At 65.9% G+C, this 57,328-nt stretch carries 50 protein-coding genes (2 of these 50 cut by a window edge); 34 read left to right on the top strand and 16 right to left on the bottom strand.

Going from position 1 to position 57,328, the window contains the following annotated elements:
* Both EOD43_RS04945 and EOD43_RS04940 read left to right on the top strand, forming a co-directional pair.
* Positions 1-339, top strand: partial view of a nuclear transport factor 2 family protein gene (locus EOD43_RS04945; protein ID WP_127741636.1) — the 3' portion only. It extends 63 nt beyond the left edge of the window; 339 of the gene's 402 nt are visible here — the last part of the coding sequence; its start codon lies off the left edge, out of view; its stop codon occupies positions 337-339.
* 66 nt (positions 340-405) lie between these two features.
* Positions 406-1,086, top strand: a complete 681-nt coding sequence (locus EOD43_RS04940) for a hypothetical protein (protein ID WP_127741634.1) — start codon at positions 406-408, stop codon at positions 1,084-1,086.
* A gap of 101 nt (positions 1,087-1,187) precedes the next feature.
* Here the strand turns inward: EOD43_RS04940 and EOD43_RS04935 are convergent, their stop codons facing one another.
* Positions 1,188-2,468 carry a spinster family MFS transporter gene (locus EOD43_RS04935; RefSeq protein WP_127741632.1) on the bottom strand — a complete coding sequence of 427 codons (1,281 nt, stop codon included), beginning with the start codon at positions 2,466-2,468 and terminating at the stop codon, positions 1,188-1,190.
* Between the two features lie 188 nt (positions 2,469-2,656).
* Between EOD43_RS04935 and EOD43_RS04930 the strand changes: the two genes are divergently transcribed.
* The 10 genes from EOD43_RS04930 (at position 2,657) to EOD43_RS04885 (ending at position 13,319) form a co-directional block, all read left to right on the top strand.
* Positions 2,657-4,459: an acyclic terpene utilization AtuA family protein gene (locus tag EOD43_RS04930; protein ID WP_127741630.1), complete on the top strand. Its 1,803-nt coding sequence runs from the start codon at positions 2,657-2,659 to the stop codon at positions 4,457-4,459.
* Between the two features lie 6 nt (positions 4,460-4,465).
* On the top strand, positions 4,466-5,287 hold the full coding sequence (locus EOD43_RS04925) for a Coq4 family protein (RefSeq protein WP_127741628.1): 822 nt from the start codon (positions 4,466-4,468) through the stop codon (positions 5,285-5,287).
* Between the two features lie 70 nt (positions 5,288-5,357).
* Positions 5,358-6,209 (top strand): TauD/TfdA dioxygenase family protein, encoded by an 852-nt coding sequence (locus tag EOD43_RS04920; RefSeq protein WP_164857101.1) that lies wholly within the window; start codon positions 5,358-5,360, stop codon positions 6,207-6,209.
* Between the two features lie 9 nt (positions 6,210-6,218).
* Positions 6,219-7,436 (top strand): amidohydrolase family protein, encoded by a 1,218-nt coding sequence (locus EOD43_RS04915; protein ID WP_127741624.1) that lies wholly within the window; start codon positions 6,219-6,221, stop codon positions 7,434-7,436.
* Between the two features lie 41 nt (positions 7,437-7,477).
* Positions 7,478-8,800 (top strand): spinster family MFS transporter, encoded by a 1,323-nt coding sequence (locus tag EOD43_RS04910; protein ID WP_127741622.1) that lies wholly within the window; start codon positions 7,478-7,480, stop codon positions 8,798-8,800.
* Between the two features lie 12 nt (positions 8,801-8,812).
* Positions 8,813-10,363, top strand: coding sequence for a FadD3 family acyl-CoA ligase (locus EOD43_RS04905; RefSeq protein WP_127741620.1), 1,551 nt, complete (start codon positions 8,813-8,815; stop codon positions 10,361-10,363).
* Positions 10,360-11,136 (top strand): SDR family NAD(P)-dependent oxidoreductase, encoded by a 777-nt coding sequence (locus EOD43_RS04900; protein ID WP_127741618.1) that lies wholly within the window; start codon positions 10,360-10,362, stop codon positions 11,134-11,136. The genes EOD43_RS04905 and EOD43_RS04900 overlap by 4 nt, the downstream gene beginning before the upstream one ends.
* Positions 11,133-12,092: an SDR family NAD(P)-dependent oxidoreductase gene (locus EOD43_RS04895; RefSeq protein ID WP_127741616.1), complete on the top strand. Its 960-nt coding sequence runs from the start codon at positions 11,133-11,135 to the stop codon at positions 12,090-12,092. Before EOD43_RS04900 ends, EOD43_RS04895 begins: the two co-directional genes overlap by 4 nt.
* A 1-nt stretch (position 12,093) precedes the next feature.
* Positions 12,094-12,963 (top strand): amidohydrolase family protein, encoded by an 870-nt coding sequence (locus EOD43_RS04890; protein WP_164857100.1) that lies wholly within the window; start codon positions 12,094-12,096, stop codon positions 12,961-12,963.
* Between the two features lie 104 nt (positions 12,964-13,067).
* Positions 13,068-13,319: a hypothetical protein gene (locus EOD43_RS04885; RefSeq protein WP_127741612.1), complete on the top strand. Its 252-nt coding sequence runs from the start codon at positions 13,068-13,070 to the stop codon at positions 13,317-13,319.
* A 108-nt stretch (positions 13,320-13,427) separates the two neighbouring features.
* On the opposite strand, the gene EOD43_RS04880 is transcribed toward EOD43_RS04885, so the two are convergent.
* The 3 genes from EOD43_RS04880 to EOD43_RS04870 are packed head-to-tail and all read right to left on the bottom strand — an operon-like array spanning position 13,428 to position 16,737.
* Positions 13,428-14,303, bottom strand: coding sequence for a LysR family transcriptional regulator (locus EOD43_RS04880; RefSeq protein WP_276318197.1), 876 nt, complete (start codon positions 14,301-14,303; stop codon positions 13,428-13,430).
* Positions 14,304-14,311: 8 nt separating this feature from the next.
* Positions 14,312-15,082, bottom strand: a complete 771-nt coding sequence (locus EOD43_RS23955; RefSeq protein WP_127741608.1) for an enoyl-CoA hydratase/isomerase family protein — start codon at positions 15,080-15,082, stop codon at positions 14,312-14,314.
* Positions 15,079-16,737 (bottom strand): FAD-binding protein, encoded by a 1,659-nt coding sequence (locus EOD43_RS04870; protein ID WP_127741606.1) that lies wholly within the window; start codon positions 16,735-16,737, stop codon positions 15,079-15,081. The genes EOD43_RS23955 and EOD43_RS04870 overlap by 4 nt, the downstream gene beginning before the upstream one ends.
* Before the next feature lie 227 nt (positions 16,738-16,964).
* On the opposite strand from EOD43_RS04870, the gene EOD43_RS04865 reads away from it, so the two are divergent.
* Both EOD43_RS04865 and EOD43_RS04860 read left to right on the top strand, forming a co-directional pair.
* The gene (locus EOD43_RS04865; RefSeq protein WP_240653223.1) at positions 16,965-17,942 is read left to right on the top strand and encodes an AraC family transcriptional regulator; all 978 of its coding nucleotides are present in this window, start codon (positions 16,965-16,967) and stop codon (positions 17,940-17,942) included.
* Between the two features lie 74 nt (positions 17,943-18,016).
* Complete coding sequence (locus EOD43_RS04860; RefSeq protein WP_127741602.1) at positions 18,017-19,126, top strand: heavy metal-binding domain-containing protein; 1,110 nt, start codon at positions 18,017-18,019, stop codon at positions 19,124-19,126.
* Between the two features lie 61 nt (positions 19,127-19,187).
* Here the strand turns inward: EOD43_RS04860 and EOD43_RS04855 are convergent, their stop codons facing one another.
* On the bottom strand, positions 19,188-20,375 hold the full coding sequence (locus EOD43_RS04855) for an amidohydrolase family protein (protein WP_127741600.1): 1,188 nt from the start codon (positions 20,373-20,375) through the stop codon (positions 19,188-19,190).
* Between the two features lie 184 nt (positions 20,376-20,559).
* Between EOD43_RS04855 and EOD43_RS04850 the strand changes: the two genes are divergently transcribed.
* On the top strand, positions 20,560-22,641 hold the full coding sequence (locus EOD43_RS04850) for an acyl-CoA dehydrogenase family protein (protein ID WP_164857098.1): 2,082 nt from the start codon (positions 20,560-20,562) through the stop codon (positions 22,639-22,641).
* A 123-nt stretch (positions 22,642-22,764) separates the two neighbouring features.
* Here EOD43_RS04850 and EOD43_RS04845 read toward each other — a convergent pair whose 3' ends face one another.
* Positions 22,765-23,577: an IclR family transcriptional regulator gene (locus tag EOD43_RS04845; RefSeq protein WP_127741596.1), complete on the bottom strand. Its 813-nt coding sequence runs from the start codon at positions 23,575-23,577 to the stop codon at positions 22,765-22,767.
* A gap of 270 nt (positions 23,578-23,847) precedes the next feature.
* Here EOD43_RS04845 and EOD43_RS04840 point away from each other — a divergent pair, with 270 nt between their 5' ends.
* The 8 genes from EOD43_RS04840 to EOD43_RS04810 all read left to right on the top strand — a co-directional run bounded on the left by EOD43_RS04840 (position 23,848) and on the right by EOD43_RS04810 (position 31,489).
* The gene (locus EOD43_RS04840) at positions 23,848-24,660 is read left to right on the top strand and encodes an enoyl-CoA hydratase (RefSeq protein WP_127741594.1); all 813 of its coding nucleotides are present in this window, start codon (positions 23,848-23,850) and stop codon (positions 24,658-24,660) included.
* On the top strand, positions 24,657-25,481 hold the full coding sequence (locus EOD43_RS04835) for an enoyl-CoA hydratase-related protein (protein ID WP_127741592.1): 825 nt from the start codon (positions 24,657-24,659) through the stop codon (positions 25,479-25,481). The genes EOD43_RS04840 and EOD43_RS04835 overlap by 4 nt, the downstream gene beginning before the upstream one ends.
* A gap of 261 nt (positions 25,482-25,742) precedes the next feature.
* Positions 25,743-26,546: a hypothetical protein gene (locus tag EOD43_RS23550; RefSeq protein ID WP_164857097.1), complete on the top strand. Its 804-nt coding sequence runs from the start codon at positions 25,743-25,745 to the stop codon at positions 26,544-26,546.
* Positions 26,543-27,331, top strand: a complete 789-nt coding sequence (locus tag EOD43_RS23545; protein ID WP_164857096.1) for an SDR family oxidoreductase — start codon at positions 26,543-26,545, stop codon at positions 27,329-27,331. The genes EOD43_RS23550 and EOD43_RS23545 overlap by 4 nt, the downstream gene beginning before the upstream one ends.
* Positions 27,331-27,759, top strand: a complete 429-nt coding sequence (locus EOD43_RS04825; RefSeq protein ID WP_127741588.1) for a PaaI family thioesterase — start codon at positions 27,331-27,333, stop codon at positions 27,757-27,759. Before EOD43_RS23545 ends, EOD43_RS04825 begins: the two co-directional genes overlap by 1 nt.
* A complete protein-coding gene (locus EOD43_RS04820) occupies positions 27,756-29,066 on the top strand; it encodes a spinster family MFS transporter (protein ID WP_127741586.1) in 1,311 nt (436 codons plus the stop codon). Before EOD43_RS04825 ends, EOD43_RS04820 begins: the two co-directional genes overlap by 4 nt.
* Positions 29,067-29,171: 105 nt before the next feature.
* Positions 29,172-30,656, top strand: a complete 1,485-nt coding sequence (locus EOD43_RS04815; protein WP_127741584.1) for a class I adenylate-forming enzyme family protein — start codon at positions 29,172-29,174, stop codon at positions 30,654-30,656.
* 29 nt (positions 30,657-30,685) lie between these two features.
* Positions 30,686-31,489, top strand: coding sequence for an SDR family NAD(P)-dependent oxidoreductase (locus EOD43_RS04810; protein ID WP_127741582.1), 804 nt, complete (start codon positions 30,686-30,688; stop codon positions 31,487-31,489).
* 83 nt (positions 31,490-31,572) lie between these two features.
* Here EOD43_RS04810 and EOD43_RS04805 read toward each other — a convergent pair whose 3' ends face one another.
* Together EOD43_RS04805 and EOD43_RS04800 are read right to left on the bottom strand one after the other, a co-directional pair.
* On the bottom strand, positions 31,573-32,664 hold the full coding sequence (locus tag EOD43_RS04805; RefSeq protein ID WP_127741580.1) for a Zn-dependent alcohol dehydrogenase: 1,092 nt from the start codon (positions 32,662-32,664) through the stop codon (positions 31,573-31,575).
* Positions 32,665-32,754: 90 nt separating this feature from the next.
* Positions 32,755-33,396 (bottom strand): GntR family transcriptional regulator, encoded by a 642-nt coding sequence (locus tag EOD43_RS04800; RefSeq protein WP_127741578.1) that lies wholly within the window; start codon positions 33,394-33,396, stop codon positions 32,755-32,757.
* A gap of 119 nt (positions 33,397-33,515) precedes the next feature.
* Between EOD43_RS04800 and EOD43_RS04795 the strand changes: the two genes are divergently transcribed.
* Genes EOD43_RS04795 through EOD43_RS04785 form a run of 3 tightly spaced genes read left to right on the top strand, consistent with a single transcriptional unit; the run spans position 33,516 to position 37,328 of the window.
* Complete coding sequence (locus EOD43_RS04795) at positions 33,516-34,796, top strand: cytochrome P450 (protein WP_127741576.1); 1,281 nt, start codon at positions 33,516-33,518, stop codon at positions 34,794-34,796.
* A 22-nt stretch (positions 34,797-34,818) separates the two neighbouring features.
* Entirely contained in the window at positions 34,819-36,435 is a 1,617-nt protein-coding gene (locus EOD43_RS04790; RefSeq protein WP_127741574.1) for a GMC family oxidoreductase, read from the top strand.
* Positions 36,432-37,328, top strand: a complete 897-nt coding sequence (locus EOD43_RS04785) for an SMP-30/gluconolactonase/LRE family protein (RefSeq protein WP_127741572.1) — start codon at positions 36,432-36,434, stop codon at positions 37,326-37,328. The genes EOD43_RS04790 and EOD43_RS04785 overlap by 4 nt, the downstream gene beginning before the upstream one ends.
* Here EOD43_RS04785 and EOD43_RS04780 read toward each other — a convergent pair.
* The 3 genes from EOD43_RS04780 to EOD43_RS04770 all read right to left on the bottom strand — a co-directional run bounded on the left by EOD43_RS04780 (position 37,280) and on the right by EOD43_RS04770 (position 40,517).
* Complete coding sequence (locus EOD43_RS04780; RefSeq protein ID WP_127741570.1) at positions 37,280-37,747, bottom strand: VOC family protein; 468 nt, start codon at positions 37,745-37,747, stop codon at positions 37,280-37,282. The genes EOD43_RS04785 and EOD43_RS04780 overlap by 49 nt on opposite strands.
* 10 nt (positions 37,748-37,757) lie before the next feature.
* Positions 37,758-39,077, bottom strand: coding sequence for an MFS transporter (locus EOD43_RS04775; protein WP_164857095.1), 1,320 nt, complete (start codon positions 39,075-39,077; stop codon positions 37,758-37,760).
* 291 nt (positions 39,078-39,368) lie between these two features.
* The gene (locus EOD43_RS04770) at positions 39,369-40,517 is read right to left on the bottom strand and encodes an amidohydrolase family protein (protein ID WP_240653083.1); all 1,149 of its coding nucleotides are present in this window, start codon (positions 40,515-40,517) and stop codon (positions 39,369-39,371) included.
* A 152-nt stretch (positions 40,518-40,669) separates the two neighbouring features.
* Here EOD43_RS04770 and EOD43_RS04765 point away from each other — a divergent pair, with 152 nt between their 5' ends.
* Entirely contained in the window at positions 40,670-41,521 is an 852-nt protein-coding gene (locus EOD43_RS04765; RefSeq protein WP_127741564.1) for an IclR family transcriptional regulator, read from the top strand.
* 37 nt (positions 41,522-41,558) lie between these two features.
* On the opposite strand, the gene EOD43_RS04760 is transcribed toward EOD43_RS04765, so the two are convergent.
* Positions 41,559-43,334: an acyclic terpene utilization AtuA family protein gene (locus EOD43_RS04760; RefSeq protein WP_240653082.1), complete on the bottom strand. Its 1,776-nt coding sequence runs from the start codon at positions 43,332-43,334 to the stop codon at positions 41,559-41,561.
* A 143-nt stretch (positions 43,335-43,477) separates the two neighbouring features.
* Here EOD43_RS04760 and EOD43_RS04755 point away from each other — a divergent pair, with 143 nt between their 5' ends.
* The 4 genes from EOD43_RS04755 (at position 43,478) to EOD43_RS04740 (ending at position 46,617) form a co-directional block, all read left to right on the top strand.
* Positions 43,478-44,680, top strand: a complete 1,203-nt coding sequence (locus EOD43_RS04755) for a sulfotransferase family protein (RefSeq protein ID WP_127741560.1) — start codon at positions 43,478-43,480, stop codon at positions 44,678-44,680.
* 11 nt (positions 44,681-44,691) lie between these two features.
* The gene (locus tag EOD43_RS04750) at positions 44,692-45,966 is read left to right on the top strand and encodes a DUF1214 domain-containing protein (protein WP_127741558.1); all 1,275 of its coding nucleotides are present in this window, start codon (positions 44,692-44,694) and stop codon (positions 45,964-45,966) included.
* A gap of 122 nt (positions 45,967-46,088) precedes the next feature.
* On the top strand, positions 46,089-46,334 hold the full coding sequence (locus tag EOD43_RS04745) for a type II toxin-antitoxin system ParD family antitoxin (protein WP_127741556.1): 246 nt from the start codon (positions 46,089-46,091) through the stop codon (positions 46,332-46,334).
* Positions 46,327-46,617 carry a type II toxin-antitoxin system RelE/ParE family toxin gene (locus EOD43_RS04740; protein WP_127741554.1) on the top strand — a complete coding sequence of 97 codons (291 nt, stop codon included), beginning with the start codon at positions 46,327-46,329 and terminating at the stop codon, positions 46,615-46,617. The genes EOD43_RS04745 and EOD43_RS04740 overlap by 8 nt, the downstream gene beginning before the upstream one ends.
* 47 nt (positions 46,618-46,664) lie before the next feature.
* On the opposite strand, the gene EOD43_RS04735 is transcribed toward EOD43_RS04740, so the two are convergent.
* Together EOD43_RS04735 and EOD43_RS04730 are read right to left on the bottom strand one after the other, a co-directional pair.
* Positions 46,665-47,852 (bottom strand): alkaline phosphatase, encoded by a 1,188-nt coding sequence (locus EOD43_RS04735; protein ID WP_206363487.1) that lies wholly within the window; start codon positions 47,850-47,852, stop codon positions 46,665-46,667.
* 595 nt (positions 47,853-48,447) lie between these two features.
* On the bottom strand, positions 48,448-49,731 hold the full coding sequence (locus EOD43_RS04730; protein WP_127741552.1) for an MFS transporter: 1,284 nt from the start codon (positions 49,729-49,731) through the stop codon (positions 48,448-48,450).
* 158 nt (positions 49,732-49,889) lie between these two features.
* Here EOD43_RS04730 and EOD43_RS04725 point away from each other — a divergent pair, with 158 nt between their 5' ends.
* Together EOD43_RS04725 and EOD43_RS04720 are read left to right on the top strand one after the other, a co-directional pair.
* A complete protein-coding gene (locus EOD43_RS04725; protein WP_164857094.1) occupies positions 49,890-52,052 on the top strand; it encodes a TonB-dependent siderophore receptor in 2,163 nt (720 codons plus the stop codon).
* A gap of 67 nt (positions 52,053-52,119) precedes the next feature.
* Positions 52,120-52,896: a SirB1 family protein gene (locus tag EOD43_RS04720; protein ID WP_127741548.1), complete on the top strand. Its 777-nt coding sequence runs from the start codon at positions 52,120-52,122 to the stop codon at positions 52,894-52,896.
* 313 nt (positions 52,897-53,209) lie between these two features.
* On the opposite strand, the gene EOD43_RS04715 is transcribed toward EOD43_RS04720, so the two are convergent.
* Positions 53,210-56,401 (bottom strand): autotransporter outer membrane beta-barrel domain-containing protein, encoded by a 3,192-nt coding sequence (locus EOD43_RS04715; protein WP_127741546.1) that lies wholly within the window; start codon positions 56,399-56,401, stop codon positions 53,210-53,212.
* A gap of 444 nt (positions 56,402-56,845) precedes the next feature.
* Between EOD43_RS04715 and EOD43_RS04710 the strand changes: the two genes are divergently transcribed.
* The gene (locus tag EOD43_RS04710; protein WP_127741544.1) at positions 56,846-57,187 is read left to right on the top strand and encodes a hypothetical protein; all 342 of its coding nucleotides are present in this window, start codon (positions 56,846-56,848) and stop codon (positions 57,185-57,187) included.
* Positions 57,188-57,283: 96 nt separating this feature from the next.
* Here EOD43_RS04710 and EOD43_RS04705 read toward each other — a convergent pair whose 3' ends face one another.
* A protein-coding gene (locus tag EOD43_RS04705) for a DUF2147 domain-containing protein (RefSeq protein ID WP_127741542.1) crosses the window boundary here: on the bottom strand, positions 57,284-57,328 show its end. The gene runs 330 nt beyond the window's last position; the window shows 45 of its 375 coding nt (coding positions 331-375); its start codon lies off the right edge, out of view; it ends in the stop codon at positions 57,284-57,286.

Genomic DNA, 57,328 nt, shown 5'->3' with positions numbered 1-57,328 from the left:
AGCGCGCGCAATCCGGACATGGCCATCGCCGCGCCCGATTTCAGCTTCTGGATGCCGACGCGCGGCCTGCTCGACAAGGACACCTTCCTCAAGCTCTCCGCCGGCCTCCAGTCGATGCTGGCCGAACCGATCACGTTCGACATCGCCCACGTCACGGCGGAGGAGGATCGCGTCTCGATCGAGGCGGTCGGCACCGCGACCCTGATCGACGGCGTGCCCTTCCGCAACGATTACCACATCCTGTTCCTGATGCAGGACGGCAAGGTTCTCCAGATGCGCGAATATAACAACTCGATCGTCGGCGCCGAGGCCTTCGGAAAGAAACGCCAACCGGCTTGACATTTTGCCTATTTGGTTATAAATGAGCGTTTGCGTAGTTTAAAGACCTGCTATCGGAACGCTAGTATGGGCAATATATGGCAGCCAATTCAGAAGCCGGTTCTTGCTGCAGTCGGCGCGGTGTTACTGGCCTCTCTGGGGTGGCTTACAAAAACCGCATTGGATGAAGCAAGGGCTGCATACGGATGGGAAGTCCTACCCATAATAGGATCGGCACTCACGTTGTTCCGGATAGCAACACTCGGCATTGCCGGGGCAGCGTGCGCAGTCGCCTTCGGCAGCGTTGTCTGGTGGTATTTTCAGCTGGAAGACGGAGAGATTATCCCCACGGCGACTAACTTCAGTGGCGGCCCTATCGGGCGGCCACCACGAGAAGCCAAGCGGACTTATCTCGCTACCACCGTGCGGCCGCACGATATTTTCGTGAGGATGAACGACCGCACTCCGATGCAAATCACTTCGTTGGTGAAGCCATATATCGGGAAATGGATGCGACTTCGCGGCACTGTAGCGGTCGTGATGGATGTCAAATACGAGATACTCGTGACATTGCAGGCCGGCATCAGCGTCACCCTTAGCTTTCGCGCCAAGGACTGGAGAGATCGCTTCTTTGGCGTCAATGAAGGGGACGAAATAACTTTCTCAGGCCAAATCATGCAGATCGCGTCATCCATGCTCATATTCAGGCACTGCGAGATTATCGACGAAGACAGGGATGACGTCATCCCACTATTGCCGGGAAACTAGTCCAGCTTTTTCACAGGCTTCTGCTTCGAAGGCGACGCAGAGGGAGAATTTGCGGGAAAAACCAAAGGCCACAAAAGCCGCAACCATTGTGGCTTTCACCGTTACACAGTCGCCGCAGCCACCTTCCGCCGGTCGATCGCCGAACCGAAGAAGAAGCACAAAACGCCCGCCAGATAGAACAGGTTGAGCGTCAGCATCGCCCAGCGCAGCGAATGTTCGCCGCCGTAGAGGTCGCTCAGCACGCCGACGACATAGGGCCCGCCGCCATAACCGAGCAGGTTCGCCATCACCATCTCGATCGCGATCACGGTCCCGCGATAGTGTGGCGGGGTCAGGTTCAGGAGGGCGGCATAGCTGATGCCGAGGAAGGCGTAGCAGAACAGGCTGTATCCCATGATCGCCGCGATCGTCATGCCCACCGTCGCGGCCAGCACCGCCCATACCGAGAACAGGCCCGTAATACCGGCGGCAACCGCGCACAGGAACATCATCCGCCCCGGATCGCCCTTCGCCAGCCGATCGGTGATCGTGCCGGTGAAGATCAGGCCGATCCCCCCGCACACGCCCGATCCCAGCGCGATGACAAGGCCCGCCTGCTTGATGTCCAGATCATGCTCGCGCATCAGGAAGGGCGCGAACCAGCCGAGCACCCCGGTATTCGCCGCCGCCAGCAAAGCCGCGCCGACGATGATGCACATCACCCGCCCGTCGCGCCCGATGAAGCCGAAGGCATCGGCCAGCCGCCTTTGCCAGTTGCCCGAAAAATCGAACTTCTTCGCCTCCTGCGCCCCCCGTTCCGGCTCGCGCAGGAAGAAGAGATAGGCGATGGCGAGCGGGATGCCCGGCAGGCCGGCGGCGACGAACGCCATTCGCCAGCCATATTCGGCGACGATCCACGCGCCGACCAGGAAGCAGAGGAACGAGCCCAGCGAAATCCCCGTCTGGAAGATCGCCACCGCGGTCGCGCGCCGTTCGCGCGGGAACATGTCGGTGATCATCGATACTGCGGTCGGCGATGCCCCCGCCTCCGCCGCGCCCACCCCGATCCGCGCGAGCAGCAGGTGCGCATAGCTGTTCGCCAGCCCCGCCAGCGCGGTGAGCGCGCTCCACAGCGCCAGCACGATCGCGAGCAGATTACGCCGGCTCATCCGGTCGGCGAGCAGGCCCAGCGGGATCGCGGTGATCGCATAGACCATCCCGAAGGCAAGGCCGGTCAGCATCCCCAGCTGGCTGTCGGTCAGCCCGAACTCGGCCTTGAGCGGCTCGATCACCAGCGAGGCGACCCGCCGGTCGATCTGGTTGAGCGTCATCATCGCGGTGAGCAAAGCCAGGCCGAACCAGGCGCGGCCGCGCGACATGGATGGGGTGTGATCGGGCGTCATGGCTCTCCGTTCGATACGCTCTGCGGCGGCTCTCTTGGGAACGGAGGCTATGGGGTGCAGGCCCTGCGCACAATTACCGAAAAGACAAGGCGGGCATGCGCAAAATCGAAGCGCCGCTTGCCCAATCGGCAGTGGCACCCCGCCCCGCCCCCGCTTAGGCTTGGCCCCAAGAAAAAGAGAGGATCAGCATGACAGACCGCATCGTGCGGATCGGGGGCGCGAGCGCCGCCGCGAACGACACCGCCTTGGGCGTCACCCAATTCCTCTCGGCCGAACCGCGCATCGATTACATGGTGTTCGATCTGCTCGCGGAGTCCGTGGTCGGCCGCATGGGCCGGATGAAGCTCGCCGATCCCGATGCGGGCTATGTCGCACCTTTCATCGATCGGATGATCGGCCCGCACCTCCGCGCAATCCACGAACGCGGTATCCGCGTCATCGCCAACGCCGGCGGGGTCAATCCGGCGGCATGCGGGGCGGCGCTGCGGAAAGCGATCGCGGCGGCGGGCGTGCCGCTGACGGTCGCGGTGGTCGACGGATCGGACCTCAGCCACGTTCTTCCCCAGTTGCGCGACACGCCGGAGATGTTCACCGGCGCGACCCTGGGCGACGCGCTCGACCGCGCCGATCCGGTCCTCGCCTTCACCGCCTATCTCGGCGCGCTGCCGATCGCGAAGGCGCTGGCCAAGGGCGCCGACATCGTCATCACCGGCCGCATCGTCGACAGCGCGACCGCGCTCGGCGCGCTGATCCACGAATTCGGCTGGGATCTGGACGACTTCGACAAGATGGCGGCGGGCACCCTCGTCGGCCATCTGATCGAGTGCGGGACGCAGGTGACGGGCGGCACATTCACCGATTGGCGCGCGGTGCCCGACTGGGCGAACCTCGGCTATCCGATCGCGGAGTGCCATGCGGACGGCAGCGCGGTCATCACCAAGCCTGCCGGCACCGGCGGCCTCGTCTCGGTGGGCACCGTCGCCGAGCAATTGCTCTACGAGGTCGAGGACGCCTCGGCCTATCTCGTCCCGGACGTCGCCTGCGATTTCAGCGGCGTGACGCTCGAACAGATCGGCCCCGATCGCGTCCGCGTCTCGGGCGCCCGGGGCCGATCGCGCCCGTCGACCTACAAGACATGCCTGACCTACGACTATGGCTGGCGCGCCATCTACGCGATCCCGATCGTCGGGCAGGAGGCAGCGGCTAAGGCGACCTATCTGGGCGAAAGCCTGATCGCCCGCACATCCAAGATGCTGCGCGACCGCAACTGGGGCGAGTGGACCCGCACGTCGATCGAGGCGATGGGCAGCGAGAGCAGCTACGGACCGCACGGAACCGGCGGCGGCATCCGTGAGGTCGTCGCGCGCTTCGCGGTCGAGCATGAGCGGCGCGAGGCGGTCGAGATGTTCATGGCCGAAGCCTCCGCCTCGCAGATGGTCGTCGCGGGCGCTTCGATGCCGCTCACATCCTCGGTCGCGATGGTCCAGCATCTGCAGAGCGTGCTGGTCGACAAGAGCCACGCCACCGTCACCCTCGAATATGACGGCGTCACCGAGGAGGTGCCCGTCCCCACCGACGGCGCCTTCGATCGCGCGAGCATCGTCCGCACCGCCTTCCCCCAGCCGCAGGGCGAAGCGGGCGCGACAGTCCCGCTGTCGAAACTCGCGTGGGTGCGCAGCGGCGACAAGGGCGACCTCTTCAACCTCGCCGTCATCGCGCGCGATCCGCGCTTCGTCCCCTGGCTCGCCGCGTCGATGACCGAGGACAAGGTCGGCGCCTGGTATGCGCATCTGACCGCCAGCGGAGAGGCCGTCCCCGCCGCACGTCACTATGTGCCGGGGCTCCACGCGCTCAACTTCCTGATCCGGGACTCGATGGGGGGCGGGCTCGCCGCCAACATCCGTTTCGACAGCCCCGGCAAGGGCAATGGCCAGATGATCCTCGATTTCCCCGTGGCGGTGCCGCACGCGCTCGCCGCAGAGCTGGGCTGACGCGATATGGACAATCTCGATTACCTCCTGACACGCGTAAAAACGCCCGAGACGAGCAGCAGCGTGCTGATCTCATCCTCGCCTTTCCTCAATCATGCGGGGCTGCGCGATTGGGTTGCGACCCATTATCTGCGCAAGAACGGCCCCGATCGCGGCAATGAAGGCGACACCGCCGACGGCCTGATCCCCGCGCTCAACAGCATGACCGACGTTCCGAAGATCGAGCGGCTGATCGAGGAGGAGCGCGAGAAGAACCCCGCCTTCCGCGACTGGGTCGACGAAGCGTATATCGCCCCGCATTCGGCGGAGTTCTTCAAGGGCTATCCGGAAGGGAGCTTCGGCCACCGATATTGGAGCGTGATCGACGGCGGCTATCAGCCGAACCTCGCGCGCGAGATGATCGTGCCCAAAAGCCGCTACGAGTTCATCCGTTTCCGCTTCGGCCAGATCCACGATTTCGAGCATCTGATCGCGGGCGGCGGGTTCAACACTTTGGGCGAACTGATGCCCTATTTCGTGCGGCTGTCGAACGTCCACCGGCATCTCTCGCCCGAACTGGCGGGGGAATTGACGCGCTTCTACGTGCTGGGCGGCTATCGTTTCCCGGTGCGCGCGGGGCTGCACTATCCGCAGATCTATACGACCGTGCTGGAACTCCAGATGCGCGGGATTCGGATCGGGCTGGAATCCGATCCGATCTTCATGGCGAAGTTCGAGGACGTGCTGCACCTACCCCTGCCCGAGGCCCGCGCGGCTTTGGGCGTCCGCCATGCCGAGGATCTGGATACCGAGGAGGCTTCGCGCATCTTCGACGATCGGGGCGATTGATAACCTGACGTTATCACCACTCGACCAGACGATATTGGATCGCCCCAACGGCAAGGCGCAGGATCATGGCATGAGCAACATCGCCACCCTCGCGGCGCCGCGCGCCAGCACAGTCACCATCGAGCCGACCGGCGAAGCCTTCGGCGCGATCGTCCACGGGATCGAATGGGGCGAACCCGACGAGGCGACGGTGTTCGAAATCACCCGTGCGCTGCGTCGCCACCTGCTGCTGGTGTTCCGCGGGCAGGAATCGCCCAGCCACGATCAGCTCGACACCTTCTTCCGCCGCTTCGGGCGGCTGATGTCCGAAACCTATGACGGCAGCTTCCACTACAGCACCTTCAGCGCGGACGAGCAGGAGCAGATCCACCGCACCGATCACTTCAACTATGTCGTGAACACCGATGAAGGGCAGACCGAACTGGTCTGGCATTGCGACCATTTCCAGCGCCCGCAATATAAAGTGCTGAGCGTGCTGGAGGCGATGGAGTTCGGCCAGGGCGCGGTGCCGACGATGTTCCGCGACATGTACACCGCCTACGAAATGCTCCCGTTCGAAAAGCGCGGGCCGCTCGAGCACAAGCAGACCGTCAACCTCGATCCGCGCAAGCGCGACCTGACCAAATGGCCGCGCCTTGCGGATTCGATGCACCCTGTCTTCGCCAGCCACCCGCACAGCGGCCGGCGCACGCTCTACGTCAACGAGTTCACGCACCGCATCGCCGGCATGCCGATGGAGGAGAGCGACGCCGTGATCGCGGACCTGCTGGCACATGCCGAACGCACCGCGCCCACCTACACCCACAAATGGCAGGTGGGGGACATCTGTATCTGGGATAATGTCGGCCTGCAGCACCGGCGCGACGCGATGGAGTCCGGCGTGCCGAGACGACTGCGCGTCTATGAAGGCGTGGCGGAATAGGAGGGCGACATGGCAGACATCGACACCCTCCCGCATCCCGTTCCCGAGCGTCTGCGCCGCTACATGGGCGCGATCATGGATGCCGACGCGCACGAATATACGCCGGTCAACATGTGGGAGGAGCAGTTCGGATCGGTCGTGCGGCCGTTCGTCGACGCGCATCTCGACAGCAAGATGCCGATCCGCGCGCATGTCGATGCAGACGACGCGCCGATCGACGCCGATCAGGTGTGGAACACCAAGTTCGCCAAGGCCCCCGGCGCGTTCGACTTCGATCGCCGACTGGAGGTTATGGACTATACGGGCGTGCGCCGGCAGCTCATCTTCCCCGGCAGCGTGGGTCTCTACGGCGCGAGCTTCTTCTTCCGCGCCGAAGGCTTCCCCGACATGTATCGCGGGATCACCGGCGACCGGAAAGCCTACGCGCTGCAGATGATCCGCGCGCATAACGACTTCGCACTGCGGGTCGCGCGCGCCAGCGATCGGCTGCGCATGGTCGCCGTCGCGCTCGCCCCCGATGTCGACAGCCTGATCGCCGAAGTGAAGCGGCTGATGGACGGCGGCGTGCGCGCGGTGTGGTTGCCCAGCGCAGCCCTCCCCGGTGGCGTCTCGCCCGCGCATCCCGATCTGCATCCACTCTGGGACATGCTGCAGGCCGCCGACGCGCCGGTCCTCGCGCATGTCGGCGCGGACTTCGAGTTCCTGACCACCGCCAAGTGGCGCGACGCGCCGGCCTTCGTCGGCTGGAAGGCGGGCGAGGAATTCCAGATGGACCCGTGGACGCTCTCGACGCTCCATCTGCCCGTCCAGAACTTCCTCGCGACGATGGTGCTGGGCGGCGTCTTCGAAGCCTTCCCCAACCTGCGCTTCGGCGCGTGCGAGGTGACGGCGCAGTGGGTCGGCCCGCTCGCGCAGAATCTCGATTTCTGGCACGCGAACAGCCGCAAATTCTCGTTGGGCAATATGGAAGGCGCGCTGCCGATCCGGCTCCAGCCGTCCGACTATATCCGCCGCAACACGCGCTTCTCGATCTTCGATATCGAGCCGGTCGATACCTATATCGAGCAGTTCGCCATGCCCGAACTCTATTGCTACGCCAGCGACTATCCGCACCCCGAGGGCGGCCGCGCGCCGATGGCGGACGTGAGCGGCAAACTGGCCAAGTTCGACGAGAGCATCACGCGCAAGGTGTTCGTCGAAAACGGAAGCTGGTTGCTGCCCGACTAATACCACCACCAAGCCCCGACAGAGGGCGTACAGGAGACGATATGAGCGACGGAGAAGGGGCACAAAATCGCGCGGGACCGCGCGCCTGGTGGGCATTGGCGGTCCTCACCCTTCTCTACACCATGTCGCTGATGGACCGGCTGGTCATCGCGTTGATGTTCACGCCGATGAAGGAAGATCTGGGGATCAGCGATTTTCAGCTGGGCCTGATGCACGGCCTCGCCTTCGCCTTGTTCTTCGTCGTCTTCGGGATGATCCTCGGCTGGGCGTCGGATCGCTATTCGCGGCGCTGGCTGATCTTCGTCGGGGTCAGCATCTGGTCGGTCGCGACCGCCTTTTGCGGGCTGGCCGCGACGATCTGGCAACTCGTCCTCGCGCGCTTCGCGGTGGGCGCGGGCGAAGCGGCGCTCAACCCCTCGGCTTATTCGATCCTGAGCGACGAATTCCCACCCGCCAAGCGCGGCCTCGCCTTCTCGGTCTATGGCGCGGGAAGCCATGCGGGCGTCGCATCCTCGCTGCTGCTCGGCGGCCTGCTGTTCGGCCTGCTCCCGCGCCATTTCGACATGCCGTTCGTCGGCGAAGTCGCGAACTGGCAGGGGATTTTCATCTTCCTCGGCCTGCCTGGCATCCTGATCGGCTGCCTGATCTGGACGTTGCGCGATCCGCCGCGCCGCGAATGCCTGGACGAAGCCAAGCCCGACTGGCGCGAGGCTCTGGCCTTCGCGAAAGGGCGCTGGCGCTTCCTGACCGGCCATTTCCTCGGCTTCGCTTTGCTGAGCGCGATGGCGAACGGTTACAGCGCGTGGACGCCGAGCTACCTCGTCCGCAACTTCCACCTGACCTTGGGCGAAGCCGCGACGATGATGGCGAGCATCTCGGTCGCCTTCGGCATCCTCGGCACGATCGTATCGGGCATCGTCGCGGATCGGATGATGGCGAAGGGGCGGCAGGACGCGCACGTCCTCCTCTTCGCGATCATCGCCGCGGTCCAGATCGTGATCCTCACCCTCGCCGCGCTCGCACCATCGATCGTCCTGCTTGCCATCTGTCAGGCGGTGTTCGTGTTCCTGACCGGCTTTACCGGCGTCGCGGTCGCCGCGATCCAGCTGACCACGCCCAACCAGTATCGCGGGCAGATTTCCGCCGCTTATCTCTTCGTGTTCAGCCTGCTGGGCTACGGGGTCGGCCCCACGTTGATCGGCGCGATCGCGACTTACGGATTTGCGGATGATCTCAAACTCGGCTGGGCGATTGCGGTGGAGGGCTGGATATTGCTGCCGATCGCGGTGATCGCGCTGGCCAGTGCAATGCGGCCGATGCGCAGCGCGATGTCCGACGCGCTCGAATGGCGCGCCACGCTCTGACGAAAGGCCCTTATGGACTGCCCCACCATCCCCCATGTCGCGTTGGACAGCGCGAAAACCTATGGGGACAAGATCGCGATATCGACCCCGGGCGGCGAGGCGATCGGCTATGCCGAGCTTGCCCGGCGCATGGAGGCCGCCGCCCGCGCCTTCATCGCGGCGGGCGTCAAGCGCGGCGATCGGGTCGCGATCTGGGCGCCCAATCTTGACCGCTGGATCGTCGCGACGCTCGGTCTGCAGGCGGCGGGCGCGGCGGTGGTGCCGCTCAACACCCGCTATAAGGGGCGCGAGGCCGCCTATATCCTGAAGAAAAGCCGCGCGCGCATCCTGCTGACGGTCGGCAATTTCCTGGGCAACGATTATCCGACGATGATCGCGGGGGAGGACGTGCCCTGCCTCGAACGGATCATCCTGCTCGACGACGATGAAGCTTCGAACGGCTGGGCCGCCTTCCTGAAGGAGGGCGAGGCGGTGAGCCGCGACGCCTATGAAGCGCGCCTCGGCAGCCTCGATGGCGAGGATGTCTGCGACATTCTCTTCACCTCCGGCACCACCGGCAATCCCAAGGGCGTCGTCACCACCCACGGCCAGAATATCCGCTGCTACGACATCTATTCGCGTGGCCTCGGCCTCACGAGCGCGGATCGGCTGCTGTCGATCAACCCCTTCTTCCACAGCTTCGGCTACAAGGCCGGCTGGCTCTGCGCGATCCTGCGCGGGGCGACATTGTTCCCGGTGCTCAGCTTCGATCCGGCCAAGGCGGTCGACATGCTAGAGGAGCATAAGATCAGCTGGCTTCCCGGCCCGCCGACCATCTTCACCTCTTTGCTCGACAGCCCACGCGAAGGGCGCGATCTCGCCTCGCTGCGCCTCGCCGTCACCGGCGCCACGATCGTGCCAACCGTGCTGATCCAGCGCATTCTCGACGATCTCGGCTTCGAGCGGGTCGTGACGGCCTATGGCCTGAGCGAAACCTGCGGCACCGTTTCGATGTGCGAGCCCGACGACGATATCGAGACGATCGCCACCACATCGGGCCGCGCGATCCCCGACATGGAGGTGCGCACCGTCGGCGTCGACGGCCGTGACGTGGCGGCGGGCGAGCCCGGCGAAATCTGGGTGCGCGGGCCGAACGTGATGCGCGGCTATCTCGACGATCCGGTCGCGACGGCGGAGGCGATCGTCGAGGGCGGCTGGCTGCGCACCGGCGACATCGGCGTGATGCGCGCCGACGGCTGCATCAGCATCACCGATCGCGCGAAGGACATGTTCATCTGCGGCGGCTTCAACGTCTATCCGGCCGAGATCGAGCAAATATTGATCCAGCATCCGGAGGTTGCCGAAGTCTCCGTGGTCGGAGCGCCCGACGATCGGCTGGGCGAGGTGGGGCACGCTTATATCGTCTCGCGCCCCGGCGCGGCGAAGGATGCCAAGGCGCTGATCGGCTGGTCGCGCGACAATATGGCCAATTACAAGGTGCCGCGCGCGATCAGCTTCGTCGAAGCCCTGCCGCGCAATGCATCGGGCAAGGTCGAAAAGTTCAAGTTGAGGGATGCAGGATGACCGGACGACGTGATTTCCCCGAAGGTGCGGTTCTGGTGTTCGGGGGCAGCGGCGGGATCGGCAGCGTGATTGCGCGCAGCTTCGGGGAGGCGGGCGCCAACGTCGCCGTCACCTATCGCAGCAACGCCGCCCGCGCCGACGAGGTGGTGAAGGAGATCGAAGGGCTGGGCGTTGAGGCCGCCGCCTTCGCCGCCGACGTCACCGATCGCGCGCAGATCGAAAAGGCGGTGGCCGATACGGTCGCGCGCTTCGGGCGGCTCCACAGCGTCGTCTTCGTCGCGGGCGCGCTGCCGGTGCAGGACTATATCACCCAATATTCGGACGAGGCCTGGCACGAGGCGATCGATATCGAGGTCCACGGCTTCTACAATGTCGTCCGCGCCGCGACCCCGGCGCTCAAAGCGGGCGGCGGCGGTTCGTTCGTCCATCTGGGATCGGCGGGCGATATCGCCTGGGCGAACCGCGACGGCCTCTCGGTCGTCCCCAAGGCCGCGAACGAGGCGCTGGTAAAGGGCGTCGCGAAGGAGGAAGGCCGCTTCAACATCCGCGCCAACTCGGTCCTGATCGGCGTGATCGAGGCGGGCATGTTCCTGAAGTTCAAGGAGCAGGGCGTGTTCGACGACGCCTGGATCAAGGCGACCTATGCGCGACAGGGGCTGAAGCGCCTCGGCAAGCCCGAGGAGGTGGCCGATGCGGTCGTCTTCCTCGCCTCCAATCGCGCCAGCTACGTTACCGGGCAGCAGATCGCGGTCGCGGGCGGATACGGGATTTGAGCGAGCCGTTGCGCTTCGACGGGCGCGTCGTCCTGATCACCGGCGGGGCGCGCGGCATGGGGCGGGCGCATGCCGACCTGCTCGCGTCGCGCGGGGCGAGCGTGCTGATCTCCGACGTCGGGATCGACCTCTACGGCAATGGCGGGGACGACAGCATCGTCGCCGAAGCCGTCGCCGCGATCAAAGCGCAGGGCGGCACCGTCGAAGGCCACAGCGCCGATCTGATGCAGGAGGAAGGCGCACGCGACGCGGTGCGCCGCGCGATCGACCAGTTCGGGCGGATCGACGCGCTGGTCCACAATGCGGGCTTCACGCTCGGTTCGATGCCGTTCGAGGGCGAGAGCCTCGACCGGCTCGACAAGCAACTCGGCGTCAACGTCCGCGCCGGCTATGCGCTGGTGCAGGAGGCGTGGCCGCATTTCCAGAAACAGGGCGGCGGCAGCGTGATCCTGACCGGATCGACCGCGATGTACGGCCTGCCGCGCAGCACGCCTTATTCCGCCGCGAAGGCCGGCTATCTCGGCCTCGCCCGCGCGCTGGCGGGGGAAGGCGCGCCCCAAGCGATCCGCGTCAACGCCATAGCCCCCGCGGGCGCGACCCGCATGTCGGACAATATGCCCGCCTCCGCCTTCCGCGACTGGTTCACCGCGACGATGCGGCCCGAACTCGTCTCGCCTCTGGTGGCGTGGCTGGCGCATCCCGATTGCACGATCAGCGGCGAGACCTTCGTGGTCGGCGGCGGGCGCGTGGCGCGGACTTTGTTTTCGGAGACCGAGGGCTATGTGAACCCCGCGATGACGATCGAAAGCCTGCGCGACAATCAGGACGCGGTGATGAGCGCCGATCGCCAGCGCCCGATCCCGACCTTCCAGAGCTCGATGGATATCGCGATGGAGTTGTTCGGCTTCGATCCGGGCGGCGATGCGATCGGCTTTTCGGGCAAGGCCGGCTCCTAAGGTGTTCGACATCGTCGACACGCAGGTCCACCTCAACCGGCTGGGCGACGACTGGATCGGCGCCGACCCGGACGCGCTGATCGCGCGCGGCATCGCGGCGATGGACGCGGCGGGCGTCACCGTGGCGCTGATCGACGAGCGTGCCGCGCCGCATATCCTGAACGATCCCGATCCCAACGCCACCACCCTGCCCAGCGGCGCGCAGCTTCTCGCGCACCCCTTCGCCGATCGCGCGGTGGCGGCGCATCCCGATCGCTTCGCGATCATCGCCCGCATCGACTGGCGCGATCCCGCGATCGCGGACCGGATCGCCGAGCTTCGTGGCAGCAAAGGCGTCGTCGCCACCCAGATCGCCCCCACCCTGCGCGACGCAGATTGGGCCGCGTTCGAAAGCGGCGGCTTCGATCCCTATTTCGCCGCCGCCGAGCGCGCCGGACTGCCCCTATTCGCCTTCGTCTCGGGCCGGATCGACGCGGTCGTCCCCTATGTGCGCCGCTTTCCGGGCCTGACCTTCATCCTCGACCATTGGGGCTTCCCGATGCCGCACGAGGATGCACCGCGTGGGGAAGCGCACCTCGCCCGCGTTCTGGCGCTCGCCGAACATCCCAACCTCCACATCAAATGGTGCAAGGGCCCGCAATTCGTCGCCCCCGGCCCCTATCCGCACGTCGAAATGCACGAACCGATGCGCCGCATGATCGACGCCTTCGGCCCCGACCGCATCGTCTGGGCCAGCGACATCACCCAGGCGCGCGGCCAGTTCAGCTGGGCCGAAACCATCCACCAGATCCGCGACTGTCCGGTGTTGAGCGATGCGGAGAAGGCGGCGGTTCTGGGCTGCAATGCGCGGCGGCTGTTGGGGTTGAGTTAGACACGCCATCCACCGTCACCCCGGGTCAAGCCCGGCGTGACGATCAAAAGAGAGACGGTGGCGAACGAGTTGCGAACTTCCACGCTGCCCGCCATGATCCAAATATGTTGAGGCGCTATCAGCTAGCAGAATGGTATTGGATCGCCGTTGCGACATGGGGCGTAGTATTCTTTTCGCTGACCGCGATCATAAGCTTTGGCGCGTGGATCAATCCGCTTCCATTATTGTGGCTACTTTTAACGGGATGGCCCGAACATGACTGGTTTGCGGCGGTGCTTCGTCCTCTTCGCGTCATTGCCCCAGCGCCGTTAGTGCTGCTGCCATTCGCGATCAAAGCTCGCTCGATTGATGGCTGACCTACTCTCCTCGTCATTGCGAGCGTAGCGAAGCAATCCATCTCCCGCGCTGGAGATGGATTGCCGCGTCGCCTTCGGCTCCTCGCAATGACGAGGTGGAGGGCGGACCTAAGCCCCCCACTCCTCCAGAAAATCGCGAAACAACCCCAGTGTCCGTGATGGCACCGCCGGCCACGCCAGCCGGAGCGTCGAGCGGATATCAAGGTCAGCGATCGGGCGCAGCACCACGCCCGGCGGCTCGCGGCCGGCATTGGAGGCGCGGACCACTGCGATGCCCAGCCCGGCCGACACCGCGTTGAGCGCGGCCTCCGCGCTCAATATCTCGACCGCGACATGGGGTTCGACGCCCGCCGCGCGCCAGGCGCGGTCGAGGTCGGCGTGGAGCGCGGGGGAGGATTCGCCCGAGGGCCAGATCAGATCCTCGCCCGCCAGATCGGCGATGCGCGGGGCGGCCGTCCCGGTGAGCGCATGCCCCTCCGGCAGCGCGATGACGAAGGGATCGTCCTGCCGGATCTCGCGGCTGTGCGCATAGGCCGGATCATCCTGCGCGATGTAGAGGATCGCGGCGTCGAGTTGCCCACTGCGCAGCGCCGCGAGTTGCGCGGCCGATCCCATCAGACTCATCGTCACGCCGATCTCCGGATGCGCCGCGCGGAACGCGCGCAATGCGCCGGTGAGGCTGGCGGATCGCAACGCCTGTTCGTTCGCGCCGATCGTCAGCAGTTCACGCGCGCCCGTCCGCCGCAGATCGCGCACCGACGCTTCGAACCCGTCGAGCAGGCGCCGCGCCTCGGCCGCAAAGGCGCGCCCCTCGGCTGTCAGCGACACCCGGCCCTTGGCGCGTTCGAACAGCAGCACGCCCAGGTTCGCCTCCAGATCCTGGATGCGTTTGGTGAGCGCGGGCTGGCTGATGTGGAGGCGAGCGGCCGCGCGCTGGAAATTCTCCTCCTCCGCCGCGATCGCGAAGAAGGGGAGATGGCGGATCAGCGCGCTTACCAGCCGGTGCCTCCCATGATCGCCGCCCCTTCCAGCAGCAGGCCGTGCCCCAGATCGTTGAGCATACGCCGTTTGAGATCGAGCGTCAGCGCAACGCGCGAATAACGCAGCATCTGCGTCGGCTTCTTCGCCAACAGCCGCGCCAGTTCCCATGCGCGGGGCAACAGGTCAGCACGCGGCACCACCTCCGCGACGAAATTGAGCCGCTTCGCCTCCGCCGCGTCGATCACCTCGCCGGTCAGCAGAAAGTAGCGCGCCCGGTTCGGCCCGAGCAGCATCGGCCAGATCACATGCACCCCGTCCGCCGGCACCACGCCGCCCGGCGCATGCGCATGATCGGCGAAGGTCGCCCCCTCCGCCGCCACCACGATGTCGGACAGCAGCAGCAGTTCGGCGTGGATATGCGCCGCGCCATTGACTGCACCGATCACCGGCACTTCGATATCGAGCAGGTTGGTGAGGAGATCCTTGCCCTCCTTGTAGATGCGATCGAGGAAGGCCGCGTCCCACGGCTCCGGATTTTCGAAATCGGCCGGATCGAAACTGTCGAGGAAGACGTCGCCCGTCCCCGTCAGGATAACGACGCGGTTCTCGCGATCACGCCCGACCGCGTGGAAGGCGTCGCCCAGTTGCTCGTGGATGCCGCCCTTGCTGAAGCCCCACAAAGCGGTGCCGCCATTGCGGTGGATCGCCATTTCCAGAATCCCGTCCTCGCGGCGGAAGCGGATGTCGGGGAAGCGATCCTGATAGTCGGCCAGCTGGGTCATGCGGCGCCCTCCATATCGTTGGCGCCCGCGGCGTGGAGCGCGGCGCGATAGCCGTAGATCATCGACGCGCCGATGCTCGCCCCCGCGCCCGGATAGCTATGCCCGAACACCGAAGCGGTCGAATTGCCCGTCGCATAGAGACCGGGGATCGCCGAACCATCGGCACGCAGCACGCGGCCATTTTCATCGGTCATCAGCCCGCCCGACGTGCCGACGTCGCCCGGCACGATCCGCACCGCGCGGAACGGTCCCTTCTCGATCCGGCCGACATTGGGATTGGGCTTGAGCTTGTAATCGCCCTGCCAGCGATCATAGGCGCTGCCGCCGCGCCCAAAATCTTCGTCCACCCCGCTGTCGGCAAAGCCGTTGAAGCGATCGACCGTCGCGCGCAGCGCCTTCGGATCCAGCCCGCATTGGGTCGCCAGCGCCTCGATGCTCTCCGCCTCGATCATATAGCCGCTGTCGATCCATTCCTTGGGCGGCTTGCCGTTCACGTTGGACCAGCGCCATTTGTCCATCAACTGCCGATCCATGATCAGCCAGGCGGGAACCGCGGGCACCACCTTGTTGCGTTCGTACATCGCGATGCCGATCGCCATATAGCTGGTCGATTCATTGACGAAGCGCTGCGCGGTCGCATCGACCATGATGCAATGCGGCTTGGTCATGTCGAACGGATGCATGCCCAGCGCCCCACCCGGCATTTCGGACGCGGGCACCCACCAGCTTTCCTCCATCAGCGCCGTCGCCGCGCCCAGCCCGATCGCGGCCTCGATCACCTCGCCGGTATCGCCCGGATTGGCGTGGCTCCACGATCCGTTGTTGGGCTGGCGCTGCTCGGCGCTGCGCAGCTTGGCATTGTGCGAGAAGCCGCCCGCGTTGATGAGGACGCCGCGCGTCGCCTTCACCCGCTTGCGCACGCCCTCTATCGTCACTTCCAGCCCCGTCACGCGGCCATCCTCGACGATCCAGCGGTCGATCACGGTGCCGAGCCAGATCGGCACGCCCTCGCGCAGCCCGATCTCGAGCAGCCGCCCCTGGATCGCGCTCCCCGCCCCCACCAGATCGGCGCCCAGCGCGTTGCGGATCATGCGCGACCCCACGCGCAGCATCATCGCGATGCTCGCCAGCGTGCGCCCGTTCTGCCCGGCATGCCCCGCCTCGTGCATCATCATCGGCGGGAAAACGGTGCGGCGCAGCTTGTTGCGCCACGCGCCCAGCTTGCGCAGGTCGAAGATCGGCGCGACCAGCGAACGGCTGCGCGGATTGCCTTCGGGCTTCTGCCCCTCATGATAGTCCGAATATCCTTCGGCATGGACCCACTCCATGCCCTTGGCGATCAGCTTGTCCATCAGGACCGGGCCGGTGGACAGATAGGCGTCGCGCCGCGCCTCCGACGATGCGGGGCCGACATCGCCGACACAGGCGTCGAAATAAATGCGTGCCGATCGCGGATCGTCGACCACGCCCGCCGCCTTCGCGACCGAACTGTTGGGGATCCACACGACCCCGCCCGACATGGAGGTCGATCCGCCGAAAAACTCGGTCTTTTCGATCACCAGCGGCCTCAGCCCGCGTTCCTTGATCGCAATCGCCGCCGGGATCGCCGCCGCGCCGCTGCCGACGATGACGAAGTCGAACGCCTGTTCCTCCACATCCCTCTCCGCTTTTTCGCTTGTTTCCGGGCAGCGTAGGTCAGGCGATCGGACATGCAAGTGTGCGGGCGCGCATTCCGGATGTGCGTGTAGTCGTCACGCGGGACGAGACACCAAATGCCCCCGCAAGGGCCGTTTGCGGGGCATGTCGTTGCCCTATGGTGCACGGTGGCCGATTTGGCCTATCATCGCCGCATGTTCGAACAGCCGAGGCGGTAAGGGTGGACATGTTGGCCGGATCGGCCCAGCCACCGATCAATCTTTCGCGGATATTGCGCGACGTCATTTCGATCGGTGCGCAATGGGTGCGCGTGCGCGTCGGCCAGACGGGCGGTTTCAGCCTGCCGGCATCGGACGACTTGACCGTCTATTTCGTCATCTGGGGCACGTTGCAGATCAGCGTCGCCAATGGCGAGCCGACCGAGGTCGGCGCCGGCGGCTGCGTGCTGCTGCCGCAGGGGAGCGCGCATGTCGCGCGGATCGGCAGCGGCCCGATCGAGGCGATGCGCTGCTTCGACGAGATCGAGGATAATGATATTCCTCCCGCGATCGACGTCGGCAAGCCCGGCGATCTTCCGGCGGCCGTCATCCTGGTTGGCCGGCTGCGGATCGATTGGCCCGCCAGCATCCCGCCGCTGCGCATGTTGCCGGGGGTGATGCTGGGCACCCGCGCCTATCGCACCGATCCGGCCGCCGCCGCCAATGCCTCACGCGCGCTGCACCACACGTCGCGCGAACAGGGCGCCTCGATCTCGCTGACGCGCTATGCCGAACTGCTGCTGGTGCGCGAACTGCGCAATTTCTTCATCGCGCATCCGGGGCTGCTCAATCCGGGCGACGCCGATGCCGCCTCGGTCGCGCAGGCGATGGAGGCGGTGCGATCCGATCCCGGCCGCCCCTGGTCGGTCGAACGGCTGGCGCGCCATGTCGGCATGTCGCGATCGGGCTTCGCGGCGAAGTTCCGCGCGATCCGGGGCGAAACCCCGATGGATTCGGTCGCGCGGCTGCGGATGGACCTTGCCGCGCGCCTGCTGGGCGAAGGGCGGATGAAGGCGAAGGAAATCGCCGCGCGAGTCGGCTATTCGTCCGACGCCGCCTTCGTGCGCAGCTTCACCCGCCATTTCGGCCTGTCGCCGACCAACTACCGCAAGAAGCTGCGCGCCGACGCGAGCGTTGCTGAGGCCGACTGGGTCGAACCGGGCTGATCTCGCCCAGCACGTTGCATCCGATTTCACGCCCCGCCCCGTAACCCCTCATCAGGCAATGAGGGTGGGTAGGAATGACGATCGAAAGAGACGCCAGCGTTCATGAAGGATGCCGGTGCAGCCGGCGCCGGTTCATCGGGCAATTTGCGGCCGGCATCGTCGGCCTGTCGCTCGCTTCATGCGCGATGGGCGCGCCGGCGGAGGGCAAGGTCTTCGACGCGCCCGGCCATTGCTCGGCCTGCGGCATGACCCTGATCCCGCAACCGGCATCGCCCCCCTTCGAACCCGCGACGATCGGCGAAGGCAAGGGCATGTTCCTCGCCGCGGGCGGCAAGGGGCGCGAGGCGAAGCGGATCGAGGTTCATTATCACCGGCCCGCCCGCTTCGGTCCGGACTCGCCGATCCTGATCGCCATCCCCGGCGCCGGCCGCAACGCCGCCGATTATCGCAACGCCTGGCACGACGTGGCGGAGCGCAAGGGCGTGCTCGTCGCCGCGCTTGGCTATCCGGAGGCCAGCTATGATTTCGCGGCCTATCAGATGGGCGGCGTCATCAGGAATCTGCGCATCGCCAATCTGCGCCCCGGCCCCGATGGCCGCCCGCCCACGGTCGTCTATCTGAAGGATGAGGATATCGGCTTCGATCCCAATCCCGATCCCACCCAGTGGATCTTCCCAGATTTCGACCGGATCTTCGGCCTGCTGCGCACCGCGACCGGATCGCGCCAGACCGGCTACGACCTGTTCGGCCATTCCGCCGGCGGGCAGATCCTGCACCGGCTCGCGCTGTTCCGCCCGCAATCGGCGGCGCGGCGGATCGTGGCGGCCAATGCCGGTCTCTACACGATCCCGGACCTCGCCTTGCCCCAGCCGATCGGGCTGCAGGGAAGCGGCGCGACACCCGATATGCTGAAGGCGGGCCTCGCCGCGCCGCTGACCCTGCTGCTGGGTGAGGCCGACAATGACGGGGAGTCGGGCGGCATCCAGCTCCATACCCCGACGATCGATCGCTACGGCATCGATCGCCTCTCACGCGGCCGCACCTTCTTCGCGGCGGGCGAGAGGCAGGCCAAGGCAATGGGCGTGCGTCTGGGCTGGCAGCTGCGCACCGTGCCCAATGTCGGACACGAATATCGCGGGATGAGCGCCGCGGCCGCACAGTTGCTCTACGGCCAACCCGCCTGACACGAAAAAGGCCGGGACGTGATGGTCACGCCCCGGCCCGTTTCCTTCGATCCGGCGTCGCTTAGTCGCGCTTGCCTTCGAGCAGACCCTTGAGGTTGCTGCTCATGATCTGTTCGACCTGGCCCATGTTCAGCCCCTCGAGTTCGTCAAGGAAGTCGAGCGGGGTGGCCGTGCCTTCAGGGTGCGGCCAGTCGCTGCCGAACAGGATGCGCTTCGTATCGACATGCTTGGCCAGCTCGAGGAAATTGTCCTCGGCGAACGGCGCGATGAAGATATGTTCGTGGAACGCCTCGACCGGGTGGCGCTTGAACTTCTGCGGCATCTTGCTGTGGACGTAGTTGAGCGTCTGCAGCAGCGAAGGCACCCAGGTCGCGCCATTTTCGACGCTGACGACGCGGACGTCCTTGAAGCGATCGAACACGCCGTCGCAGATGATCGCGGCCAGCGTATCCGAAATCGCGCGGTCGATCGTGCGCAGGCATTCGACCAGCGGGCTCGGTTCGAACGGCAGCCATTCGCCACCGCCGGTCCACATCTCGATCAGCTTGTTATAGTCGGTGTCGGCCGCGTGGATCGACACGAAGATCTTCGCCTCGTTGATCCGCGCCCAGAAGGGATCGAACTCCGGCAGGCCCATCGACCGCGAACCGCGATAGCCCGGCACCGGGGACGGGCGGATGCACACGGTGCGCGCGCCCTGCTTCAGGATCCAGTCCAGCTCGGCGGTGGCGCGGTTCATGTCGGCCAGCGAGATGATCGGCACGCCGAACATGCGGTTGTCGCGCGCGAAGCCCCATTCCTCGCTGGTCCACAGGTTCAGCGAGTGGAGCGCGTCGTGCAGCAAATCGTGGTTGTACGACATGCGGTTCTCGATCGCCGAGAACAACGTCGGGAAGAACATCGCCGCGTGCACGCCCTGCTCGTCGAGGACGCTCATGCGATCCTTGCCGTAGCGGAAGCTGTCCGGCGGCGAGATCGGCTTGCCGCCCATTTCGCGGATCGTCTTACCTTCGGGGTTCTTGCCCTTATAGTAATCGAGGTGCGAACCCGGCGCGGCCACGCGCTCGAAGGTCGGGTTGGGCATGTATTGCGAGATCTGCCCGCCGATGGCGAGCTTCTTGCGGCCCTTGATCTCCACGAACTGCAGCTCGCCATGCCACTTGGACGGCAGGTTGCGGAGGATCGCGTCCTCCGGCTCGTAAAAGTGATTGTCCGCGTCATAGACGGGGAAGGGAAGCATACGATTCATCGGTTCTCTCCGTGAGGCCCCTGGGCGCGCAAAAAGCGCAACGTCACCCGTTCGCCCTATTATGCTCGGGCACCCGCCATCCACGTTTCGACGCCCGGTTCCACAAGCACGGAACTGCCCGGCCTGCCGTTTGACAGCGGGCGGCGCGGGCGGGGAAAGCCCGATCGATTTTCCAGGATATAGCATGAATCTCGATCTGACCGAACAGCAGACCATGATGCGCGAAACCGCGCGCCGCTTCTTTGAAGACGAAGCGGGGCCGGCGCATGTCCGCGCGATCGAACCGGCACGGTTTTCCGCCAAATTGTGGCGCGCCGCCGCCGATCTCGGCTTTCTGGGCGTGCGCGTGCCCGAGGCGAAGGGCGGTCTCGACGCCGGCCTGCTCGATGCGGCCCTGCTGTGCGAGGAGGCCGGACGCCAGCTTTCGCCGATTCCGATCGAGGATGGCATCGCCGCCGCCCGCCTGCTCGCGGCCATCGGCGCCGATGCGCTGCTGGAGGGGATGGACAAGGCGCCCGTCCTGCTCGGCGCGCATGAAGCGGGCGGCGACGATGCCGTCCTGCTGCGCCGTGACGGCGATCGCATCGTCGCGGGGGAGACGGTGCTGGCCGAGGGGGCCGAGGCCGTCCGCGCCTTCGAAGCCGCGACGATCGAGCGCGGGCTGCTGCGCGCCAGCTGGCTGATCGGTGCGGGGGTCCGCTCGCTCGAACTCGCGTCGGATTATGCGCGCGAACGATCGCAATTCGGCCGCCCGATCGGATCGTTTCAGGCGATCGCGCATCCGCTCGCCAACTCGGCCACCGATCTGGAGGCCGCACGCCTGCTGCTGTGGCGCGCCATCTGGTCGATCGCCCAGAAGACCGACGATGCCGCCGCCCTGCCCGCAATGCTGACATGGTGGACGGCGACCGCCGCGCGCACCGCCGTCCGCCGCGCGCTGCGCACCTTCGGCGGTTACGGCCTCAGCCTCGAATATGACATCAGCCTCTATTTCGCGGCGATCCAGCATCGCGCGCTGATCGGCGGCGATCCCGAACTGCAACTGGCCGAAGCGGGCGATCGCCTGTGGGCCGGCGTCACCCCCGCCCTCCCCGATGCGGGCGATCCGGGGATCGACTTCGGCTTCGGCGCGAAGGCCGAGGCGCTGGCCGCGCGCGTCCGCGCCTTCTTCGACGCGGAAATGACGCCCGAACTGCGCGCCAAGGCGCATCACGGCACCGACGGCCACGATCCCGATTTCCACAAGAAACTGGGCGCCGCCGGGCTGCTCTTCCCCGACTGGCCGAAGGAGTTCGGCGGCGAGGATGCGGGCGGGCTGGAGATCACCGCACTCGGCCGCGCGTTCGAGGAATATCGCTGGGGCCGCATCCCCGTCGGCATCACCAATATGGGCGCGTACATGACGATGAAGTTCGGTTCGCCCGAACTGAAGGCCGAAGTGCTGCCGCGCCTGCGCAGCGGCGAGGCTTTGTCGTGTCTGGGCTTCACCGAACCGGAATCGGGTTCGGACATGTATGCCGCCCGCACCCGCGCCGATCGCGACGGGGATGACTGGATCATCAACGGGCAGAAGATGTTCACCACCGGCGCGCATCTGGCCGATTATGTCCTGATGCTTGCGCGCACCGATCCGCAGCAGACCAAGCATCGCGGGCTGACGATCTTCCTCGTGCCGATGACGCTGCCCGGCGTCGATATCCAGCCGGTCCACACGATGCAGGACGAACGCACCAACATCACCTTCTACGACAATGTCCGCATCCCCGACCGCTATCGGCTGGGCGAGGTCGACGGCGGGCTGCAGGTGATGGCGGCGGCCATGTCGATCGAACATGGCGGTGAGGGCTATCACGTCTTCCACTACAGCCTGATCGACGCGGCGCTGAACTGGGCGAAGACGCCGGGCGCGGACGGCGCGAAGCCGATCGACGACCGCGTGACCCGCGCCCGCCTCGCCAAGTCCGCGACGCGTCTGGCGCTCGCCGACGTGATGAGCCGCCGCGCGACCTGGGCGGGCGAAAATGGCAAGGCGACCCGCTGGACCGGGCCGATGGCGAAGATGTTCTCGACCGAAATCTTCGTCGAGGACGGCGCCGACCTCGTCGCCCTCACCGCCCCCGCCTCGCTCCTCCACGCCACCCCCGCGCTCGCGGAGATCGAGGAGAAGCAACGCCAGGCGATCGGCCAGACGATCTACGGCGGCACCAGCGAAGTCCACCGCGGGATCATCGCCGAACAGGCGCTGGGATTGCCGCGGGCGAGCTGACACCGCCACAGAACAACGTCACCCCGGGCTTGACCCGGGGTCCCGCTTCTTTTGCCTTCTTCGGCTAAAAGCGGGACCCCGGATCAAGTCCGGGGTGACGAATTAGGTTAGATCAGATCAGGGTCAGGCCCGCCCGCCGATCACCGCCTGCACGGTCGACACCATCTTCGCCTTGTCCCGTTCATTATCGAACAGGTGCTGGCCGAGAATGCCGATCGCGAAGGGCGTCACCGCATTGGGCACGCGCAGCGGGCAGGCGATCGAGTCGACCTGCACTGTGTCGTTGCGCTGGCACAAGGCGAAGCCCCGCGCGCGGATGCGGCTGACGCGGTCGATCAGTTCCTTCATCAGCGACGGCGCACGCGGGCCGATGCCGATCTCGCGTGAACGATCGGCGAGTTCGATGATCTCGCCATTGCTGTGCCACGCGAGCAGAGCGCCCGAAAAGTTGGTCGCCGGGCGCCAGCCGTCGTCGCCGTAGCAGATCAGCTCGCGTTCGAAATCGAGCGGCTGGGTATGCCCCTGCCAGTCGCCGCGCACTTCGGCGACGCTTTCGATCCAGCAATCGTTCTGCGTGGTCAGGCACACCGTGGCGCCCGTCTCGTCGCGCAGCTTGGTCATCAGGCTGCGCAGCCGATCGCCGCCGAAAAAGCCCTGCTCGATCGCATTGGCGGTGCCGACGATCTTGTAGGACGGCGCATAACGCTTGGTCGTGCGGTTGAAGCAGAGATAGCCGCGCTTGGCGAGCGTGCGCAGGATTTCGTCGGCGCTGCTGTTGGGGATCCCCAAAGCCTCGCTGACGTCCACGGTGCGCGCGGGCGCTGTGTTGGCGGAGAAATATTCGATCACATCAAGCGCGCGGAGCGCCGATTTCACGCTGGCACGGTCGCCTGCACCCAACGGGCGCTGGGCGGTGATGGCGGTGCATTCACCCATGTCCCTCTCCCACATCCTAAAGGCGGGCGACTCTTTGGTGCCTCACCTCGCTCCAATATGATCCGCGCCAGATCGGTCGTCAAACCGAGTCGGCGCGAGCCCGGCAACTATATGGCGCGATAATCCGCGCTTTTTCCGCCCCCGTTTGGGGGTAGGATCGACAGCGAAAATAGCGGCCGGGATTCCGAAGGGCCGGAATCGACGGCGCGGGCCGTGCGGGCGTCCGCCGGGCATGGCTATCAGGCGGCCACGGAGTTGGAGGGCAGGATCATGGAAGACGTCATTCTTTACGAAGTCGCAGACAAGGTCGCGACGATCACCCTCAATCGCCCCGAACAGCGCAACGCGCAGGATCAGCCCTTCCTCGAACTGCTCGACTCGCTGTGGACGAAGGCGGCCGAGGACAAGGAGGTGAAGGTCATCGTCCTGCGCGCCAACGGCCCGCATTTCTCCGCTGGGCACGATCTGTCGCAGAGCGAGGCGAACGCCAAGAGCTATGCCGAGATCAGCGGCGATTTCCGCAAGACCGGCCTGCTCAACCTGCACAATTGGGAGGCGAAGCATTATCTGGGCTTCTCGCGCAAATGGCGGGATGTGCCCAAGCCATCGATCGCCGCCGTGCAGGGCGCGTGCATTGCGGGCGGCCTGATGCTCGCCTGGCCGTGCGACCTGATCGTCGCCGCCGATAACGCCAAGTTCAGCGATCCGGTGGTCCGCATGGGGATCGGCGGGGTCGAATATCACGCCCACACCTGGGAACTGGGCGCGCGCAAGGCGAAGGAGATGCTGTTCACCGCAGGCGCGATCGACGCCGCGACCGCCGAGAAGCTGGGCATGGTCAACCGCGTCGTTGCCGCCGATCAGCTGTGGGCCGAAGTCGATAAGCTCGCGCAGCAAATCGCCAAGATGCCGCCCCACGCGCTCGCAATGGCCAAGCGCGCCGTCAACGTCACCACCGACATCATGGGGCAGCAATCGGCGCTCCAGGCGTGCTTCGACATCCACCAGCTCGGCCATGCCAGCGCGCTCGTCCAGAACGACTATATGGTCCTGATGGGCCTTGAGGAGCTGAAGAAGGCATGAGCGAGACGCCGCTTCTCCACACGCTCGACAAGGGCGTGCTGACGCTCACGCTCAACCGGCCCGACCGGCTGAATGCAATGACCAGCCAGATGATCGATGGCCTGCGCGAGCAGCTCGAACGCGCGAACCTCGACGCGGCGATCCGCGCGGTCGTCATCACCGGCGCAGGGCGCGGCTTCTGCGCGGGGCATGATCTCAGCGGCGTCGACGCCGCCGCGTGGGAATTGCGCGCGTCGGACGATGCGCCCGACGCGCCGATCCGGCTCGACATGCTCGCCGCCAAGCTGATCCGCGACGCCGAAATCTTCGCGCTGATCCGCGGCATGGGGAAGCCGGTGATCGCATCGCTGCGCGGCCCGGTCGTCGGCAGCGGGCTGATCCTTGCGGCTGCCTGTGATCTGCGGATCGTGTCGAACACGGTGATGTTCCGGGGCGGCTTCGTCTCGGCCGGGCGCTGCGGCGATCCGGGGGGCAGCTACCTGATCACCAAGATCGTCGGCCCCGCCGCCGCCCGCGCGCTCTATTTGCTCGACGAGAAGATCGACGCCCAGACCGCGCTCACGATGAACCTCGCGACCCGCGTGGTCGACGATGCCGAACTCGACGCCCACGTCGCCGACCTCGCCGCCAAGATGGCCGCCGGCCCGACGATGGCTTTTGCGGGCATCAAGCGGAACCTGATCACCGCCGAGACGGCCAGCTACACCGATCTGATCGCGAACGAAGCCGTCACTAACGTCGCCGCCAGCATGTCCCACGACGGCAAGGAAGCAGCGGCCGCCTTCATGGAGCGCCGGGCACCGGTGTTTCTGGGGCGCTAAGCCCCACGTCCCCTAACCGTCACCCCGGACTTGATCCGGGGTCCAGCTTCTTCTTTCTTCCTCGACGACGGACAAGGCAGCTGGACCCCGGATCAAGTCCGGGGTGACGTCAGATTGTTGGTTCGCACTCTTCCTGTTCGTAACGGCGCTTACTGACGCCCCTTCGGGTTCCGTATCGCCGGAAGCCCTCGCACCGCGCATTTCGGCCGATCCGCGGGATCGCTACCCAGCGGTATAAATTGCCAAAATGGGAGCGGGACGATGGGTGCAAGTGAAGATCGTTACAGCCGGGCGGATCTGCCGCGCGCGGATCGGCCGATCCGGGTGGGGTCGCTGCTCTATACCATCGTGAACCCGCGCGCCGGCTACGAAGTCGCCTATAACCGCTGGTACGAGCGCGACCATTTCTACAGCGGCTGCATGATCGGCGAATATCAGTTCGCGGGCGGGCGTTACGTTGCGACCAAGGATTGCAAGGCGCTGCGCTACGGCGGCGGCCAGCCGGGCGATATCGATCCCACCAAGGGCAGCTATATCGCGATCTACTGGGTGCTCGACGAGCATCATGACGACTGGAACACCTGGGCGACCAAGCAGGTCAATTATCTGCACGCCAACGGCCGCATGTTCCTGGAGCGCGATCACGTCCACACCGGCCTCTATCGCTATGCGGGCGAGTTCAATGCGCCGGGCAGCACGATGCCGCTCGAACTCGCGCTCGACCGCCATTATGCGGGCATCGCGACGCTCAAGCTCGAACTGGCCGAGGACGTGACCGTCGACAAGGTCCGCGAATTCCTCGCCGCCAATCCGTGCCCCGGCGACGTCGCGCTGATGGCCGATCCGCTGCCGCTGCTGGGCGACAGCCCCAAGGACGTGCCGGTCGGTTCGAACGAGCATGTCGTCCTCGTCTATTTCTCGATCGAGGATCCGCGCGAAGTGTGGGCGGAGCGTTATGCGCCGCTGGGCAAGGCGTTCGCCGATGCCGGCCTCGGCCGCGTCAGCTTCGCGTCGCCCTTCCTGTCCACCATTCCGGGCACCGATACCTATACGGATCAGCTGTGAAGGTCGGCCCTCTGCTCGACGGCAAAGTCGTCGTCATCAGCGGCGTCGGCCCCGGCATGGGGCAGCAGCTGGCGAAACTGTGCGCCGAGCAGGGGGCGAAGCTCGTCCTCGGCGCGCGATCGGCCGAGTTCCTGAACAAGGTCCTGGCTGAGGTTCAGGCGCTGGGGGCCGAGGCGATCGCGGTCCCCACCGACGTCGCCGACGTCGCGGCGTGCAAGGCGCTGATCCAGGCGGCGGTCGATCGCTTCGGCGGCATCGATGGTCTGGTCAACAGCGCCTATCGCCACGAAGTCGGCCTCTTCGCCGAGTCCGATCTGCAGGCGTGGCGCAAGGCGTTCGACGTCACCTTCTGGGGTGCGCTCGAACTCATCCAGGCCGCGATCCCTCACCTCGAAAAGTCGAAGGGCGCGGTCGTCAACGTCTCGACGCTCAGCACCCGCATCCCGACCGTGGGTCTGGGCGGCTATGGCATCCCCAAGGCCGCGCTCGACATGGCGACCCGCCAGCTAGCGACCGAGCTGGGCGGGCGCGGCATCCGCCTGAACGGCACGCTCATGGGCTGGATGGATGGCGAACCGATGCGCCACGGCTTCGACGATCGCGCCAAGGCCCGCGGCAAGACGCCCGAGCAGTGGAATGCCGAGCTGAACGCGATGATCCCGATCGGCCGGATGCCGACCGATGAGGAATGCGCGCGATCGGTGGTCTTCTGCCTGTCCGAATGGGCCGCCCCGGTCACCGGCGCGCTGCTGATGGTCAATGGCGGCCAATATACCAATCCGTAATGCCGCCTCATGAAGTCACGATAGACCAAGGCGAATGGGCCGGATGGTCGAGCGGCCGGGGGGATCCCTTCGCCGACGGCACCGGCCCCTTCTACCACCGCGTCGCCGATGACGGCGCGATCACCTGCGCGATGCGGGTCGAGCCGCGCCATCTGAACGGCGGCGGCGCCTTTCACGGCGGGGCGATGATGACCTTCGCCGATTATTGCCTCTTCGCCTTCGCCGGCGCGCTCGGCGATCCCCACACCGTCACCGTCTCTTTGCGCGGTGACTATCTCGGCTCGGTCCCCGACGACGCGGTGCTGACCGCCAAAGGGGAGTTGACGCGGCGAACGCGCAGCATGAGCTTCCTGCGGGGACTCGTGACCGTGGACGGCCAATCGGTTTTCGCCTTCGACGGCATATTGAAGCGCGCTGGAGGCGCATGATGCACGGAATCGCCAAAGCCCCGATGAGCACCAAGCGCGCGGGCTTCATGCTCGGCCTGATGACGCTGATCTACGTCCTCAACTATATCGACCGGCAGATCATCACGATCCTGCAGGAACCGATCAAGCATGAGTTCGGGCTGGCCGACTGGCAGCTGGGCGTGCTGACGGGCGCTGCGATCAGCCTGTTCTACACCGCCGCCAGCCTGCCGATCGCGCGCTGGATCGATCGCGGGGTGAACCGCGTGAAGCTGATCGCATCGATCACCGCCCTGTGGAGCCTGCTGACGGCGCTGTGCGGGCTGAGCCAGAGCTTCGTCCAGTTCGTGATCGGCCGCATGGGCGTGGGCGTTGCGGAGGCCGGCTTTGCTCCCGCCTCGCACTCGCTGCTGTCGGACATGTTCCCCGAACGCCGTCGCCCCTTCGCGATGGCAGTGCTCGCGCTCGGCATCCCGCTGGGTATCATGCTGGGCCTGTCGGTCGGCGGCACCGTCGCGCAATGGTATAACTGGCGCGTCGCCTTGTTCATCGTCGGCCTGCCGGGCCTGTTCGTCGCGTTGATCTACTATCTCGTCGCGCGCGAGCCCGAACGCGGCGCCAGCGAACATCATCCGATCGCGACGGCGGACGGCCCCGAAGGGCTGATCGCCGCGATGAAGATCCTCGTCCGCCGCCCGGCCTATGTGCAGGTGCTGCTGGCGACGGGCACGTCGGCGCTGGTCAGCACCGGCATGCTCGCCTGGACGCCGTCCTTCCTGATCCGCGCGCACGGCCTGACCCTGCAGGAGGCGGGCATCGGTCTCGGCATCGTCACTGGCATTGCGGGCCTGCTCGGCACCTCGCTGGGCGGGTGGCAGGCGACCAAGTTCGGCGCGAAGGGCATGTATGCGATGCTGCCGATCCCGATCGTGGCGCTGGGCCTCACCATCCCCACCTTCATCATCACCCTGTTCATCGCCGACGGCACGACCGCCCTCTGGGTCTCGATCATCCCGATTTCGATGACCTATGTGTGGAGCGCGCCGTCGATCGCGTTGGTCCAGAACCTCGCCCCCGTCCGCATCCGCGCGACGGCGAGCGCGATCTACATGATCATCGCCAACGTCGTCGGCATGGCCGCCGGCCCGATGTTCACCGGCATCCTCAGCGACATCCTGTCGAAGCGGCTGGGCAGCGAGGCCGAAGGGCTGCGCTGGGCGATGACGATCACCGCCGCTTTGATGGTGTGGGCGATGGTCCACTGGACGCTGGCGATGCGCAAGCTGCGCGCGGCGCAGGATCGCGGCGAGCTGGTCGTCGCCGCATGACCTTCCGTCAGCGTGGAACCCATCTGGGGGTTGCTTGCCCTCGGCTGCACAGGCGACGAAGGGCACCCATATGGTGCGACATGACAGCGGGCTGGCGAGACTGAGATGACCGAGCAATTTATCGAGAATATCCGCAACGTCCTCGCGACGCGCGCCGATGGCCGCGGCATCGAATATCGCGGCATCTGGTCCAGCTGGGGCGAGGTCGGCGCCTTCGGCGACAAGATCGAGGCCGCGCTGGAGGCTGCCGGCGCATCGCGCAAGGGCCGCATCGCCTTCATCATCCACAACCGCGCCGCCCATGCCGCGGCGCTCACCGGCCTGCTCGCGCACCGCCGCGCGGCCAGCTTCATCTATCCGATCGCCGCCCCCGTGCAGATGGCCGAGACGCTGCGCGATCTGCGCCCCGTCGCGATCATCGCCGATGTCGACGATTGGGCGAAGGTGAGCGACGTCGCCGCCGAAATCGGCGCGGCCGGCATCATCCTCGACGGGATCGACAAGGCCCCCCGCCTCGAAGGCAAATCGGACGTCCCCGCCGACATCCTCGACGCGGCCCTGAGCTTCGAGGACGCCGCCGTCGAAGTGCTGTCGAGCGGCACGACCGGCGCGCCCAAGCGCATCCCGATGCCCGCGCGCATCCTCGATCGCGCCGCGCTCAGCGCGCCGGGTGCGGAGACCGAGGGCGAGCAGCCGGTCCAGATCAGCGTGTGGCCGCTCTCGGGCGTCGGCGGCCTCTGCCTGTTCGCTGGCAGCGCGGCGACCGGAACCCCGCTGGTCCTGCTCGATCGCTTCAGCGTCCCCGAATTCGTCGACGCGGTGAAGCGGCACCAGCCGCCCAGCCTCGGCCTCTCGCCCACCGCGGTCACCATGCTGCTGAACGGTGAGTTCGATCCCAAGGATCTTTCGAGCGTGAAGGGCATCTTCGGCGGCTCCGCGCATCTCGATCCCGATATTCAGGATCAGTTCGAGGCGAAGTTCGGCATCCCGATCTACTGGGCGATGGGCGCGACCGAATTCTGCGGCACGATCATCCGCTGGACCCCCGCGATGCGCGCCGAGGTCGGCAATTCGAAGCGCGGCAGCATCGGCACCGCGATGCCGGGGATCGAGCTGCGCGTCGCCGATGTCGATACCGGCGCGATCCTGCCCACCGGCGAGACGGGCGTGATGGAGGTCTTCTGCCCGCAGATCCGCCCCGATTGGGTGCGCACCACCGATCTCGTCGCGATCGATCCCGACGGCTACGTCTTCCACAAGGGGCGCAGCGACGGCGCGATCACGCGCGGCGGCTTCAAGATCCTGCCTGAAAAGATCATCGAGGTGCTGCGTTCGCACCCCGCCATCGCCGATGCGTCGGTCGTCGGCCTGCCCGATGCGCGGCTGGGCGCGGTGCCGGTCGCGGCGGTCGAGCTGAAGAACGGCCAGACGACCACGCCGGCCGAGCTTTCGGACTATGTCCGCAACGCGCTGGCGCCCACTTACGTGCCCACGCAGATCCGCATCGTCGATGCGCTGCCGCGCACCCCGTCGCTCAAGCCCAGCCTGCGCGACGTGCGTGCGCTGTTCGAGGACGCGGCGGCCGCCTGACATTCGAAGACACCACAAGGAGGGGTATCATGGCCGCAGCGATTTTCGGTCTCGAAGGCAAGAAGGCGATCGTCGTCGGCGGTGGCCGCGGCATGGGCGAAAGCAGCGCAAACTTCCTGGCCGAAGCCGGCTGCGACGTCGCGGTGCTCGACGTCGATGAAGGCCGCGCCCAGCACGGCGCCGATGAAGTCACCAAGCGCGGCCGCAAGGGCATTCCGATCGTCGCCGACATGCTCGACGCCGCATCGGCCCGCGACGCGATCAAGCGTGCGGAGGAGGCTCTGGGTGGCCTCGACGTCCTCGTCACCATCGTCGGCCAGGCGATCTTCAAGCCTTTGTTCGACCTCACCGACGAAGAGTGGGACTTCGATCAGAACCGCAATCTGCGCTACGCCTATGTCACCGCGACCACGGCGGCGAAGTCGATGATCGATCGCGGCGTCGACGGCCGGATCGTCTGCATCGCATCGATGGACGGGATCATGGGTTCGCCCTTCCACGCCGCTTATGGCGCGGCGAAGGCGGGTCTGATCAGCCTGGTCAAGTCGATGGCCGACGAATGGGGCCGCCAGGGCATCCGCGTGAACACGGTCGTACCCGGATCGATCGCCACCCCGCGCCTGCCCGATAACGATTCGATGCGCGAAATCCTCGACAAGAGCCCGCTGCCGATCGGCCGTTCGGGCACCACCGACGAGATCGGCAAGGCCGTGCTGTTCCTCGCCTCGGACATGTCGAGCTACACGACGGGGTCTGCGGTGCTGGTCGACGGCGGCTGGAACGCCAGCAACATCTTCGACCCCCGCATCGTCGCGGTGAAGAAGACGCTCTGAGGCCTTGCCATAAACGCGTCACCCCGGACTTGATCCGGGGTGACGATAGTGGGGAGAGGGCCGCAGCCCCCTCCCCCTCAGTCTCAAAACACGAACACCCCGCGCGCGAGCTTGCCTTCCTCGAGATCGTGGAACGCCTGCTCATAGTCCTCGATCTTGTACCGCTTGGTCACGAGCTCATCGAGCATGAGCTGCCCCTTCGAATAGAGCGCGACCATGCGGGGAATGTCGCGGTTCGGCTGCGAACGGCCGTAGCGCGCGCCCATCACGCCCTTGTCGACCAGGCTCATCGGCATGATCGGGAATTCGATCGTCGCATCGGCCGCCGCCGTGCCGACGATGATGCAATTGCCGCCCCAGCCCAGAACCGCGATCGCATCGCGCAGCACATGCTTGTTGCCGACACATTCGAACGACCAGTCGACCCCGCTCGCGATCGGCGCGATCGGATCGGCGGTCATCTCGCGGATCTTCTCGACCACCCCGCCCTGCGACGCATCGATGAAGTCGGTCGCGCCGAATTCGCGCGCCATCTTCTCGCGCGACGGCAGCAGATCGACCGCGATGATCTTGGAAGCACCCGCCAGACGCAGGCCCTGGATCACGTTCAGCCCGACGCCACCGATCCCGAACACCACCGCCGTCTCGCCAGCACGGACATCGGCACGGTTGATCACCGATCCCACGCCGGTCAGCACGCCGCACGCGACCACGCAGGCGACGTCGAGCGGGATGTTCTTGTCGATCTTCACCGCCTGACCCTGCTTCACGATCGTATATTCGGCGAAGGTGGAGGTGGCCGCGAAATTGCCGACGGGCTTGCCCTCGACCGAGAAAGGCTCGGTGCGATTGCCTAGCGTGCGGCGGCAGCGGGTCGGGAAGCCCGAATTGCACTGCGCACAGCGGCCGCAATTGGCGAGTGTGTGGATGATGACATGATCGCCCGGCACCAGATCGACGACGCCGGTGCCGACCTTTTCGATAACGCCCGCGCCCTCATGGCCCAGCACCGAAGGCGACGGCCAGTTGATCGTGCCGTTCACGACGCTGACGTCGCTGTGGCACAGGCCGCTGGCGGCGATCTTGATCAGCACCTCGCCCTCGCCCGGCTCGCGCACCTCGACATCGTTGCGCAGCGCGACCTTGTTGGCGCCTTCGAAAACCAGTGCCTTCATGGAATCCTCCCTAAGATGCCCGATCGATAGGGCGCGCCTGCCAAGCCGCCCACGCCCGCCTCCCGGCTTCCGCGATGCCGGAAGCCGCGATCAGCTCTTATGGGTGGGGCTCATCTTGCGGATGTGCGCGCGGGCCAGCGCCTCGGCCTGATCGGCTTCACCTGCCAGCACGGCGGCGACGATCGCCTTCAGATCGTTGTTCATCTCGTCATGCAGGCGGGGCAGCAGCACCTGCACCTGCAGGACATGATATTGCAGCGAATTGAGGATGCGGCCGAGTTCGTCGTTCCGCGCCACCGCGACCAGCGCATGATGGACCGCACGACGCGCGCGCAGCAGATCGATCCCGGTTTCGGCCAGATCGATCCCGTCGGCCGCCTGGCGCAGCGATCGCCGCGCCGTCTCGTCGGTCGCGCGTTCGGCCGCCAGCCGCGCGGTGTGGCCGATCAGCAGCGATATCAGCTCGACCGCGTCGTTCGTTTGCTCGGGCGTCAGCTTGCGCACCGCCGCCCCGCGATTGGGAAACAGTTCGACGATATTCTCCGATGCCAGCCGGTGCAGCGCCTCGCGCACATGGCTGCGTCCCACGCCGAAGCGCAGACACAGATCGGCCTCGATAAGCCGCTGGCCGGGCACGAACTCGCCCGTCTCCAGCGCGTCCTTCACCCCCGCGACGACGCGCTGCGCCGCGAGTGCGCCGTCGATCCTGCTCTTGTTCGCCTGTCCGTCCACCGCCTCGTCCTAACCGCTCGCCGCCCATCGTAGAAGCCCACTTCAGATTGTCGACAATATTGTTGACCATCCTGTACAACGGGCATAGCTCTGCCCCCGAACGAGCGGGAGAGGACGCCATGATCGATGTCGAGGAAGAGGAACGGCTCTATCGCGAGCTGTTCGACGTTTCGAACGAAGCCAAGGAAATCGGCAACGAGATCCACGTCGATATCGTCCCGGCAATGAACGCGCTGCGCGATGCCGCGCCGGTGATGCCGGGGTCGCTCCAGCAATTGCTCCACCTCGAAGGGCATACGATCAACAATTGGGATGTGGAGCGCGACAGCTATACCCTGCTCTCCTTCGCCGCCTGCGATCGGGCGCTGCGCGAGAACCTGACCTTCTCGTCGGCCGGCTATCTGGAGACGCCGGGCGTGCGCAGCATGGGGCCGGTGATCCTGGCGATGACCGGCGACGAGCATCGCCGCACCCGCGCGGTCGCCCAGTCGATGTTCCTGAAGCCCCGCGCGATGAACTGGTGGGGGCCGAACTGGATCGACGAGATCGTCGAGCAACTGATGCAGCGGCTCGACGGGCGCGACACCGCCGAACTCAATATCGAGCTGTGCGCGCGCCTGCCCGTCAACGTCGTCACGCGCGGGATCGGGATGGAGGGGCGCATGGCGCTCGTCTTCCGCGATCACCTGCTCAAGGCCACCGGCGTCCGCAAGGTGACGCGCGAGGAGCAATATGCCTCGCATATCGAGGTCGGCCGGATGCTGGGCGATCTGATCACGCTGCGCCGCGCCGAACCGGGTGACGACGTCATCACCGGCCTGATCCACAATGATTTCAAGCTGGCCGACGGCGGCACCCGCAAGCTGAGCGATGAGGAGATTATCGGCTTCTGCCGCCTCGTCATCCTCGCGGGCGGGGGCACGACGTGGCGGCAATTGGGCATCACCCTCTACGCCTTGCTCAACGACTATCGCTTCTGGGAGGCATGCCGCGACGATCGCAGCCTGATCGAGGCGGCGATCGAGGAATCGGCGCGCTGGATGCCGACCGATCCGGTCTTCCCGCGCCTGATGACCGAGGATGCGGTGGTCGACGGCGTGCCCGTGCCCGCGGGCGTGCGGATCGACATGTGCCTGGGCTCCGCCAATCGCGATCCCAGTCGCTGGGACAATCCGGACGTCTATGACCTGTTCCGCGAGAAGAAATACCATCTCGGCTTCGGCCTCGGCCCCCATCAGTGCCTGGGCATGAACGTCGCCAAGCAGGAGATGATCGTCGCGCTCAACGCTTTGATGAACCGTTTCCCGAATATGCGGCTGGACCCGGCCGCGCCGCCGCCTAGGATCGTCGGCGGTCTGGAGCAAAGGGGCATGTCGGCCATCCCCGTCCTGCTCCACTGACCCGACGATAAGAGAGGCGGGGATGATGGCGCGCAACGACGCCGACAGCGATTATGTGGTGATCGGCGCCGGGAGCGCGGGCTGCGCGCTCGCCGCGCGATTGTCGGAGGATCCACACAACCGCGTCACCCTGCTCGATGCGGGCGTCGAGCAGCCGACCCGCTTTCGCGAGATACCGGGCGTCACCAAGCTGTTGATGGCGAACCCGCGCTTCGACTGGCTGTTCCGCGCCGAGCCCGATCCGTCGATCGATGGCCGCCAGTTGTTCTGGCACGCCGGCCGGATGGCGGGCGGGGGCAGCTCGATCAACGGCATGGTCTATATTCGCGGGCGGCGCGGCGATTATGACGACTGGGTCGATATGGGCGCGACCGGCTGGGGCTGGTCCGATGTCGAGCCCTTCTTCCGCCGGCTGGAGGGCTATACCGGCCCCGGCAACGGCGCGCTGGGGCAGATGGGGCCGCTCTCGGTCTCCCCAATGAAGAAGCCCCACCCGCTCGCCAAGGACGTAATCGCGGCGGGCGAGGCGCTCGGCTTTCCGCACCTGCCCGATCACAATGCCGCAGGCGATGGCGAAGGCGTCTATTATGCGCTCGGCAGCCAGGCCAACGGCATGCGCGTCAGTTCGGCGCGCGCCTACCTTATCCCCGCGCTCGGCCGCCCGAACCTTCGCTTCATCACGGGCGCGCGGGTCGATCGCGTCCTGTTCGACGGCAAGCGCGTGTCCGGCGTGCGCTACGTCAAGGACGGCCAGTCGCACGACATCGGTGTCACGCGCGAGGCGATCGTCAGCGCGGGCACGATGCAGTCGCCGCTCGTCCTGCTTCGCTCCGGCATCGGCCCCGCCGCGCAGCTTCGCGATCACGGCATCGACGTGCTCGCCGATCGCGAACAGGTCGGCGGCAATCTGCAGGAGCATATCGGCTTCGCAATCGCCAAGCATGTCGACGTGCCGACCTACAATAGCGAGATGAACGTGCGGCACGGCATCAAGCACGTGATCGACTTCGTCCTGCGCCGCGCCGGGCCATTGGCTGCGCCTTCGGTGCAGGTGATGGGCTGGCTCAAGAGCGATCCCGGGCTCGCCCGGCCCGATCTGCACATGAGCTGGCTGCCCTTCGCGATGGACCTGACGAAGATGCCGCCGGTGATGCACGCCAAGCCCGCCGTCGGCCTCGGCGCGGTCGTCGCGCGGCCTCATTCGCGCGGCCGCATCTCGCTGCGCGACGCATCGGTCGAAAGCGCGCCGAAGATCGACTTCCAAATGATGGGCGACGAACGCGACGTGAAGGCGCTGATCGGTGCGGTCCGCCTGTCCGAACGCTTTTACCAAACCGAACCGCTGGCGAGCCACGTCGTCAGCGACGCCCCGCCCTTCCGATCAAACATGACCGATGCCGAGATCGTCGACGCGCTGAAAGCCGTGTGCCGCACCGGCCTCCACGCGGTCGGAAGCTGCCGGATGGGCAGCGACGACGATGCCGTGGTCGATACGCAACTGCGCGTGCGCGGGGTCGATGGCCTGCGCGTCGCCGACGCATCGATCATGCCGCGCCAGATCAGCGCGAACACCAACGCGACCGCGATCATGATAGGCGAACGCGCGGCAGACTTCATTCTTGATAGACAGAATCTATGAAAATCCTCGCCGAAGGGCTCGCCTTTCCCGAAGGCCCGGTCGTGATGCCCGACGAATCGGTCGTCGTAGTCGAGTTGCGCGCCGGCACCGTCCGCCGCATCTGGGGCGAAGGCAGGTCGGAGGTGATCGCCACCCCCGGCGGCGGCCCGAACGGCGCGCAGATCGGCCCCGACGGTGCGCTCTATGTCGCCAACAATGGCGGGATCGACTGGACGCGCGGCCTCAGCGCCCCCGATACCGGCCGGATCGAGCGCGTCGACCCGGCGACCGGCAAGATCGAACGCCTGTGCGACCATGCCGATGGCCGTCCCTTACGCGCGCCCAACGATCTCGTCTTCGATGCGGCGGGCGGGCTGTGGTTCACCGACATGGGCAAGACGATCGACGGCGCGGTCGAAACCAGCGCAGTCTGCTATCTGCGCCCCGACGGCACCTGCGTCGCGGGGTATCGCGGCGGCATATCGTATAACGGCATCGGCCTCTCGCCCGACGAACGCTTCGTCTATGTCGCCGAAACCCAGTCGGCGCGGCTGTGGCGCTTCGCGGTCGAGGCGCCCGGCGTCCTCGGCAAACCCGAATGGGTCGCGACCGCGCCCGGCGACACGCGCTTCGACAGCCTCGCCGTCACCGCATCGGGCAATATCTGCGTCGGCACGCTCAAGACCGGGGGGATCACCACGATCGGCCCCGATGGCGGCACCGCATTCACCCCGATCGACGATCTCTACGTCACCAATATCGCGTTCGGGGGCGCGGACATGCGCACCGCCTTCATCACGCTGGCCGCGTCCGGCAAGCTCATCGCAATGGACTGGCCCGAACCCGGCCTGCCGTTATACTTCGGCTACACCACATCCTCGACCACCAGCAGCACGCGCCCGTCGGGATCGTAGATCGCCATCTCATAATAGACGCGGCCTTGCGGGTCGCTCAGCCTTTTAGGCGCGCGGTTGAAGCCGCAATCCGCCGCCTGCGCCTTGGCGATCACCGCGTCGAGATCGGGGACGTACAGCACCAGATAGGCCGATCCCGCCAGCGGCGCCTCGCGCATCGTCGGCCCCTGCGGCAGCGCCCGCCCCTTCACCGCGCTGACCCCGAGTTCGGTGTCGCCCCGCGGCGCGCGCAGCAGCAGCACCTCGATCACGTCTTCGGTCTCGAGATACCACGCGCCCGACATTTCGGGCCGCAACGTTGACCGCGCGACCAATTCGAACCCGAACAGATCGGCGTAGAATGCCGCGAGTCGATCGGCATCGCCCGTCCACAGGCTCATCCGCGCCAGCGTCGGCCGCAGCCCGGCGACCGCGCTCATGCCCGGCAGATCAGGCGGCACGCGGCGCCAGCATCGCGCGCAAGGGCTTGAGCGCGAACAGATAGAGGAAGGCGGTCAGCGACAGCGCCACGACGGCGCAGATCATCAGCGACAGCCCCACCTGATCCGGCCCGCCCAATTTCTCGCTCAACGCCGCGACCACCATCGGCCCGCCGCCAGCGCCCACGATCCCGTTCATCATCAGCACCACCGCCGCCGATTTGCCGCGCAGATCGTGCGGCAGGACAAGCTGCAGCGTCACCGTCGGCAGGCTGAGATAGCCCGACGCCGCGAAGAAGAAGATGCCGATCATCACGAACGAGACATAAGGCGACGCCACCACGAACGCCCCGATCGCGAAGGGCAGCGACAGCAGCAGCGATCCGATCAGATAGCGCAGATGCGCGTCGCTCCGCCCCGAACGGAACCAGCGATCGGTGACGAGGCCGTGGATCGGCAGCGCCAGCACCGGCCCGGTCGAAATGGCGAGGCCCAGCCACCCGCCCAGCTCCGCCGGGGTCAGCCCGTGGACGCGCTGATAGAAGGAAGGCAGCCACGCATAGAAACCGAAGATCAAAGCGACGAGCGGCATGATCGCGATATGGTGCGACAGGATGAAGCGGCGATTGGCCCAGACGAAGCGGCCATAATCGGCGAAATTGGCGGCCGGTTGCCCCGTCGCCGCGCGTCCCCGGCGCGGATCCTTCACGAGGAAGACCATGAGCGCCAGCAGCAGGCCGGGCACACCCGCGACGATGAAGATCAGCTGCCACCCCTTCATCTCGCCCAGCAGCGGCACGCCGAACGCCGCCGCCGGCACGATCAGCGCGGTCAGCAGCCCGCCCAGCGCCAGCGACGCGCCCGCCCCCACCTTCGACGACATCGCGAAGATTGACATCGCGAAGCCCAGCTTGTGGCGCGGGAACATGTCCGGCAGCAGCGAATAGGTGCCCGGTACGATCGTCGCCTCGCCCCCGCCCACGGTCGCCCGCGCCGCGAAGAAGGTCCAGAAGCTGCGCGCGAACCCGCACGCCACCGTCCCGATCGACCACAATGTCACGCCGAACCAGATCACCTTGGGCCGGCTATACCGATCCATCGCCCAGCCCAGCGGCAGCGCGCCCAGCGCGTAGAACAGCGCATAGGCCATGCCCATCAGCGTCCCCGCCTCGACCTCACTGATCCCCAGATCGGCCTTGATCTCGGGCACCAGCAGCGACAGCAGGTTGCGATCGAGCATCGACACGATCGACAGCGTGAACAGGATCGCGACGGCGCTCCACGCCGCGACCGGCGACGGATAGGTCTGTTCGTCTGTCGCGCTCGCCATGCATCCCCCGATCATCCGGCCGCTCGTGCGGCTCTCGGGCCTAGGGGTTCACGTTCGCAGGGGTGAGGTCAAGCGGATGGACCGCGCGCTTCCGCGAAAATGCGCGCGACCGATGTGCGTGGATTCCCAAATCGTCTCCCCTCCCTGCCCAGGGAGGGGTTGGGGGTGGGTCAGAAAAGGTCGGGGGTCGATCCCCCGGCCTTTTCTATTTGCGAGCGGCAGAGAGTCTTTTGGCGCGCAGACGCGCGCACCCACCCCCTTGCCCCTCCCTAGGCAGGGAGGGGAGGAAAGTTACGCCCCCAACCCGAAAAACCGCATCGCATTGTCGTGGACGATCGGGCGATACTCCGCCTCGGTCAGCCCGCCGAACTGCTTGGCCATCACCGCCAGCGAGTCCGGCCACGTCGTTTCCGAATGCGGATAGTCGGTCGACCACATGATATTCTTCCCGCCGGGCAAATGGCGGTTCAGCACGCCGACGGGATCGCGGATGAACGATCCATAGACGTTCTGGTCCATGTAGAAGCTCGGCCGTTCCTTCAGCTCCAGCTGCAGCCAGTGGCGCTGGTTGTCGTAGATATCGTCCATATATTTGGCCATCCACGACATCCAGCCGACCCCGCTCTCGATCGATCCGAAACGCAGCGTCGGGAAGCGATCGAACACGCCGCCGAAGATCATGATCGAGATCGGCTCGGCCATGCACAGTTTCGACATGACGAGGTTGGGCAGGAAGCGCGTCATCTGCGGCCGCGCGACGCGGGCGCCCAGATGGATCGTGATCGCCATGTCGTGATCGACGCATGCCTGCCAGAAACGGTCGAACTCCGGATTGTCATATTGCAGATCGCCGTCCGGATCGCCCGACAACGCCAGCACCTGCGCCGCGAAACCGCCGCCAGCGGTGCCCTTCTTCGATTGCGGGAAGGCGGGGATGTTGACCGCCTTCAGCCCGCGCTTCGCCGCATCCTTGAGCATAGCGATCGACTGGTCGATATCCTGCATCGGCAGGTATGCGACGCCGACGAGCCGCTTCGCATCATAAGCGCAGAAGTCCGCCAGCCAGCGATTATAGGCGTCGAAGCTGGCGATATAGAGATCGTTGTCGAGCGCACCGAGCGGCCCGCCGCCGAACAACACCGCGCGGCCCACGCCGTCCTTCTGCATGTCCTGCAGCCGCGCCGCCGGTTCCCAACTGCCCGCCTGAATATCGCTCTTGCGGCCGACCGGCTTGAACTCGCGGCCTTGCGCGACCGTGGACGACATCAGGTTCAGCGGCTTACGGCTGCCTTCGAACACCACCCAGTCATGCGCCTCGCCGGCCGCCCCTTCCTCGATCTTCGGCCCGCGATCCTTGAAGGCGGCGGGCAGATAATCGTCCCAGAAGGTCGGCGGCGGATTCACATGCGCATCGGCGTCGATCAGTTCCAGCCCGGCCACTTGCTCTCTCCCAAAAGCTCGATTTCGTGCCCGATCCTTGCTGCGCGCCGGACCGGCTGTCAATGATTCCATAATTTCTTTTCGAAATATCGAGAACATTATCTGCCGGAGCCAGTGGCGCTTGTCCCTTACGCTTGCTACGCCCGGCGCATATGGCCAAATCCGCACCCGCCCCGCACATGTCGCCGCCCGTCGCGCGGGCCGTAGCGGTCCTCAATTTCCTCGCCAGCCACCCCGAACAGGCTTTCACGCTGACGGAAATCGCCAAGTCGCTGAAAATCAGCAGCGCGACCTGCCACAACCTGCTGATCTCGCTGAGCGAGGCCGAGTTCGTCTATCGCACGATGGGCAAGACCTATGTTCTCGGCCCCGCGCTCGCGCGGATGGCGCAGGCGTCGCTCGCCCCCGCTTTGGTGATGCAGGTCGCGCGGCCGGAGATGCGACTGCTCGCCGACGAATTCGACGTGGTCTGTTCGGCCTATCAATTGGTCGACGGCGAAAGCGTGATCCGCGAGCGCGCGGCGGCGCTGTCGCACGTCAACTGGAATGCGCGCTACCTGCTCAACACGCCGACGCGCGCGCCCTTGGGCGGCATCTATTTCGCGTGGCAGCAGGACGAACTCGACCGCTGGATCGCCGAAGCGAACCCGCCGCTCGACGCCGCAGAGCGCGATCGGCTGCTGTCCTCGCTCGGCTTCCTGCGCGCGAACGGCTACACCTTCGGCGTGCGCACGGTGCCGCTGGATGACGAAGCGGTCGCCCACGCACTCCAGAACCGCCCCGAAATGACCGACTATGCGCAGACCGAAGTGGTGCCCGGCGACAGTTACAACCTCGCTTATGTCACCGCGCCCGTCTTCGGCGCGCCGGGCAAAGTCGCCTTCGGCCTAAGCCTCGCCGGCTTCGTCAAACCGATCGCGGGCGACGCGGTGATCGCGATGGGCGAGAAACTGCGCGCGGCCTGCGACCGGATCGGCGGCTTCATCGCGGGACGGGCGCTCTAACCTCTTATCCTCCCCCTGGCGGGGGAGGATCTGGAAGTTAGGCCAATTCCGCCGGCACCTTGATCGGCATTTCGAGCAACTGCTGCGCCATACCCTTCGCCGCGCTATCGACCTTGGGAGAGACGAGGATGCCGCCGTCCATCGAGTCATGGACGACGAAGTTGATCGCGTTGAAGCCCGGCACGTCGAACATCGTCACGCGCGGCTTGACGCCCTCGGGGTAGAGATGCCCGAACCACTGGCCGACGCTCTCCGGCGTCAGCGCTGCCCGGATATACGGCAGATACGCATCCTTGCGCGCGATCGCGGCGACGTTGAAGAGGTTGCCCTTGTCGCCGCTGCGGCCCCAGGCGAGCTTGATCAGCGGCACCTCCGCCCAGCCCGCGCCGGTCGCCACCGGCTCGGGCCGCGTCGGCCGCGCGATCGTCGCGGGATCGAACGGATGCGCTTCGGCCTTGGGCATCACGATCGTCTTGCCCGCAACCGTCACCTTCACATCGACATTTGCCTTGGGCACCAGGAACAGGAACAGCTTCGACAGCGGCACCAAAGTCCGCCCGCTCGTCGCGGTCGCACCCGGCGCCATCGCGGAGGTCGTGGCGCTCGCCTCACGCAGGAACAGTTCGACCGGCGCCTGTTCGGCATGGTCGACAGAGGCGCGCATCATCACCTCGCGCGCGCCGCTGTTGCCCGCCGGGCCATAGGCGAATTCCGATCCGATCATGTCGACATCGGCGCGATCGAACTCGGCGATGTTGCGCCCGCGCAGGATCTTGCGCCCGCGCTCGACCAGCGCCTCGCCCATCCGCTTGGCCTTGGCGGCGGCGTCCATGCCGATGATAACCTGGCTGTAGGTGCCGCGATATCCGATCGGATAGCTCGCCACGCCCTTATAGCTGTCGGTCGCCGGATAGCCGCGCGCGCCCGACACCTTCACCTTGTCCTTGCCCGCCTGCTCCAGCTTCACGTCGGAAAAGTCGCAGACCACGTCGGCGACGATATACGCCTGCGGATCGCTCACCTCGTAAAGCAGCTGCTCGGCGACCGTGCCCACCGACACCAGACCGCCCGTCCCCTCGGGCTTGGTGATGATGCACGAACCATCCTCGGACACGTCGGCCAGCGGATAGCCGATGTCGACCCAATCGGGCACGTCCTCCCAATCGGTGAACGTCCCGCCCGTCACCTGGCATCCGCATTCGAGCAGGTGGCCGACGAGCGTTCCCGCCGAAATCTTGTCCCACTCATCGGCCTTCCAGCCGAATTCGTGGATCAGCGGGCCGAGGCCCAGCGCGCTGTCCGCGCAGCGTCCCGTCACCACGATATCCGCCCCGGCATCGAGCGCGGCGGCGATCGGGAAGGCGCCCAGATAGGCGTTGATGCTGTCGACCTTCTCGGGGAAGCCCGCGCCGGAGAACATCTCCTTGATGCCGCGCATTTCCTCGCCACGGCCGGTCAGATTGTCGCCCTCGACATAGGCGACCTTCAGGTCGACCCCACGCTCCTTGAGCAATTTCTCGACAAAGGCCGCGCACCCCTTCGGGTTCATGCCGCCCGCATTGGCGATCAGCTTCACCTTCTTGGCGACGATGTCGTTCAGGTTATTGGCGATGTGGACGGTCGCGAAATCGCGCATGTAGCCGCCGTCGGGATCGACCGCGAGGCTGCGCGCCATCATCCCGATCGTGCCTTCGGACATGAAGTCGAACATCAGATAATTCGGCGCCGGATCCGCCGCCAGCAACTGCGCGACCGACAAGGTGCTGTCCGAGAAAAAGGCGGAAGCGCCGCCGATCCGTACCGTCTTGCTCATATCCCTCTCCATGCTTTGCCATCATGGTTGCCGGATCGCGCGAGGGCTGACAACTTCCGGAATGGCGTATCCGGAACGCCGTAACTTGCGCCCAGTGCATCACAGCCGCATCCCTCGCCACCAACGATAAGGGAGAGAGGTGGATGGTCACGCTGGTCCTGCAGGCGCGCGCGCCCGATGCGGAATTGCTCGCGCATCTCAAGGACGGATGGCCCCCGGTCGATGCGCTGCTGGCCACCGCATCCGAACGTACCGGGCTCGACGATTTCGGCGACCCCGCCTTCACCGCCGGCCTCGCCCGCCTGCTCCAGAGCCTCGACGAGGATGCGCAGCTTGACGAGCCGTCGCGCATCGGCGTGCTCGACGTCCTCGTCCGCCGCTTGGTCAGCCGCCTGCGCGTCCAGGCGTGGCACAAGGATCATCCCGGCGCCGCCGACATCAAAGATCCGATCATGATCACCGGCCTGCCCCGCACCGGCACGACCGCGCTCGCCAACATGATGTCGCTCGATCCGCAGTTCCGCAGCCTGCCGCCGTGGGAGCAGATCGATCCCTGGTACACCGAATTTGCCGGCGACAAGGACAACGACCCCCGCCGCATCGCCACGATCGAGCGCCAGACCAGCTTCGTCGCCGCCAATCCCGATCAGATGGCGATGCACCTGTACGAAATCGACGCGACCGAGGAGGATCACGACATCATCGGCCTCGGCTTCCTCGCGCAGCACAATACGCTGCCGGTCGGCGGCTATCGCACCTGGTGGCGCTATGCCGATGCGCGCCCGGCTTACGCCTTCCACAAGAAGGCGCTCCAGATCCTGCAGGCGCATCACACGCCGCGCCCCTGGCTGCTCAAGGCGCCGCACTACAAATTCCACATGCCCGATATCGCGGATGTGTACCCGGACGTCCGCTACGTCTTCACGCACCGCGATCCGGTGAAGACTTTGCCGTCCTACATCAGCTTCGTGACCCACTTCTATCCGCCGGGCACGGTCGATCGGATCGGCATGCCGACCATCGCGAACGAGATCTACACCCACCTGCTCGACGGGATGCGCAACGCCATGAAGGCGCGCGATACGCTGGGCGACGCCCGCTTCGTCGACATCAGCCAGAACGCGCTCAACCGCGATCCGATCGCCGCGCTCGAAGCCACATACGATGGCCTCAAGCTCCCCTTCACCGACAGCTACGCCGATGCGGTCCGCGCTTATTCGAACACCAACGCCACCGGCGCGCACGGTTCGCACAAATATACGCCCGAGCAGTTCGGCCTGACGCCCGAACGCATCCGCGCCGACTTCGCCTTCTACACCGATCGCTTCGGCGACCTGCTGGCCTGAGGAGAAACCCGATGACCGAGACGATCCTCGCCACCCCCGGCCAGCGCGAACGCGAAGCCCTGGCGATCAAGCTCCTCGCCAGCCAGCCCATGCAGGACGCGCTCGCCCGCGTGCGAAAGCTCTACGCCGACCACGATCTCGGCAAGACCGCGGCGGGCAAGGCGTCGATCGAGCGCGCCTCGTCGCATTTCGCGATGACCGCGGCTTTGTTCGCGACGATCGAGGATTCGGACAATCCGATCCTCCTCTGGTCGACCTGCGCCGAGCATCAGTGGATGGGCCTCGACGTGCCCGGATCGGGTTACGGCCTCGACAATCCCGACAATATCTACCGCATGGCGCAGGTCGACGGCGGCGTCCGCTACGAGATCAAGGGCCAGATCGTCGGCAAGGCGCCGCAGCAGCACACCCTCGTCCTGTTCCGCTCCATCCCCGGCATCACCCAGGCGATGAACGAAAAGGGCACGATGGCCGAACTGTCGGGCACCAGCAGCGACACGCTGGAGATCGCCGCCGACGGCAGCTTCACGATCACGATCGACAGCACGCCTGCGAACGGCCGTCCCAACCACATCACCACCCCGGCCGACATGAAGGGGCTCCACCTGCTCGGCCGCGATTCGATGTCCGACTGGTCGACAGAGCGCCCCGTCCGCCTCGATATCCGCCGCCTCGATCCGCCCTCGGGTCCGGGCCTGCCCGACGAGGCCGCGCTGGCGAAACGCGCGGCGGACATGCTCGACATGATCACGCCCTACTGGCTCGCCTGGGTCGTCAGCCATGTCTATGCCCGCCCGGTCAACGAAGTGCCGCAGCCGTGGCTGCGCGTCACCGGCTGGGGCTGCACCCAGCAGGGCAATTTCAAGCTGGGCAAGGACGAGGCGTGGGTCATCACCCTCGACGCGATCGGCGCACGCTACTTCAACTTCCAGCTGTGCGATCCGTGGGCGGTCGCGCGCAACTACGTCACCAAGCAATCGAGCCTCACCGGCCACCAGGCCGATCGCAACGCCGACGGCACCTACACCTTCATCGTCTCCGCACAGGATCCCGGCGTCCACAACTGGCTGGATACGGACGGCATCGACGCCGGCACATACCAATGCCGCTGGCAGGGTTTGCCGAAAGGCACGACCTCCTCAGACGGCACGGTTGTCAGCACCAAGGTCGTCAAACTGGCGGATTTGAAGTCGGTTCTACCCCCCGAAACCCGCTTCCTCACCCACCACGAACGCAAGGCCCAACTCGCGCAGCGCGCAAAGGACTATGCAAACCGGGTGGCCTGACCCCGCCTCCACACCAACGTCACCCCGGGCTTGACCCGGGGTCCAGCTACTTCTTCGGTAGACTTCATCGATCACGCTTAGTGTGATATATTACACCAATAGTATGATCATTGGAGGTTGCGGTGGCGACCGTGCGCAAGACAATCACCCTCACTGAGCAGCAGGATGCGTGGATCTCCGCGCAGATCGACGCCGGCCATTATACCAATGACAGCGAAGCCATCCGCGACCTCATCCGCCGCGCGCAGGAACGCAACTTCGAGATCGAAAGCATCCGCCAGGCGCTGATCGAGGGCGAACAAAGCGGCGAACCCGAACGCTTCGACTTCGCAGCCTTCAAGCGACGCAAAACCGCCCAGCATGGCTGAATATCGCCTCAGCCCAAGGGCGCAGCGCGATCTTGAGGAAATGTTCGATTACACGGTAGCCGAATGGGGTCTGGCGCAGGCGATCCGATACACCGACCTCATCGAAGCCGCCTGTTCGAACCTCGCCGAAGCACCCCGATTGGCGCAAGGCTGCGACCATATCCGGCCCGGCTATCGGCGGCGCTCTGTTGAGCAGCACGTCATCTATTTTCGCCCGACAAGCTATGGGATCGCTATTATCCGCATCCTGCACCAACGCATGGATGCTGGACGACATTTGTAGTCCCCACAAACATCGCCCCAAATGTGGCCCCGGCAGACCACCCCGACTCACTTGGCTGAGGCCGCATCCGCCTTCCAGCCCCAGGCCTGCATCATCACATCGAACAAGTGGGTGTTCGGGAAATAGCCACGAACACGCTCGGCGCCCGCGCCGATCGCCAATGCGGGGACTTCCTCGCCGGTATGCGTATCGTTGACCATGACATTCTTGAGCCTGACGATGCCGCCTTCCTTGTCCTTCGGCGCCGTCTTCCAGGCATCGTAGCCCGCCAGAACATCTTCGCCACGGCGACCACCATCGACCTGCAGACCGAAGCTGTGGTCGGCCGTGAAGACGAGCAGGGTGTCATTCAGGTCGACGCGCTTCTCGACTTCGGCGATCAGCTTGTCGAAATCGACGACGTTCTGCAGGCCTTCGCGCGGATCGTCGGTATGCGCATCCCATTCGACCACCAGCAGATAGCCCTTGGGGCCCTTCTGCAGAATATCGAGCGCCTTGAACGTGGCTGCGCGAACATCCATCGTGTCGCTCACGACGATCGGCCGCTTCGCGGACGCCGGCACATCGGCCAATGCCCCATAGATCGGGCGACCATGCGTCCGGCTGAGCTGATCGAAGCTGGTCCCGGCCGTCGCCATCTGCTCGCCGATCTTCTGGCGGCCCGCGCCGAACATGACGTCAACGCCGTCGCCGAAACGGGGTGAAAAGGCCTGGGGGAAGATTTCGCCCCATTTGCCGCGATCGTTGGAATGGGAGTAGGTCGCGGCCGGGGTGGCATCGGCAATCGACTGGGTCGTGATCACGCCCGTCAGCAGGCCGTGCTCCTCCGCATATTCCAGCACCGTCTTGGCGGGCGTGCCGTCCTTCTTCCCGCGCACGCCGTCCGGCCCCTGACTGATCACGCCATTGTGGGTCTTCACGCCGGTTACGATCGCACTCATGCCGTTGGCCGAATCCGAAACGAAGGCGTCGACCGGCGACGTCTCGCTCAGCCCAAGATGCGGCCATTTCTGGACGTTCAGCCGAAGCGGCTCGCCATAGCCGAGCAGGCTCGCCGCATTGATCACCGGGACGCCACCGGCATCGGCCAGGAACAGGATGACGTTCTTCGCCTTCTGTCCGGCCTTGATCTGGCCCCCGGCCCCGATCCTCCCGTCGGCCTGCTGGGCTTGGCCCGCCGCAGGCAAAGCGGACGAGGCGGCCAGAATGGCGACGGACAGAAACAGAGTGCGCAAGATCAGACTCCGGGTCAGGGCTTGATAGGACAGCCGCGCTCGTACCCAGTTTATTGGTCTGTTTTGTGATCGCCCCGGTGCGCGCCTAACCCCGCCCCACAGCAGCGCGCCCGCCAGCACTTGATCCGACCGCGTACCCGCGATTGGTCAGTTAACGATCCGGTTGCGCAATATTCGGACCGGTTCATAGGTAGGTTATGGTTCGCTCCCGTCTTCTACTCGCTTTATCGGCGCTCTTTGGAACGAGCGGCACTCTGCCTGCTTCGCAAGCTACACCGACAAAGATCGTTATCAGCTTTCCAGACGTCCCAAAACCGCCAAGGACGCTGGCCAACGGAGCCAGACTGATTGGTGCGGGGAGACATCCTTTCAGCGGCCGCGATCACGTCGATGAGTTCAGCGAGGCAATGCTGTCGTGCGGGATACGGAAATTCCGTTGGGACGACTTCCGTATGTCCCACGGCCAGCAACTGACATTGGAATCAAGCGCGCCTCGCGCGACCATTTCCTGTATAAAGTCGAAAGTGTCCGACGATTTCTATGTACTGATCGGCGCGGAGAGCCAGAATTGAACGGTGCATCGGTATAAGGCCGCCTAATCCCGCCCCACCGACCGCGCTGCGCACAGCGCCGACAGCACCAGCGCCGGCACCGCCGTCACCGCAATCGCGCTCAGCAGCGCGCCTTCCAGCACCTGATCCGACAGTGCCCCCGCGATCAGCGGGCCGATCGCGCAGAAGACCGAGACGACGAAGCTCCAGATCGCGAAGCTGCGCGCGCGCAGCGACGCAGGCGTCAGATCCTGCAGCATCGTCGGCACCAATGCGTTGGCCGTGCAGGTGAGGAACAGGAAGGCCGCGACCCAGATCAGCGCGCGATCGACGTCGCCCGCCACCGCCAACAGGATCGCGCAGGGGATCGCCCCCACTGCGCCCGCCCCCATGATCATCGGCCGCGCCGCAAAGCCGAAGCGCCGTCGCAGCACGCGATCGAGCCAGCCCGCGACCGGCAGGCAGCCGATGCTCGTCACCAACGTGACGATGCCTAGCGCATGCCCGATCACCCCCATGTCCGCGCCGAAGCGCCGCTGGAGCGCCAGCGCGATCAGCGGGTTGAGCGCCTGCACCGCGATCATCAGGCTGCCTGCCACGCCCACGAACAGCCCCACCGCCTGCCAGCGTTCGCGCAGGAACAGCGCGAGCGATCCGCCCGTCTCGACATCGGCCGCGACGATGTGGCGCGGCGGATCGACCGTCAGCAGACCCAGCAGGAACAGCGGCACCCCGCCCGCCGACAGCAGCAGCATCGCCTTGCGCCACGGCTCTACGCTCAAGGGGATCGTCGCCACGGCGGCATCGACGATCGCCCCGCCATAATAGAAGCCCGCGCTCGCCCCCGCCGCCATCAGCGCCGCGAAGGTCAGATTGGCAGCGACGCGATGTCGTTCGGGGGCGAGATCGGGGATCATCGAATAGACGATCGGGATCATTGCGAACTCGGTCACGCCCGATGCCGCACGCCCGACGAAGAACAGGGGAAAGTCCGGCGCGATCGCACTCACGATCATCAGCGCGGTCCACGCGACGATCAGGCCGAGCAGGACGAGCTTGCGCGAAAAACGATCCGCCAGCCGCGCCACCGGCACCGCCAGCGCCGCGCCCACCAGAACCCCGGCCAGCCCCTGCAACGCGCCGATCGTCGCGTCGCTCACCCCGAAACTCGTCTGGATCGGGCCGAGCAATATCGCCTGCAGCCCCCGGTCGCTCATCTGCACGCCCGCGGTCACACCCAGGAAGGCGACGGTGAACAGAGCGGGCAAGGTCCACGCCTTGATCGACGCCCCGCTTGCCCCCTCCGGTGCCGCACTCACGATCGCCATTCACTCGCCCCCTGCACGCTCATGCAAAAATGCCACACTCACCACCAAGCTTACGCAAACCTTTTCCAGCTATTGCAACTTATTCGCATTTGCCGCAATGCGCGCTTTATCGCGGCACCGCAACGATCGTTTCGCGGCGATTTTTAAGAGGGTATCCCATGTCCGACATTCGTTTCGCTTCGCTGCTTCTCGCCGGGGCCGCTGCCCTCCTGCCCGTGATGGCGCAGGCGCAGACCGACGTGAGCGAGCCCGCGGTCGAGGACAACAAGACCTTCGAAACCGTGCAGCAGGATGATGGCGCGATCATCGTCACCGCCCGCCGCTTCGTCCCATCGGGCGCGATCAGCGCGAGCAAGACGACCGTGCCGCTGATCGAAACGCCGCAGTCCGTCTCGGTCATCTCGCGCGACCAGATCGATCTTCTGAACTTCATCGATGTGCAGCAGGCCGTCCGCTACACCGCCGGCGCGGTGGGCGAGAATTACGGCCCCGATCTGCGCTTCGATTTCCTGCGCCAGCGCGGCTTCATCCCGACGCAATATATCGACGGCCTGCAGGCGCCGGTCAGCTCGACCATCGATAATGTCGGCGCGGAGCTGTACGGTTTCGAGGCGATCGACATCCTGCGCGGCCCCGCCAGCGTCCTGTACGGCACCACCCCGCCGGGCGGCATCTACAACCTCACCAGCCGCCGCCCCTCGTCGCGCACCGACGGCGAAATCCAGGTGAAATACGGCACCGACGATTACAAGCAGATCGCCGGCACGATGACGGGCGCGCTCACCAACGGCATCAGCGCGCGCATCACCGGCCTCTATCGCGATCGCGACAGCCAGACCGATTATGTCACCGCAAAGCGCACCTATATCGCGCCCGCGCTCACCTGGGACATCGGCCCGGACACGAAGATCACCGGCCTCGGCTTCTACCAGCATGACAAGGTGCGCGGCGACACCAACGGCTTCCTGCCCGCCAACGGCGTGCTGTTCGACAATCCGATCGGCAAGGTCCGCCGCAGCATCAACCTGGGCGAACCCGACTACAACTTCTACCGCCGCAAGCAGTGGAGCGCGGGTTACGAGTTCACGCACCGCTTCGGCAGCGCCGTGACCTTCACGCAGAATGCCAGCTGGCGCGATTATGAGGAATATCAGCAGGTCGTCTATCCGACCGGCCTCGGCGCGAACAACCGCACCGTCACCCGCGCCAACTTCCCGTCGGCGGAAAACAGCAAGCAGTTCGCGATCGACAACCGCTTCGACGCCAAGTTCGCGACCGGCACGATCGAGCATCGCCTGCTCGCCGGCTTCGACTATCGCAACTATCGCAACGACGCGGCCTTCGCCTTCGGCGGCGCGACCAGCATCGATCTGTTCAACCCGGTGTACAGCACCACGCCGATCGCCCCGCTGGCGCTGGGCGCGCCCTATCTCGACGTCCGTCTGAAGCAGAGCGGCCTGTACGCGCAGGATCAGATCAAGATGGGCGGCTTCATCCTGTCGCTCGCCGGCCGTCAGGACTGGATCGAGCGCACGAGCTACGCCTTCCCGCCCATCACCAAGCTGAAGGATGACAAGTTCACCTGGCGCGTCGGCGGCACCTACGTCACCGAAGCCGGCATCGCGCCTTATGTCAGCTACGCCACCTCGTTCCAGCCGATCGTCGGCGCGCAGGTTGACGGCACCCTGTTCAAGCCGACCGAGGGCAAGCAGTGGGAAGCGGGCGTGAAATATGACGCGCGCGGCCTGGGTGACGACATCAAGATGTTCGCGACCGCTGCGGTCTTCCGCATCGAACAGCAGAATGTGGTGACGCTCGATCCGCGCGCGGGCACCGGCGGCATCCCCGCCACCGCGCAGGTCCAGACCGGCGAGGTGAAGTCGGAGGGCGTCGAGCTCGAACTCGTCACCCGCATCCGGCAGCAGCTGAGCATCAACGCCTCCTACACCTATACCGATGCCAAGGTGTCGAAGGCGAACGAGGTCGATCAGCGCGGCGCCCGCCTGCCCGCGACGCCGAAGCACAAGGCGACCCTGTTCGTCGATTACACCAAGGCGACCGGCCCGCTCGCCGGCCTCGGCCTCGGCGGCGGCGTGCGCTATCTCAGCTCCAGCTGGGGCAACCAGTCGGTCAGCAACCCGCTGATCAGCCCGTCGACGACTTTGTTCGACGCGGCGATCCACTATGACATCCCCGGCTGGCGCTTCGCGATCAACGGCAGCAATATCTTCGACAAGCGTTATGCCGGCCGCTGCACCCCGCAGGGCTGCTTCTTCGGCCAGAGCCGCCAGGTGATCGGCACCGTTACGAAGAAGTTCTGATCGCTTCAGGAGGGACCGGTGGGGGCATGCGGTTGCGCGTCGCCCCCACCGCGACCATGTTGAGGCGATGAACGAAAGCATCACCTGGCTCGGGCTGGTCGACGATGAGGAGATCCGGCTCGACAATGCCGCGCTCGAACTCAGCGCGCTCGATCATCCCGGCCTCGAACTCTTCCCCTATCAGCAATTGCTCGACGAGATGGAGCAGAGGCTCCTGGTCGTCGGCGGATCGGCCGTCATCGTCGGCGAACAGCGCGCCGCGCTGGCGCAGGTGATCGCCGACGAATTCGGCTTTGCGGGCGATCGCGACAGTTACGACGCGCCCGTCAATGCGGACATGATCCGCGTGCTCGATCGGCGGCGCGGCCTGCCGGTCAGCCTCTCGATCCTCTACGTCGCGCTCGCCCGCGCGATGGATTGGCAGGCCGAACCGCTCAACACACCCGGCCACGTCCTCGTCCGCCTGACCACGCCCGAGGCGACCCTGCTGGTCGATCCCTTTTCGGGCGGTGCGGCGGTGGGCGACGAAAAGCTCGCAGCTTTGATGGAGGCGGGCGATGGCGGCGCGGAGCCGATGAGCAATCGCGGCACATTGGTCCGCCTGCTCCTCAACCAGGCGTCGCGCGCCGAACGCGGCGGCGATATCGCGCGCGCCGCCACGCTCTACGAACGCATGACCATCTTCGCGCCCGAAGACGGCATGGGCTGGTGGGAACTCGCCCGCCTCCGCCTGATCGCCGACGACACCGCCGGCGCCAAGCAAAGCCTGAGCGCGATGCTGGAAGTGACGCGAGAGCCGACGCGGCGGCGGCAGATCCTGGCGGCGCTCGAGGCGATTGCCTGAAAATCCCCCCTCCCTGCAAGGGAGGGGAAGGGGGTGGGTGGCGCAGCCGAGGGCTCGAAGCCCGAAGGCGTAGCTTTACGAGACGAGCGAGATTGCTCGCTACGCTCGCAACCCACCCCTAGCGTTAGGGCCGAAATGTCCCCCGGACATTTCTAAACCATGCCGGGGGCATGGTTTACCCTAACGCTCCCCTCCCTTACAGGGAGGGGAGGCAATAAGTCGGAGGGCGGGCGTTCGGCCTGGGGTCGCGGTTGGCCGAGGGGGGCTGCCCGCCCTCCACCCCTCCGGGGTCGGGAGGGGAACTGGTTAAAAGTTAAAAGCCGACCACCAGGCTCGCGCGCAGCGACAGCGCCACGCGCCCCTGCTGCTGCTCGGCCCCGGCCTCGCTGCCGATCCGGAAGTCGCCATTGCCGCCGATCGCGCGGACCTTGCCGACCCAGCCGCTCGTTCGCTCCTCGGGCGTCAGGGTGAAGCTCTGCCCGCCCGCGAAGCTCGCCGTCGTCTTGCCCAGCGATCCGCCGACCAGTTCGCGCCGACCGCCTTCGACTTCGAAGCGGAACCAGCCCGAATCCCGGTCCCATCCGCCAAAGTCGAAGCCCGCCGCGACCGTGCCCGTCACCGCCAGTTCGTCGCTGGTCCGCCCCGCGACGATCAGGTTGAAAGCATCGCCGCCATTGCGTTCGGCATAGCCCTTCTCCTTCAGCCGGTAATAATCGACCGCCGCGACCGGACGCAGGCTGAAGCTGCCCATCTGGAAGGTGGTGTTCACCCCGCCCGAAGCCGAAACGAGCTGGCCGCTCCAGTCGCCCCGCGCGCGCCTCGCCACCGCCTCGTTACCGATCAGCCCGTCGAAGCGGCGCTTGCCCTTGAAATCGACATGGCCCCACGAACCGCGCGCCCAGCCGGTGATCGGCCCGAACGTGCCGCGCCAGTAGCCTGCCACTTCATATTGCCCGGCGTCGACCTTGTTGTCGGTCCCGCCATCGGCATTCTGGCCGTAGAGATAGGCGAGCGAGAGGCCGAAATTGCCGACCGTCCCGGTCTTGATCTCGCCACCGGCGATCAGGCCCCAGCCGGTGATGTCATAGGCCGCCGTGTCGTCGAGGCTCTTGGACGTGCCCCAGCCGACCTGCTGGATGAACCAGCCCCAATTGCCCTCATCCTTGAACGGCGAGTTCGGATCCTGCAGGAAGCCCGCGGTCGCGCGCGACCCCATCGTCACCGTTTCGAAGCTGCCGCCCGCATGATCGGGCAACATCTGGCGCAGCTGCTTGCGGAAGCGGGTGCCGTCGGTCGTGTCGAGGAACACGCCCGCCACCTTCGCATCCTTGCCCAGCGCGGTGTAGATCGCGTTGTACGCGCTCGCCTGCGATCGGTTGAGGCCGAGTTCGGTCGTGCTCTTGCGCGCGATATCCACCGCCAGTTCGTTGGGCGTGGTCGTCACGATGCTGCTCTTGAACATGAAGGGCAGCACGGTGTCGCTGGTCGCGAGCGCCGCCGCCCCCGTCACCGATCCGGCGCGCAGGAAGGTGTATCGGCCTTCCGCATTGGCGATCCCGTCGATCCGCACCGCCACCTTGGCGCCCTGCGCAAAGCTCGCATTGCCCGCGACCTGATAGAGCGTGCTGGTGCGCGACGCGGTGTCGATCGTGACGCCCAAAGTGCCCGCGGCACCCACCGACAGCGACGCGATCGACGCGGTCGATTTGCCCGCATCCAGCCGCCCGCCATTGATCGTCACCGCAAGGCCCGATGCATTGGTGAGGCCGCCGGTGTAGCGCGCGGTGCCGTTCAGGACCAACGTGTCGCTGCCGCCGCCGAAATCGATGCTGCCGTTGAACGCGGTCGTGCCCGACATCGACACGATGTCGTTGCCCCCGCCGAAGCTGACCGCGCCGTCATAGGTCGCGTCGCCCGACATCGTCAGCTGGTTCGCCCCCGCGCCGAAGCGGGTCGTGCCCTTCACCGAACCGTCGGCGATGTCGAGCACGTCGCTGCCGCTGCCGAACAATATATCGCCGGTGATCGACGGCGCGGCCACGCCCGTCGCCACCACCGTCTGGCCGATCCGCGCCCCGGTCGTGTTCGCCGACAGGTCGATCGCGACATTGGTCGTCCCGCCGCTGGCCGAAATCGCGCCGCTATTGTCGATCAGGTCGAGTTCGCCCGAAAGATCGCGGATCGCATAGGCCGTGCCTGCCGACGTCGCGGTCGCCTTGATCGATCCGCTGTTGGCGATGTTGAACGTCGCCGAACCGGCTTCGAGCTGGATCGCGGTGGCGTTCAGGCCCGCGGCCGAAACCGCCCCCGCCACGCGCACCTGCGCCACCGTCGCGCCCGTGCCGATGCGGATGCCCGTCGCCGTCGCACCGTTGGAGGTCGCGTCGACCTTGCCGTTCACGGTCATGCCGCCGGCGATAGTCACCGCACCACCAAGCCCGCCGATCTGCACGCCGGTGCCGTTGACGCCGGCATAAAGCCCCGCGCCCAGCACCGCGCCGTCGATCACCAGCCCGTGGCCGCTGCCCGTGCCCGCGACCGGGCCGATCGTGACCGCGCGGTTGGCAGCACCAATCTGCACCGCCGGCGCCGCGCCATAGGAGGTGACGGCGGCCGTCCCCTCCTTGCTGTCCTCGATCCCGTCCTTGTCCTCGTCATTGTCGGTGGTGCTGTTGTCCTTGGGCGGCACCGCCAGGATCACGCCGCCCAGCACGTCACCCTGGATCGCCAGCGCCGGCCCGCCCTGCAGCAGGTCGTCCGCGTCCAGCTTGCTCGTGTCGGCGGGCACCGTCGTCGTGCGATAGCCCGTCGACGTCAGCGCCCCCTGCACCACCAGCGCACCCGCCAGATCGCCCTCGATCGAAACCGCGCGGGCGCCCTGCCCCTGTGCGGTGATCGTGCCCGCAATCCGCACCGGCCCGCTGATCGCGCCGGTCCGCACGCCGACGGTGCGATCGCCCGTCACCGCGATCGTGCCGTCGGTGGTCAGCTTGCCGCTCAGGGCCCCGCGCAGATCGATGCCTTGCGAGTCATTGCCCTCGACCGTGATCGCGCCATTGTTGATCACGTCGCCGGTGAACGCGCCTGCGGTGCGGATGCCCGCCCGCCCGCTGCCCGCCGCGAACGGCCCGTCGATATCGCCGTCATTGTCGGCGTCGGTCGGCGCATAGGTTTCGTCGATGATGATCTTGCCGGTGGTCGAATTGGTGATCGTGCCCGCCGCGCCGGCGGCCGCGCCGATGCCCACCGAACCATCGGCATTGGTAATCTGGATGGTGCCCTCGTTGGTCGCCTTGTTGGCGCTGTCGATCAGCAGCGCGGTGCCTGCGGTCGGGTTCAGATTGCCCGCGCTGGTCACGCGAACATCGTCGGCGGCGCCCGCCTTGATCGTCGAAGTGCGCACCGGATCGGTGCGCTTGGCATCGACCAAAGTCTCGGCGCGGCCCACCATCGGCATCATCGCGGCGATCGAGACAAGGCAGGTCGAAGTCAGCAATTTACGCATGTCGGACAGGGTCCCTTTCCGTGGCCGGGGGTCTTCCCCCTCGTTCACCGATCAGGACGGAGCGACGCGGACGCAGCCTTGGACCCTTCCGAAACTTTTTCGCGCGGGCTTGACAATGTTCTTCTTTTGTTCTATTGGGAGTTGATGTGCTGAAGGGGGAGCAGGACATGGGCTTTTATGCCACCACCGTCATTGCGAGGAGCCGCAGGCGACGCGGCAATCCACTCCGCAGTTCGAATGGATTGCTTCGCTCCGCTCGCAATGACGAGGTTGAAAATGGAAGCCCTCCCCTGCCGTCACCCCGGACTTGATCCGGGGTCCCGCTTCTTCTTTTTTCACCTTCAGGTTAGGGGTCGAACCAAGTTTACGAATGGCATTCCTGAAATAGGGTAACCGTCGTTTTACCAGAACTCTCGCGTCACCAATTTTTGCACGGCTCGAACTATGGAAAAAATGATCCTCACCCTTGTGAGCATCGCATCCGCCATTCCTGCAATCTTCTTCTTTATCCTTATCGGAATGTCGGATCCGAGAGGATGGAACTGCGAGAATAATGGCCTGATAATTTTGGCTGCGACCGTTTTTGCGGCCATAGTCATCTCGGCTTCGATCGCTGCTTGGCTGAAAATATCCCCTCATTATTCACCAGCCAAACTGAGCATGCTTTTGCTGCCGTGGCTGATCTTCGTCGTACCAGTGCTGCTCATTATATTTGCCGGACCTCAATGTGATTTGGCGTCGATCCGAAAAGAGGCGAAAGCTGACAACGGCAGAATGGCGAACTGAGCGATTAGAGGATACCGCCCCCACGCCTTGCAATGTCGAAAATCGCAAAGGCCACAAAAGCCACAACCATTGTGGCCTTCGCCTTTCACACAAGCATCACGCCCCCGGCGTCCACACCATATCCTTGCAGAACATCGCGAC

The organism is Sphingomonas crocodyli, from assembly GCF_004005865.1.
GTDB classification, from domain to species: Bacteria; Pseudomonadota; Alphaproteobacteria; order Sphingomonadales; family Sphingomonadaceae; genus Rhizorhabdus; species Rhizorhabdus crocodyli.
This window is presented reverse-complemented; position numbering and strand designations above follow the sequence as displayed.

What these genes read in the sequence shown, in the direction of transcription:
- EOD43_RS04940 (WP_127741634.1), top strand. Translation starts at nt 406, where the DNA reads ATGGGCAATATATGGCAGCCAATTCAGAAGCCGGTTCTTGCTGCAGTC.
- EOD43_RS04935 (WP_127741632.1), bottom strand. Translation starts at nt 2,468, where the DNA reads ATGACGCCCGATCACACCCCATCCATGTCGCGCGGCCGCGCCTGGTTC.
- EOD43_RS04930 (WP_127741630.1), top strand. Translation starts at nt 2,657, where the DNA reads ATGACAGACCGCATCGTGCGGATCGGGGGCGCGAGCGCCGCCGCGAAC.
- EOD43_RS04925 (WP_127741628.1), top strand. Translation starts at nt 4,466, where the DNA reads ATGGACAATCTCGATTACCTCCTGACACGCGTAAAAACGCCCGAGACG.
- EOD43_RS04920 (WP_164857101.1), top strand. Translation starts at nt 5,358, where the DNA reads ATGAGCAACATCGCCACCCTCGCGGCGCCGCGCGCCAGCACAGTCACC.
- EOD43_RS04915 (WP_127741624.1), top strand. Translation starts at nt 6,219, where the DNA reads ATGGCAGACATCGACACCCTCCCGCATCCCGTTCCCGAGCGTCTGCGC.
- EOD43_RS04910 (WP_127741622.1), top strand. Translation starts at nt 7,478, where the DNA reads ATGAGCGACGGAGAAGGGGCACAAAATCGCGCGGGACCGCGCGCCTGG.
- EOD43_RS04905 (WP_127741620.1), top strand. Translation starts at nt 8,813, where the DNA reads ATGGACTGCCCCACCATCCCCCATGTCGCGTTGGACAGCGCGAAAACC.
- EOD43_RS04900 (WP_127741618.1), top strand. Translation starts at nt 10,360, where the DNA reads ATGACCGGACGACGTGATTTCCCCGAAGGTGCGGTTCTGGTGTTCGGG.
- EOD43_RS04885 (WP_127741612.1), top strand. Translation starts at nt 13,068, where the DNA reads ATGTTGAGGCGCTATCAGCTAGCAGAATGGTATTGGATCGCCGTTGCG.
- EOD43_RS23955 (WP_127741608.1), bottom strand. Translation starts at nt 15,082, where the DNA reads ATGACCCAGCTGGCCGACTATCAGGATCGCTTCCCCGACATCCGCTTC.
- EOD43_RS04865 (WP_240653223.1), top strand. Translation starts at nt 16,965, where the DNA reads ATGTTGGCCGGATCGGCCCAGCCACCGATCAATCTTTCGCGGATATTG.
- EOD43_RS04860 (WP_127741602.1), top strand. Translation starts at nt 18,017, where the DNA reads ATGACGATCGAAAGAGACGCCAGCGTTCATGAAGGATGCCGGTGCAGC.
- EOD43_RS04855 (WP_127741600.1), bottom strand. Translation starts at nt 20,375, where the DNA reads ATGAATCGTATGCTTCCCTTCCCCGTCTATGACGCGGACAATCACTTT.
- EOD43_RS04850 (WP_164857098.1), top strand. Translation starts at nt 20,560, where the DNA reads ATGAATCTCGATCTGACCGAACAGCAGACCATGATGCGCGAAACCGCG.
- EOD43_RS04845 (WP_127741596.1), bottom strand. Translation starts at nt 23,577, where the DNA reads ATGGGTGAATGCACCGCCATCACCGCCCAGCGCCCGTTGGGTGCAGGC.
- EOD43_RS04840 (WP_127741594.1), top strand. Translation starts at nt 23,848, where the DNA reads ATGGAAGACGTCATTCTTTACGAAGTCGCAGACAAGGTCGCGACGATC.
- EOD43_RS04835 (WP_127741592.1), top strand. Translation starts at nt 24,657, where the DNA reads ATGAGCGAGACGCCGCTTCTCCACACGCTCGACAAGGGCGTGCTGACG.
- EOD43_RS23550 (WP_164857097.1), top strand. Translation starts at nt 25,743, where the DNA reads ATGGGTGCAAGTGAAGATCGTTACAGCCGGGCGGATCTGCCGCGCGCG.
- EOD43_RS04825 (WP_127741588.1), top strand. Translation starts at nt 27,331, where the DNA reads ATGCCGCCTCATGAAGTCACGATAGACCAAGGCGAATGGGCCGGATGG.
- EOD43_RS04820 (WP_127741586.1), top strand. Translation starts at nt 27,756, where the DNA reads ATGATGCACGGAATCGCCAAAGCCCCGATGAGCACCAAGCGCGCGGGC.
- EOD43_RS04815 (WP_127741584.1), top strand. Translation starts at nt 29,172, where the DNA reads ATGACCGAGCAATTTATCGAGAATATCCGCAACGTCCTCGCGACGCGC.
- EOD43_RS04810 (WP_127741582.1), top strand. Translation starts at nt 30,686, where the DNA reads ATGGCCGCAGCGATTTTCGGTCTCGAAGGCAAGAAGGCGATCGTCGTC.
- EOD43_RS04805 (WP_127741580.1), bottom strand. Translation starts at nt 32,664, where the DNA reads ATGAAGGCACTGGTTTTCGAAGGCGCCAACAAGGTCGCGCTGCGCAAC.
- EOD43_RS04795 (WP_127741576.1), top strand. Translation starts at nt 33,516, where the DNA reads ATGATCGATGTCGAGGAAGAGGAACGGCTCTATCGCGAGCTGTTCGAC.
- EOD43_RS04790 (WP_127741574.1), top strand. Translation starts at nt 34,819, where the DNA reads ATGATGGCGCGCAACGACGCCGACAGCGATTATGTGGTGATCGGCGCC.
- EOD43_RS04785 (WP_127741572.1), top strand. Translation starts at nt 36,432, where the DNA reads ATGAAAATCCTCGCCGAAGGGCTCGCCTTTCCCGAAGGCCCGGTCGTG.
- EOD43_RS04780 (WP_127741570.1), bottom strand. Translation starts at nt 37,747, where the DNA reads ATGAGCGCGGTCGCCGGGCTGCGGCCGACGCTGGCGCGGATGAGCCTG.
- EOD43_RS04775 (WP_164857095.1), bottom strand. Translation starts at nt 39,077, where the DNA reads ATGGCGAGCGCGACAGACGAACAGACCTATCCGTCGCCGGTCGCGGCG.
- EOD43_RS04765 (WP_127741564.1), top strand. Translation starts at nt 40,670, where the DNA reads ATGGCCAAATCCGCACCCGCCCCGCACATGTCGCCGCCCGTCGCGCGG.
- EOD43_RS04760 (WP_240653082.1), bottom strand. Translation starts at nt 43,334, where the DNA reads ATGAGCAAGACGGTACGGATCGGCGGCGCTTCCGCCTTTTTCTCGGAC.
- EOD43_RS04755 (WP_127741560.1), top strand. Translation starts at nt 43,478, where the DNA reads ATGGTCACGCTGGTCCTGCAGGCGCGCGCGCCCGATGCGGAATTGCTC.
- EOD43_RS04750 (WP_127741558.1), top strand. Translation starts at nt 44,692, where the DNA reads ATGACCGAGACGATCCTCGCCACCCCCGGCCAGCGCGAACGCGAAGCC.
- EOD43_RS04740 (WP_127741554.1), top strand. Translation starts at nt 46,327, where the DNA reads ATGGCTGAATATCGCCTCAGCCCAAGGGCGCAGCGCGATCTTGAGGAA.
- EOD43_RS04730 (WP_127741552.1), bottom strand. Translation starts at nt 49,731, where the DNA reads ATGGCGATCGTGAGTGCGGCACCGGAGGGGGCAAGCGGGGCGTCGATC.
- EOD43_RS04725 (WP_164857094.1), top strand. Translation starts at nt 49,890, where the DNA reads ATGTCCGACATTCGTTTCGCTTCGCTGCTTCTCGCCGGGGCCGCTGCC.
- EOD43_RS04720 (WP_127741548.1), top strand. Translation starts at nt 52,120, where the DNA reads ATGAACGAAAGCATCACCTGGCTCGGGCTGGTCGACGATGAGGAGATC.
- EOD43_RS04715 (WP_127741546.1), bottom strand. Translation starts at nt 56,401, where the DNA reads ATGCGTAAATTGCTGACTTCGACCTGCCTTGTCTCGATCGCCGCGATG.
- EOD43_RS04710 (WP_127741544.1), top strand. Translation starts at nt 56,846, where the DNA reads ATGGAAAAAATGATCCTCACCCTTGTGAGCATCGCATCCGCCATTCCT.